Annotated in this window: 31 protein-coding genes and 2 tRNA genes (2 of these 33 cut by a window edge); 11 read left to right on the top strand and 22 right to left on the bottom strand. The window is 44.5% G+C overall.

What is annotated here, in order from left to right:
• Both H524_RS16140 and H524_RS0100400 read right to left on the bottom strand, forming a co-directional pair.
• On the bottom strand, positions 1-287 hold the start of the coding sequence (locus tag H524_RS16140; RefSeq protein ID WP_211232138.1) for a glycosyltransferase. It extends 1,228 nt beyond the left edge of the window; 287 of the gene's 1,515 nt are visible here — the first part of the coding sequence; its start codon is at positions 285-287; its stop codon lies off the left edge, out of view.
• A 716-nt stretch (positions 288-1,003) separates the two neighbouring features.
• Positions 1,004-2,350: a metallophosphoesterase gene (locus H524_RS0100400; protein ID WP_027938809.1), complete on the bottom strand. Its 1,347-nt coding sequence runs from the start codon at positions 2,348-2,350 to the stop codon at positions 1,004-1,006.
• A gap of 505 nt (positions 2,351-2,855) precedes the next feature.
• On the opposite strand from H524_RS0100400, the gene H524_RS13435 reads away from it, so the two are divergent.
• The 7 genes from H524_RS13435 (at position 2,856) to H524_RS16135 (ending at position 13,517) form a co-directional block, all read left to right on the top strand.
• The gene (locus H524_RS13435; protein WP_044121103.1) at positions 2,856-3,164 is read left to right on the top strand and encodes a hypothetical protein; all 309 of its coding nucleotides are present in this window, start codon (positions 2,856-2,858) and stop codon (positions 3,162-3,164) included.
• 882 nt (positions 3,165-4,046) lie between these two features.
• On the top strand, positions 4,047-5,576 hold the full coding sequence (locus H524_RS0100385) for a SctK family type III secretion system sorting platform protein (protein WP_027938807.1): 1,530 nt from the start codon (positions 4,047-4,049) through the stop codon (positions 5,574-5,576).
• 778 nt (positions 5,577-6,354) lie between these two features.
• Positions 6,355-7,320: a tripartite tricarboxylate transporter substrate-binding protein gene (locus H524_RS0100375; RefSeq protein WP_027938806.1), complete on the top strand. Its 966-nt coding sequence runs from the start codon at positions 6,355-6,357 to the stop codon at positions 7,318-7,320.
• Positions 7,321-7,629: 309 nt separating this feature from the next.
• Positions 7,630-8,145, top strand: a complete 516-nt coding sequence (locus H524_RS0100370; RefSeq protein ID WP_027938805.1) for a tripartite tricarboxylate transporter TctB family protein — start codon at positions 7,630-7,632, stop codon at positions 8,143-8,145.
• Between the two features lie 9 nt (positions 8,146-8,154).
• Positions 8,155-9,861, top strand: coding sequence for a tripartite tricarboxylate transporter permease (locus H524_RS13430; protein WP_211232137.1), 1,707 nt, complete (start codon positions 8,155-8,157; stop codon positions 9,859-9,861).
• 359 nt (positions 9,862-10,220) lie between these two features.
• Complete coding sequence (locus H524_RS0100360; RefSeq protein ID WP_044121102.1) at positions 10,221-11,585, top strand: sulfatase family protein; 1,365 nt, start codon at positions 10,221-10,223, stop codon at positions 11,583-11,585.
• A gap of 498 nt (positions 11,586-12,083) precedes the next feature.
• The gene (locus tag H524_RS16135; protein WP_027938803.1) at positions 12,084-13,517 is read left to right on the top strand and encodes an SPASM domain-containing protein; all 1,434 of its coding nucleotides are present in this window, start codon (positions 12,084-12,086) and stop codon (positions 13,515-13,517) included.
• Between the two features lie 348 nt (positions 13,518-13,865).
• Here H524_RS16135 and H524_RS0100350 read toward each other — a convergent pair whose 3' ends face one another.
• The 5 genes from H524_RS0100350 to xseA all read right to left on the bottom strand — a co-directional run bounded on the left by H524_RS0100350 (position 13,866) and on the right by xseA (position 25,965).
• Positions 13,866-14,477 (bottom strand): Crp/Fnr family transcriptional regulator, encoded by a 612-nt coding sequence (locus tag H524_RS0100350; protein ID WP_044121100.1) that lies wholly within the window; start codon positions 14,475-14,477, stop codon positions 13,866-13,868.
• Positions 14,478-15,214: 737 nt separating this feature from the next.
• Positions 15,215-16,021: a sulfite exporter TauE/SafE family protein gene (locus H524_RS0100340; RefSeq protein WP_027938801.1), complete on the bottom strand. Its 807-nt coding sequence runs from the start codon at positions 16,019-16,021 to the stop codon at positions 15,215-15,217.
• Positions 16,022-16,472: 451 nt separating this feature from the next.
• The gene (locus H524_RS0100335) at positions 16,473-16,889 is read right to left on the bottom strand and encodes a hypothetical protein (protein ID WP_027938800.1); all 417 of its coding nucleotides are present in this window, start codon (positions 16,887-16,889) and stop codon (positions 16,473-16,475) included.
• A 417-nt stretch (positions 16,890-17,306) separates the two neighbouring features.
• The gene (locus H524_RS0100330; protein WP_027938799.1) at positions 17,307-22,637 is read right to left on the bottom strand and encodes a hypothetical protein; all 5,331 of its coding nucleotides are present in this window, start codon (positions 22,635-22,637) and stop codon (positions 17,307-17,309) included.
• 667 nt (positions 22,638-23,304) lie between these two features.
• Entirely contained in the window at positions 23,305-25,965 is a 2,661-nt protein-coding gene (gene xseA, locus H524_RS0100325; RefSeq protein ID WP_027938798.1) for an exodeoxyribonuclease VII large subunit, read from the bottom strand.
• 448 nt (positions 25,966-26,413) lie between these two features.
• Between xseA and H524_RS0100315 the strand changes: the two genes are divergently transcribed.
• Both H524_RS0100315 and H524_RS0100310 read left to right on the top strand, forming a co-directional pair.
• A tRNA-Cys gene (locus H524_RS0100315) sits at positions 26,414-26,487 on the top strand.
• Between the two features lie 27 nt (positions 26,488-26,514).
• A tRNA-Cys gene (locus H524_RS0100310) sits at positions 26,515-26,588 on the top strand.
• 238 nt (positions 26,589-26,826) lie between these two features.
• Here the strand turns inward: H524_RS0100310 and H524_RS0100305 are convergent.
• The 9 genes from H524_RS0100305 to argC form a co-directional block, all read right to left on the bottom strand.
• Positions 26,827-29,151, bottom strand: a complete 2,325-nt coding sequence (locus H524_RS0100305; RefSeq protein ID WP_156907490.1) for an autotransporter domain-containing protein — start codon at positions 29,149-29,151, stop codon at positions 26,827-26,829.
• A 962-nt stretch (positions 29,152-30,113) separates the two neighbouring features.
• On the bottom strand, positions 30,114-31,799 hold the full coding sequence (locus H524_RS0100295; RefSeq protein WP_027938796.1) for a hypothetical protein: 1,686 nt from the start codon (positions 31,797-31,799) through the stop codon (positions 30,114-30,116).
• A 36-nt stretch (positions 31,800-31,835) separates the two neighbouring features.
• Positions 31,836-37,787, bottom strand: a complete 5,952-nt coding sequence (locus H524_RS0100290) for an AAA family ATPase (RefSeq protein ID WP_027938795.1) — start codon at positions 37,785-37,787, stop codon at positions 31,836-31,838.
• Positions 37,788-38,088: 301 nt separating this feature from the next.
• Positions 38,089-39,771 (bottom strand): tRNA adenosine(34) deaminase TadA, encoded by a 1,683-nt coding sequence (gene tadA / locus H524_RS17935; RefSeq protein ID WP_342663605.1) that lies wholly within the window; start codon positions 39,769-39,771, stop codon positions 38,089-38,091.
• 248 nt (positions 39,772-40,019) lie between these two features.
• Complete coding sequence (locus H524_RS0100280) at positions 40,020-40,382, bottom strand: diacylglycerol kinase (RefSeq protein ID WP_027938794.1); 363 nt, start codon at positions 40,380-40,382, stop codon at positions 40,020-40,022.
• 1,095 nt (positions 40,383-41,477) lie between these two features.
• Positions 41,478-42,698 carry an acetylornithine/succinyldiaminopimelate transaminase gene (locus H524_RS0100275; protein WP_027938793.1) on the bottom strand — a complete coding sequence of 407 codons (1,221 nt, stop codon included), beginning with the start codon at positions 42,696-42,698 and terminating at the stop codon, positions 41,478-41,480.
• Between the two features lie 355 nt (positions 42,699-43,053).
• On the bottom strand, positions 43,054-43,731 hold the full coding sequence (locus H524_RS16960) for an N-acetyltransferase (protein ID WP_169726105.1): 678 nt from the start codon (positions 43,729-43,731) through the stop codon (positions 43,054-43,056).
• A gap of 724 nt (positions 43,732-44,455) precedes the next feature.
• Entirely contained in the window at positions 44,456-45,211 is a 756-nt protein-coding gene (argB, locus tag H524_RS13400; protein ID WP_052338815.1) for an acetylglutamate kinase, read from the bottom strand.
• A gap of 220 nt (positions 45,212-45,431) precedes the next feature.
• Complete coding sequence (argC, locus tag H524_RS0100260; protein WP_027938792.1) at positions 45,432-46,478, bottom strand: N-acetyl-gamma-glutamyl-phosphate reductase; 1,047 nt, start codon at positions 46,476-46,478, stop codon at positions 45,432-45,434.
• 878 nt (positions 46,479-47,356) lie between these two features.
• Between argC and H524_RS0100255 the strand changes: the two genes are divergently transcribed.
• Complete coding sequence (locus tag H524_RS0100255; RefSeq protein ID WP_027938791.1) at positions 47,357-47,719, top strand: DUF6804 family protein; 363 nt, start codon at positions 47,357-47,359, stop codon at positions 47,717-47,719.
• A 472-nt stretch (positions 47,720-48,191) separates the two neighbouring features.
• Positions 48,192-49,595 carry a M20/M25/M40 family metallo-hydrolase gene (locus H524_RS0100250; RefSeq protein ID WP_027938790.1) on the top strand — a complete coding sequence of 468 codons (1,404 nt, stop codon included), beginning with the start codon at positions 48,192-48,194 and terminating at the stop codon, positions 49,593-49,595.
• Positions 49,596-49,905: 310 nt separating this feature from the next.
• Here H524_RS0100250 and truA read toward each other — a convergent pair whose 3' ends face one another.
• The 6 genes from truA to H524_RS0100210 all read right to left on the bottom strand — a co-directional run.
• A complete protein-coding gene (truA, locus tag H524_RS0100245) occupies positions 49,906-50,691 on the bottom strand; it encodes a tRNA pseudouridine(38-40) synthase TruA (RefSeq protein WP_027938789.1) in 786 nt (261 codons plus the stop codon).
• A gap of 335 nt (positions 50,692-51,026) precedes the next feature.
• Positions 51,027-52,202 (bottom strand): glycosyltransferase family 2 protein, encoded by a 1,176-nt coding sequence (locus tag H524_RS13395; protein WP_084281557.1) that lies wholly within the window; start codon positions 52,200-52,202, stop codon positions 51,027-51,029.
• A gap of 111 nt (positions 52,203-52,313) precedes the next feature.
• On the bottom strand, positions 52,314-52,970 hold the full coding sequence (gene folE / locus H524_RS0100235) for a GTP cyclohydrolase I FolE (RefSeq protein WP_027938788.1): 657 nt from the start codon (positions 52,968-52,970) through the stop codon (positions 52,314-52,316).
• A gap of 646 nt (positions 52,971-53,616) precedes the next feature.
• Positions 53,617-54,411, bottom strand: a complete 795-nt coding sequence (locus H524_RS13390) for a Nif3-like dinuclear metal center hexameric protein (protein WP_044121099.1) — start codon at positions 54,409-54,411, stop codon at positions 53,617-53,619.
• Positions 54,412-54,581: 170 nt separating this feature from the next.
• Entirely contained in the window at positions 54,582-55,472 is an 891-nt protein-coding gene (locus H524_RS0100225) for an SPOR domain-containing protein (protein WP_084281556.1), read from the bottom strand.
• 596 nt (positions 55,473-56,068) lie between these two features.
• Positions 56,069-57,671 carry the 3' portion of a bifunctional folylpolyglutamate synthase/dihydrofolate synthase gene (locus H524_RS0100210; RefSeq protein WP_027938786.1) on the bottom strand. Its footprint extends 245 nt past the window's final position, so the window shows 1,603 of its 1,848 coding nt (coding positions 246-1,848); its start codon lies beyond the right edge, outside the window — the gene reads right to left on this strand; its stop codon occupies positions 56,069-56,071.

Raw genomic sequence — 57,671 nt, 5'->3', positions numbered from 1 at the left:
TCTGCAGTAACGTCGTTAGATACGTGACCCTTGGTACGAGCTACGATGTACTCAACACCAGTATCAGTAAACTGAATGTAGTTAGCATCAGGCTGTGCATTTACCTGCTTGGCAATACGCTCAAATACGTTTAGACCCTGTGGATCATCAGCAACTAAAGCATTTAAAGCCTTTACTTGGAAACCACGTGCAGCTAAAGCCTCAAGCATAACCTTGTTATGAATTGCTGCACCGTTGCTGTTGTCATGTAAGGAAGGTAATGAGTACCACAGAATCTTATAGGACATTTTTTCCTCGCAGATGATGAAAGACAGCTCACTGTTGTCCTTAACAACGCTCATTGCTAGGCCATGCTCAGCGCATTCAAGCAGCCTAGCTGTAGCTGTTGCAACCTAAAACTAGGACATCACAGTACTGTTGGCGCTTCAAGCCTAAGGCAAACACACAAGGTGCGCTCTCTTTCCAAAGTAGCATGTCAAAGATCTTAAAGTCTAAGTAACTCAAGCTAAGCTGCAGCTACAGCCGCAAGCAATACTCTAGAGCTTGTTGTTACTTAGGTTCTTTATATCTTTGCCATGGGTCAAAAATTAATCTTATCCTGACAGCGGCGTGATAATTACGCCTGTTCATCAGGCACTAATCTATTTATTTTAGCAAACTTCAGCCATAGCATTACAGCTATGATGATAAAGAGATCAATTAATCAAGCTAAATACTCTCGCAGCGATCCCGCTGCGACTTGAATTTACGCCGTAATCTAAGGCATGAGCATGCTGCATTTTATCTTTTGCCGCCACTTGCTCTTATGTGCCTGTACTCTGATCTCTTGCTGCCTTACGCTCTTGATCTTCTGCAGCTTCGCTAGCTTGCAAGCAGCTTTATTACTCGCTTGAGAGCTGATGTATCGCTCGTTTGCGAGCAGCTGTATTTCACGCCTGCAAGCAGCTTGATTGCTAGCTTGATAGCTGCTGTATTACTCGCTTGCAAGCTGTTGTATTGCTGTTTAGTTGCGGCGTAAGGTGAATTTGGTGATCTCTGATGGCACTAAGAGACGGCAAGAGAAGCCTGACCAAATACCAGTGCCATTGCTTACATAAAGGCTTGAGCCTCTACCAAGATCATACATGCCAGACACATAGCCTGCATTGAAGTGGGCAATGAGTGGCTTTAAGAAAAACATAGTGCCGCCATGAGTGTGACCACTTAAGATAAGATTGGCCTTGATATCAAGATCGGCTACAGCATTAGGCTGATGGGCCATAAAGATAGTGGCTACGGCCTTGTTAAGCTCGGAAGCGATGCCGGAAATTGGGCGTGACTTAATGCTAAAGGTAGCACCAGCGCCATCTAAACTCTCTTCGTTAAAGGCTTGCTCAGTGCCATGGGAGCTTGCTGCAGGTGCGCTAATGGCTGTGTAGCTGCCGTACTTGTATGGTATAACGTTCTTTAAAGCCGCCTCAGGATCAGCCTTAACTTCACCTAAATTTACACCACGAATATCAGGAATACCGGCCACCTGAATAGAGAATGCGCCCTTGCTAATGAGAACGCTTTCATTGCGCAGGAATTTAACGCCCATTTGCTCCCAGGTCTTGACCCAAGAGTTTGCGCCAGAGTAATACTCATGATTGCCAGTTACGGCTAAGACACCGTTGGTAGCACGCAGATCTTCAAAAGGTTTAAACTCATCTTTTAGTGCAGCTACTGATCCATCCACAAGATCACCAGTGATTAAGACCAGATCTGGATCTAATGAATTAGTCTTAGTAACTACGCCCTCAAGAAAATCACGCTTTAGAACTGGGCCAATATGCAAGTCAGTAAGCTGCACAATGGTGTAGCCATCAAATGCCTGTGGCAGACCACGGACATAGACAGTGTGCTCAACTACATTTGGGGTGCGTAATTGTGAGAGAGTACCAGTTAACGCGCTAATAAATGCCACAACTACAATAACGGTATTAATGCGACCTAAAGGCCATGGCTTAAAGGCAACGGTACCTGTAGCTGAGGCGCTCTTGGAGCCCTTACCCACGCCACGACGGCCTGAGGATCTTTTTTCAATGTAGCGTGCCACGCTACGACCGAGCAACACGAGATCTTTAATGAGAGCACAGACTACACTTAGCATTAAGAAGCTGTAGAGAACCTCTAAACACAAGATGACATTGCTTGGCAGCTTCGGCGTTAAAACACCGCCGCTATACATATAGATAAGGTACTTGCTGCCACAAAAAGCGAGCACCAAGGACAATACAAGCTTATAGACAAGCTTGAGCTTTAAAGGAAGCAAGAGCGAGGCAATGGCATAGATTACAAAGATCGCTGCAGATATATGTAGCGCGGACATTAATTACTCACCAAAACATTTAGCATCAGTACTAAGAGGCTCACATTATATCCATAAGCACAGCTTTGTCCGTTAGATCCGTCGCAAGTTCTAACATATTGGTGCAAGTTTCTAGGCAAATCCACCATCTAAGGCAACTAAGCTAGTCGCATCGGACCCCCTAAAAAACGCCCCCCATATTCATCTATAGATTTCATAAAAATTGATTTTGTTGGGGGTTAATTTTTAAAGATAAAAATGTGAATTAAATCACTGATAATATAGTGTCCTAATACTATAATAAGTTTACTCAAAAAAATTAAGCTTCAAAAGAAATGGCAAAGATTCCTCTTTGCTGCTCTTTTATAGAATAATTATGACATTTTGGGAACATAAGATCTTTGATCTTAAAATTCCCCTTTATATTTAATTTTATTAATTTTTTTTGAAGAAAATTCTCTATTTGGGAATTTATTTTTTAGCTTAAAACAAATAGTTGTAGAAATAAAATAAAGGAGTTGTTTGAATGGCTAAGGCTAAGACTCATGTAAAGGTTATTCACGAAGTCAAAAGACATGAGATTGACAATAAATGGGTACTTTGTTTCCAATATTGTAATTATGTCTATGATGCTAATACTTCTGAAACAGGGTATAGATTTATTTGGAGACAACCTAATGGAGATTTACTACCTGCAATGGGACAAGCTAGAATCCCTAAAATGTCAGATATACTTTATTTAGTTAGTAAAGCTATGGAACAAGGGTGGGGAAATTTAGAGGAAAAAGAAGTAGACGTAAAAGAATGTGTTATAAGTCTGGATTTTGACGACTAAACCTTTTTTTCTCTTTAATTCTATGTAATAACCTAGCTCCCTTAAATAAATATAGGGCATCACAAATAGGCCTGTTCGTACCTAGAGACTGTGTACGAATCAGGTCTATCCTCGCTTAATATCTAATCGGCTTATTGGCAGATCGAGTGCCTTTACTAATTCTTTTTGTTGTTTTGAAAGAGCCGAAGTTAATACCCATCCATCATTCTGTTTCCAGCATGTTATGTCTCCAAGCCTAGCTATTGCGCTATCCAAGCCTTTACGAGACTTCGTCAGATACCCTCTCAGCTTGTTTTCAAGAGTTTTACGCAATATCAGTCCAATGATTGCTAGAGACAGTTTTCCATTGATTCTTAACCTGTACTCTTTCATCTAAAATGTCATTCTTGAAGATGCCAAATGACTTCTCAACACAGTCTTTAGCTCGGTAAATATCTAGCACTTCGTTAGGTGATAAGTCTGTCCTAGTACAGAACAAAGCAAAACAGCCGCATATTTCTAAAAGCTCTGAGTAATGCTTCTCTTTGAGCTCAAATCTTAGTCCATCATCAGTTTTTAGCTCTTCAGCAATCTTTGCTACATATGAGTTAAGTGTTGATTCTTCTCTTGCTGAAGACTGTTAGTGCGTTTTTCATGGTGGCTTGACTTGATTGCTAGTCGGCTGTGCAAGATCGCACTTTTACATACCAATAGAATGAATAGAACAGTCAAAAGCGCCGTTAACGTCACAAACAAATCATGTTAAGTTCGCTGTTTATTAGCACTTTGAGCAAACTGTGATATCTTGTGAGCTCATCACTGGCGTAAATAGCTTTTCTTGTCTTACGCTAATTGTTAGGCTAATCCGATAGTAGATCAAAAGTTAATAGAGCTATCCACAAAATGGCTATGACTCCTCACTACGTGCACTACCTTCTTACTCAAGGTGATTTGCTCAACCGTATTCTCGCATTTAATGCTGACTTCTCGGCTAGACAATATCGTCAGCGAGCCCAAAGTCATCCTGAGCAGATTAAAGACAGCTTATATACTGTTCATCCAGAGCTGGCACGCTTTCATGAAGAGAACAATATCTCATACTACTTTGAGAACAATATTGATCGTCTGTGTTTAATTCGACAAGCTGAACTTGAGACTTTGCTCGTCTATATCGGTGCTTGCATTAACTCCCGCGCTTTAGCCGGTGTGATGATTCAAGATGAAAAAGATCAGATCTACGAGCAAATTGGTCGTGATGCCTATAACTTTGCGCTTGATTACGGCTATCTCATTAAAAATCTCGACTTTGCACTCAACCTTGCTTCTTTAAAAGAAGACTGTACCTATCTTGGCCTGTGTGCCTTAAAGTGCATTACTCCACTCTTTAGCTCTAACGAGCTTCGAGAGTACTTTATTGAGCTCTTGCTGACCTTCACCAAGACCCATGGCTTAAACCCAAATATCATCACCTCACGTGAGCACGTGCTGTCCATCATTTACCCAGTAAATGACAATATCAAGGCCCCGTATCCATCACAGATGAATACCCCTGCTCAATACAGCGCTTTTGATAACACCAATCAAATGATTGCCGCTCGTGATGCCATGGAGGAACAAAATAAGTCAGGTACCACAATTAACGGTCTATCTGGTCTTATTCACGCTGAGGGCAACTTACCAACTCTAAACCAAGATAACGAGGCAAAGACCCCTGCTCAAGAAAATGCCGAGGCAGAGGCAAGCTCTGCCAATGACGCCCAAGAGATGGCCTCTCTTGATAAAGCAGCCACCCAAGATCCTGCAGCGCCAGCTCAAAGCACCGCAGCTGATGCCACTCCAGCTCAGGCAACTCCGGCAGATACTAATGGCGCTGCTCCATCTGCAACCGAGGCCCCTGCAGCCGCCAACGATACCAATGCAGCTGCTAATCAGCCTCACACAGAGGCTGAGGCTGCTGCAAACGTAAATGCAAATGCAGACGCTACCGCTACTGTAGCTACCAACGCTGATGCAAATGCAGCTGCAACTGCACCAGATAATGCTGATGCATCTTCAGATGCTGCAGCAGCTCAAGATAGTGCTGCAAATGCTCCTGCCGCTCAGAGTAGTGGCGTTAAGGAGCCAGTATTAAGAGCAGATGGCAAGATCGACTATAGCATTGTGCCTGAGGGCGTGGGTGCGCCTTTAGAGGTTACCTATGCTGATGCCGCTTTATATGGATCTTATATTGATAAGCGCAAGTTTAGAGCCGCATCTTTAAAGCAGCGCCAAGTGCAAAAAGAAATTTTAATGGGAGTTCCTCAAGAGCAAAAGCAAGTTGAGGAACAGCAGCTCATTACTTTAGAGTTCGGCGCTAAGCAGGTCTTTGATCTCACCGCCGTGATCTTAAAGTTCCAAATCGATGAGCACTGGCACGAGTACTTACAAGAATAGTCCACCAACTGTTAATTGCTCTTCAAACAGCCTGATTAAGCAAGTCTTAGTCAGGCTGTTTTGTTATGGGTAAAGACTGCCACAACATGCTCGGTTGTGACGTGCTGCCTTTGGGGTTATCAAGATTCTTTTTGAATGACGGCATGGTCTCATTTCCACTAGTAGCTTGGGTCATATTCCTTTGGCATGTGCTGGCGTTACGGTTACTGCTTTTGCTTGGGCATGTGGCGGCGATGCATTTGCTGCTGGTGCTGGTGCTTTGCTGATCTCGGCCTTGCTGCATAGCGCTTGCGCTTTAGGCTTTTGCAGGCGTGGAGCTTTTTTTTGATTGGGCTGCGTTGTGTGGTGGTTATGCTGGGGATGGTATTGGTGAGATATTTCATTAATTTGTAGATTTTAGTTTGGTCGTCATTGTAGTGGTTTAGGTTAGTTTGTGGCTAGTGGTCGGTTTGTGCTTTGGTGCGTCAGTAGATTTTGTTGAGGTAATGTTTGGTTTTTAGCGTGAAAATGGCGTAAATATGGGCTTTTGCGGGGAGGTGAGGTATTTTTGGTCGACGTTGTAGCTAGATGGAGCTTTTATGATGGTTTTTGAGAGGTGATTGGGTAGCTAAAAGTTTTAGCTTGTTCACACTTTTAAACAAAATCATCTCTAATGAGGGGGAGTTGGGAGGTTCTTATGACAAAAATCATATGATAGAAAAACAGTTGGGTAGACAATCTACCCTGTAGTTTGCACACCAACCTTAGATTTTCGAAAGTTGGACTAGGAGTTACGTCTATGAAATTTTCTTCTTTATTAAAGACCGGCGCAGTTTTATGCGCTTCAGCCTTCATCGCTGCTGGTTGCGGCGGTTCAGATAACAAGACCTGGACCGTTACCTGCCCATGGGCTCCATCTGGTGTAGCTGCCATGGTTTCTCAGAAGGCTGCTTCCTTATCTACCAAGTACGTAAAGGACACCACCTTAGTTGCTGAGGCTGTTAAGGGTGACACCGCTACCATCAATACTTGGGTTATGGATAAGAAGGGTGGTGATCCTGCCTTAACCTTCATCAATGAGGGTCTGCTTGCAATTACCCCAATCATTGATGCTAAGAAGGCCAAGTATAAGGAAGATGACTTCATCGTTATTCAGAACCTCTACTCTGCTGTATTCGTTCTCTCTGCTGAAAACTCCTTAGGCGTTAAGTCCATCGAAGACCTACAGAAGTACGTTAAGGATGGCGGCAAGATCAACGTTGCTGTTAACGGTGCTACCTCTGCTGAAGCTTTCTTAGCTACCGCTTTATTTAGCGACATGGGTGCTAAGGACTTCAAGGTTACCCCATACACCTCTGCTGCTGAAGCTGCTCAGGCTGTAGCTAAGGGCGAGACCAACTTTGCTATCTCTCACCAGACTCAGATCATGGAAACTGCTCAGCAGGGCAAGGTTAACGTATTAGCTGCCTTCTCTGACAAGACCATCGAATACGGTCCATTCACTGGTGTTAAGGGCGTTGGCGAGTACGGCTACCCATACATCATCAACACCTGTATCGTTGCTGCTCGTGCTGGCACCTCCGATGCTGATGTTAAGAAGCTCCAGGAGCTCTACAACTCCATTACCACTGACCCTGACTTCGTAAAGTGGGCTCAGGACACCATGCTCATCGAAATGCGTCCAATGGATGCAGCAGCATTCAAGGCTCACCTTGAGTCAGTACGCGAGCTGGTTAATACCTACAAGGATAAGGTATTAGGCTAACCATAAGCTTTCCAAGACATAACAGTCTCTAAAGACTGTCAATAATCCTATCACACACACTCAGAGGGCACGGCCCAATACTTTCTTGAGTATGCCGTGCCCTTTTTTTACCCAAAATAAAGCCCCGTGCACGTGCACAAAAGCCTTATAGCATCAGGCTTTTCATTAAAATTAGCTGTTTTTTGCAGGTTTAACGCGAGCTTAGTTGTGCTTAAGCATCAACGCAAAATTGCCTAAGTGGCGACTACGGTCGCGTTAAAGCTGGTACGTAACTAATTTGCTTATGCATCTTAGTTTTTGTGAGGGTCTATGAACTTTATCTTCGACAAAATTGACGTGTTGCGAAACGCAACGCGCAACGGACTTGAGCACAAAACGTTCTCATATCCGTCAAATCTGACTGCAGGTATCATATGTATTTTGCTAGCCGGACTCATGCTGGTAATGATTCCAGGCCAGATCGAAATCTCAGAAAAGGATGTGGTCTCCGGTCGTGACTTCCCTAATCTTCTGATGTATCTGATGCTCATTTGCTCAGCTGTACTGATCTTAAAAGATCTCTACCGCATCATGACCAAGCAGCCACTCGAGATGAAAACAATCAATCTGTACACAGAAGTTAAGGCTTTAGTGATTATCGGTATCTTAGTTGGTACCTACCTCATCTCAAGCCTGAGTGAGATGTTCATCTTAGGTTCACTTTTCTGCGTGCTAGCGTTTTTAATCTTCTTTAACTGCCGCAAGCCACTTTACTATGCGATTACCTTAACTCTTGCAGTCTTAATTTGGGTTGCATTCCGTTTCGGTCTTGGCGTTAATTTCTAGGAGTAGTCCATGTCAGAGTTTATTATTCCAGCATCGGCGCTTCTATTTACCTTTGAAAACATCATGTGGATTAACTTAGGTGTTTTCATCGGCGCTGTATTCGCTTGTATTCCTGGTCTGAGCGTAATCCTGTGCGTGATTCTGTTCTTACCTTTAACCTATCAACTTACCGCCATTCCAGGCATGATGTTCTTGCTCGGTATTTACTGCGCTGGATCGTATGGTGGATCGGTATCGGCGATCTTAATCAACACGCCAGGAACACCTCATGCTGCAGCAACTATGCTCGATGGCCACCCGCTGTCTAAGAAAGGTCGCTCCCGCGTTGCTCTGAAGGTTGCACTTTACGCATCTACCATCGGTGGTACCATCTCAGCTTTCATGCTGCTCTTCTTAGGCCCTCAGGTGGCTAAGGTGGCAGCTCAATTAGGCACCGCTGAGTACTTCATGGTGTGCGTCTTTGGTTTAACCATCATCGCTGGTGTATCTGGCAAGTCCATCATCAAGGGTATTATTTCTGCCTGTATTGGTCTTGTGATCTCTTGCATCGGCTCTGACCCAATGACTGGCTATGACCGTTTAACCTTTAATGTTGACCGCCTCTACTTAGGTTTAGACTTAGCTATCTGCCTCATCGGTCTGTTCGCCTTAATTGAAATTATTGCTAAGGCTGACGGTACTATTCAGCAGCTTAAGCTCTCTGAGCGTAAGAAGCTTGATGACGGTGTTATCACCAAGGATGAGAAGAAGCGCATGGTGCGCCCAATCTTAATGTCCTCCTTCATCGGCTGTATGGTGGGTATTATCCCTGGTACTGGTGCTGCTGAGGCTTCTTGGTTCTCATACAACCAAGCTAAGAACATGTCCAAGCACAAAGAAGAGTTCGGTCATGGTTCTGTCGAGGGTATTGCTGCAGCTGAGTCTGCTAATAACGCTGTTACTGGTGCTACTTTAATTCCGCTGCTCACCTTAGGTATTCCTGGTGACGGTACCGTAGCTATCATGCTCTCAGCCTTAATGATTAACGGCCTCAACCCTGGTTTATCTTTATTCACCACTGACGGCGACATTATGTACGCCATCATGTTAGGTCTGATCTTAGTTAACATCTTCATGTTAATCCAAGGTCGTTACTTAACTCAGCTCTTTGCTAAGGTGGTTGCTGTTCCTCAGGAAATCTTAACTCCGATCATCGTAATCTTCTGCTATGCAGGCGCTTACTCCATTAACAAGAACTACTTTGACGTATCTGTAGCTCTGTACTTTGGTATCGCAGCATGGCTGTTACGTAAGCTTGATCTGCCAGCCATCCCAATCTTATTAGGCTTGGTACTTGGCAACATGACTGAAACTAACTTCCGTCGTGCACTGATGCTCTCTGATGGCAACATCTCCATCTTCTTTAGCTCAGTTTACTGCTGGATCTTCATCGCCCTCATCGTTCTGGCCTTAGCTGCCATCATCAAGGGCAAGATCTCAGAAGAGCGCAAGATGCGTGCTCTACATAAAGAAATGGAAGCTGAAGCTGCAGCAGAGGCTCAGGCAGGCGTAGCCACTGCAGCAGCAGCCGCTACCGCAACCGCAACTGCCGCTGCAAGTGCAGATGTCTCAGCTAACGCAGCAGGCTCTGATGTAGCAGCTGACGCAGCAAGTGCTGACAACACCTCAAGAGCTGAGGCTCAAGATGCAGCCGATAGTAATAAGAGTGGCAAATAGCCACTAACAGACACGGAACGATACGTTCCTAAACCATCCTAGACTGCAGTTATTAACCTTAAGTTCCTCCGTTTACTGCAGTCCTAGGCCAAGCAAGCTGTGCGCTGTAAGTTTTAGCAGTCCTACTCGACAAACAGTACGGCTTAGGTATCTCCGAACATATGCCATTACCACCTAAGCTTATTGCGCATAGCTGCCCTAGTTTATGCACTTATCAACAAGAGGCCTTAAGGCCTCTTTATTGTGTATAAGCTAGCAATAAAGACGATTTTTTAACTGACAATGCCACGACGTATCGTATAAGACAATCAAGTCTAGGTTTAAAGGTGCGTAAGTAAGGCATTGCAAAGGGAATGACTATGAGCCAGGTAACTCGTCCAAACATTATTTTCTACTTCACCGATCAGCAGCGTGCCGACACCTGCGGATGCTTTGGTCAACCTCTTAACATCACCCCAAACTTAGATAAGCTTGCATCTGAGGGTGTAAAGTTCAACAAGGCTTTCTCCCCACAGCCAGTTTGTGGCCCATGCCGTGCTCTGTTCCAAACCGGTAAGTACGCCACCGACACCAACTGCTTTAGAAACAACAAGATGCTGCCTCATGACGTTAAGACCCTGGCTAACTACATCGAAGAGGCCGGTTATGAGACAGCCTACATCGGTAAGTGGCACTTAGCCTCTGAAGGCGAGCTTGAGCAAAAGCCTACTGTAGACCACACTGTTACTGCAATTCCTAAGGAGTACCGTGGTGGCTATACTGGTTTCTGGCGTGCCGCTGACGTATTAGAGTTTACCTCTCACGGCTATGATGGCTTTGTGTTCGACGAGAACAACAATAAGATCGACTTTAAGGGCTACCGTCCAGATTGCATCACCGACATGGCCTTAGACTTCTTTGCAGTGCGTGACAAGTCCAAGCCTTTCTTCATGACCATTTCTCAAATTGAGCCACATCACCAGAACGATCACGCTCACTACGAAGGTCCAAATGGTTCTAAAGAGAAATACAAGAACTTCACATTGCCACACGATCTTGAAGTATTAAAGGGCAATGCTGCTGAGGAATACCCAGATTACTTAGGCCAGTGCGCATCATTAGATGAGAACTTAGGCCGTCTAATTCAAAAATTAAAGGATGAGGGTATCTACGATAACACCGTCATCATCTTTGCCTCTGACCACGGCTCACACTTCAAGACCCGTAACACCGACGCTCACTTAAATGGCTACGATGATTACAAGCGCTCCTGCCACGATGCTTGCCTGCGCGTACCTTTAGTTATCGCTGGCGGCCCATACAAGGGTGGCATTAGCTTAGATGACGTAGTTTCAACCGACTCTCTGCCAAAGACCATCTTATCCTTAGCTGGTGTTAAGGTTGGCGACAAGATGATTGGTGAAGACCTCATCGACGTAGTTGAGCACAAGGATCCAAGCCGTAAGCAAGAAGCTTTTGCTCAGATCTCTGAAAGCCGTATCGGCCGTTGTCTACGTACAGACAAGTACACTTACTCAGTCTACGCTCCAGGCGTTAACGGAGGTGAGAAGGGATCTTCTGATCTTTACCGTGATGACTTCCTCTACGACCTCGAGAAGGATCCATATCAGCTCAATAACCTCATTGCAGATCCAGCTTATAAGGACATTAAGCTTGAGATGCGTGAGCGTCTGCTTGCATGGATTGAGAAGGCTGAGCACACTCGCCCAACCATCGAGGACTAATTCCTTTTCTTAATAACCCTGAGTAGACCTCTTACTCAGTGCAACTACCCAAAGCCCAGATCGATTAATCGCTCTGGGCTTTCTTATCTAGACACCACCACAGCAACAGCAATCAGCAAGGCACACTAATCGGCAAGGCCCGGCAATCTGCCCTTACACAACAGTCTACTCAGGCACAGTAATCGACAAGACTCAGGAGTCTGCCTAGGCACAGTAATCAGTCAGGATCAGTACTCTGCTAGGGTCAGTAATCGGTCTTGGCTCATCACATCGCCACACTAACTGAGCCAATGATCTTGGCTTTGAAATGACTTCACAAAGGGAGATGGGGTTGTATTTGTCGGCGATGACCCTTAATAATAGGCGCTATCTGTGATTTAATAGCTGCACGCCTTTGCCGCACAGACATTGCCCCTGCATTGCCACAGCATTGCTGTTGTCGCCTTTAAGGTCGCTTTTTCGTGACCATTTTTGTCATTTTGACCATTGGAGATACTCATGGCCCATCTGCAGTTTTTAGTGAAACCAGTCTCTTCACTGTGCAATTTAGAATGTGAGTATTGCTTCTATCTTGATTTGGCAACTCATCAGCACGATAAACCACGCAAGATGACCCGCGAAGTGTTATCTCTCTTGATGGATAGAGCCGCTGAATACTTTATTCAAGATCCCAATGACAAGGATGGCACCGAGGTTACTGCCAATGGCGCAGCTACTGCTGCAAATGGATCTGATATTAAGATCATTGATGGTGAGCACTCAGTAAGTTTCTTGTTTCAAGGCGGTGAACCTACTTTAGCTGGTGTCGAGTTTTTTAAGGCGGTAATTGAAGAGCAGCAACGCGCTTTTGCCAAGTTTAATGGTCGTGTTCCGGTATTTAATAGTATTCAGACTAATGCCTGTCGCTTAAGCGAGGAGCTCGTCTCATTGCTCAGTGCCAACCACTTTTTCTTTGGTGTATCCTTAGATGGCCCTGCTCATGTCCATGATGCCATGCGCTTTTACAAAAACGGTCGAGGCTCCTTTGACGAGGTCATGAAAGGCATTGAGCTCTTACGCCGCTACCATGCTGAGTTCAACATCTTATGTGTAGTTACCGATATTGTGGTTAAACATATTGCAGAGGTCTATGCCTTTTACAAAGATCACGGCTTCTACAATATTCAGTTTATTGCCTGTCTTGACGCATTTGCTGCCATGCCACCGCATCCATGCACTACTGACCCCAAGCCAAGTGCCATCCCATTTAAAGCAGTTGAGCAAGCAGAGCACTACCACGACTGCAGCTGCGCAATTAACAGCTCATCCGATGCCGCCGATCATGCACCCCACTCTTGTGGCTGTACAGATAATGCCACCGCTCTTAGAGTTGCTTCGAATACGCCAGCTTCATGTGCTAGCGATGCAGCTAAGGACGCATCAGCTGTATCTGATGGCAAGCGCTTCTTGTCAGATGAGGCCTATAGTGAGTTTTTGGTCAAGGTCTTTGACCTCTTCTATGATGATCTCATCAACAAAGGCGAATACGTCTCTATTAGGCATATCGAAAACTATATTGCACTTTTGCTCAATATGGAGATCAACGCCTGCAATATGACGGGTGTATGCCGTATTCAGAATGTTATTGAAGCATCAGGCAAGGTCTATCCATGTGACTTCTATGCCCACGATGACTTTGTGCTCGGCGATCTTAAAGATAATACTCTTGCTCAGATCATGAACTGTCAAAAGGCACAGCAATTTGTAAACACCTCACGCATTGAGAACGGCTCATGCCTCAAGTGCGACTACTTTAAGCTCTGTCGTGGCGGTTGCGTACGTGAAAGAGAAAACAACGTCAACATCAGATGCGCTGCCTTTAAGAATTTCTTTGCTGCTCGTCTACCTAAACTACAGCACGCTGCTGCTATCCTCAGCGGTATGCAAGGCTAAAACAAAGAGCCAGATGCTTAGGAGCAATGCGTAAGCTTACTCATGATCTTTAGTCTGACTCATGTTTTTTGGTTTAGCTAATGAGCTTTAGTTTGAATCATGAGCTTGCAAGGATTTGCTTTGCATTAAGCTGCGTAGTGTCGAGCCTATGCGGCTGTGAAGGCTCTTTATGAGGTGGTTTTGCATGGATGGTTAGCAATTAGCCTTAGTCGCTGAGGGGTGCTTGCAGCGCAATGAAGCAGCGCAATGGAGGGGAGCCTGCAACGCAATGGAGCGGCGCGATGACGCGATAGAGCGGCGCTGCAGGGCAATTAACAGCAATAACAATATGAGTATTGATGGGGTTTACTACTTCGATGGCTCTGGTAATTTGCCTTCCTTGATGAGCTTACGGGCAATACGAATAGCAGTTTCGGTTTCGCATCCGGCAAACTCTGCTATCTCACGGTATGACCATGGGTACAGAGGGTAACGAGTTTTCAAGAAGTTAAGCGCATCAGAGACACGTGTTAAGCTCTTATCGTATGACATATGGGCCAGACGGCTTTCAGCGTTAGCAAGCTCATCTGAAATTGCCGCCATGAAATGCTCCATGAGATCGGTATTATCAGCTAAAAAATTGCTGCCATATGGAGTAATGCGCCATACCTTTGCAGGAATTAACATCTTGGCTGAGCAATGGTAAGTTTTTTGGCTAGAAAACCAAGTTCTATAGCCAAAGAACTGTCCGCTTTCGTATAGACGAATCAGACTTTCCTTACCATTGTCAACAACATGGTATAGACCAATCAGTCCTGACTCAGCAAAGAAAAATGCATCTGCAGTATCACCTTGATGGTAAAGATAGCTGCCCTTAGTTAAGTTTTCACAAACACTTACATCGCAGGACTTAAGTGACTGCAAAAATGAGGGGTCTAAAGTAGTAACGTTAACTTTAATATCGCTCTTTTCTAGCGTCATAGTTCAACCGACATTCATAGACAAGAAAACATAGCCAAAGCTTGTGCTCTTGTAATCACTCACACTCAAATACTGTCTTATGTACAGACTGTCATTAGTATATAGGCATAGCGCTGTGCTGCAAGAGTAAATTTAGTGATCTAACAAGCATGCATGCTCATTAATCAAAAGATCCAAAAACATTTTGTACTGACATCATACCTACCTTGATCTAGCTGAAGCTTAGACTCCCTCACAGTACTGTACACTTCCAAAAGAACTAGCTACACCAGCTCTAGTTAGCTATCTACCCTGTTGAGCTTGTTTTAGCACTTACCTACTTTTAGCACGCATTAACACAGCATTATCTATGACTTGTGCTGCATGAAAGCAATATTCTTATGCCTATCAACGTTCATCTTGATACTGCTTATGCGCACACTATGCTGCATCGCTTTGACGCTGCCTAGATTCTTTGCTTAGGCTCAAGCTGCACTGCCTAGATCGCTTTGCCTATGCACCTGCTGCACTGCCTAGATCGCTTTGCTTAGGCGCTTAAAGCGCTGTGTATGTTGCTGCGTAGGCCACTACCTACGGCGCTACTGATCTTATTGCCCTAAGTGCGCTACGTTGGTCGGTGCGCTCTGGTGTCTGCTTGCAGCGCTAGTAGCTTATTTGGTCTGTGTCCTTGTATATACGTATCTTGTAGCACGGGCATTATGAGAACCTGTTCTTTTCTTTGTTTGTTTGATTACAAGTTAGCACAGAATCTCTAAGGCAAAAGTGTAGATACCGATAGATAAGAGAATGCAGCCAAGGATGATATTGGCAAGCTTTGGAGATAATAAGCGCGAGATACGAATCGAGAAGAATGAGGTTACAAATGAGGCTGCTACTACAGTCATCACTACGGTAAGGTTGATATAACCAAGCTGCCACATGCCCTCAGCTACATAATCAATTGGCTTAGTGATGTAGCCATACATAGAGCCAAGACCACCGATTACCATCATGTAATTGGTGTATACCGGAACCTGCTTTTTGGTAACGAAATTAAGCTGATTGATGAGTGGAGCCATAATGGAGCCACCGCCAATACCAGTGAAGCCAGCTATGGCACCGCCTAAAGCGCAATAACAAGTACCCTTAGCAGTCTCTCCTTTTGTTGGATTTGCAGACTCCTTTTCTTGGCCTGGTCGTTTTAAGAAGGTCTTAATGGAGAGTACTAACATGGTAAGCACAAAGAAGCCTACGATGTACTCGCGCTGCACATAAAAAGACAGCTCAAAGCCTGCCTGAACGCCAACAATCATGGCTATACACCAAAAGGCAAGGCTCTTATAGCTAAGTGGGATGCGCAGTCTTACAAAGTTCACGAGGTTAATACAGGCAGTTGCAATCACAATAGACAGTGAAGTAGCAGCAACCATCTGAATTGGAAACATTGGGAACAAGGTTAAGAAGATCGGCACCATCAGCACACCGCCGCCAATACCAAAGACGGCCGACATCATATTGGTAACTACGCCACAAGCAATTAAAGTAGCTATAAGCATATAGTCCATAACCATGACCTCAGAAGTGCTAAACCTAAGCTCAGAAGCTGACTTACAAGCTAGCTAATGGGCACTTGTTAACTGGTGTCTTCTCAAACGACATGGTTATTGTTGCATATGGATTCTAAATACTCTTATGACCTTTGTCATATAAGGCTTGATAAAGCGTCAAATCTCGCTGGATTTTGTATTTTGCTACCTCAAGATACGCAAAAGCCCATCATATGATGGGCTCTTTTCATCTTGTAGCGTATCTCTTAGCGCTAGATAGCTGCACATGATAGGCTCAATAAGTAGCTGCTGAGGCTACTGGGGCCATGGCTCTGTCTGCCTACGAAGCTTTCTGTGCTACGTGCGTACATGCAAAGACGTTAGACTGCAGCACTGTATTGACTACATCGTAGCTGCTTGCGTCTTTCAAAATGCACGATCTGGCCTACTGTCTTGCTAAGCTCTGTGGCTATTTACGCGGGGAGATGGTGTAGGCTGGAGAGGACAGACGTACAAAGTTAACCTCTTGGTAACCCTTTTCTCTATCCTTTGGCATGTAGTCTGTGAACTTTAAGTTAGTCTTAACCCAGCCGCGCTTAACCTCATCACGATCGCTTGGCTCTAAGCTGCAGTCATGATAGACAAAGACCTCGTGAATATCGTTAGCGCCTTTTAAGATGACAGGGCTTTCCTCACCTGGCACAAATACATACCAGCCAATGGTGAGCCACTTGGTTTTATCGATGCGAGCATTGAAAGCAACGGAGCAATCTTCAGAAGTATCGTTCTTAACATCAATGCGAACATCCGCAGCTGCAAAAGGCATACATAAGAGTGATGCGCAGGTTAAAACAGCTGCTGCCACTGTCTTCTTTAACAGACTCATTTAAAGGAAATCCCTTGAAACACACCTAATAATATGGAACTAAGCATAACATCTCACGAGCTAGCTTAGATTGCTAACAATTCTAGCATTAAGCATCATTCAAAATCACGCATCCTTGCACATATAGCTAAAAACTTAGTGATTATATTGATACTTGTCCCATTAGTTGGGCAAAGATGATGGTGGCAAAGCTAGCATTATTTCATAGTTGGTATGTGCTAGCTTGCATGTTCCTTGGCCTAAGATAGTGGTAACAAAGCTAGCACTCTTTCAAAGTTGGTATATGCTAGCTTGCATGTTCCTTGGCCTAAGATGATGCAGGAAAAGCTAGCATCCTTTCAAAGTGGGAATGCGCTAGCTTGCTTGTTGCTGTGCTTATGGCGCTATGGTCGGAGCTATTTTTATGAGCTCGCTTGCTTAGCTACCTTTGGAACATTGGCTATGCATTTGAGCAATGAGTTCGGTATCGATATAAACAATCGCATCGTTACCTTCACCCTCAAGCTCAAGAACCGGCACATCATACTCATCGTATGTGTAGTTATTGATCTCCTCAATTGCATAATTGCCTGAGAGCAGACCATGGCTTACACAGATACCGTTAAACTCCGAGAAGACCATAGCATCAGTGCCTTGAACTGCCACAGCACCAATCACTTCACGCAGCTTTGCATTCAAGATCTGATTGATCTTGTGCTCGCCTGCAGCGCTATCTGCTGCAGCAGATGCGCCACTGGCGCTTTGGGCAGCTGATGCACTTGTGTCGCTTGCGTCTGCTGATGAACCTTTAGCGTCTTGGGTATTAGAGGCGGATGCATCATTGTTTGCAGAATTACTGTCATCGTTGGCGCTTGCCGCTGCTTGTTCGTTGAGGATTTCAAGCTTGGTGACGAGAGCTTCAGCGGCGGCCTCAGAAATGGCAATGGCCAGGGCAGATGCTCGCTTAACAGGAATCTGCTCTTTTGATAAGGCCTCGAGATCTTGTTTGATCTCGTCATTTACGGTGGTAAGTGCGGCCTCAGCGCGGTTGGCATCCATTACACGCTTAATACGCTCAGCTCGTAGAGCTTCCTCTTCTTCCTTTTCTCGTAAGGTAGTGATAACCGCTTGGACTTGCTCACTTTCTTTGATCTTGGCGCGGATCTTATCCATGTCAAACTTGACTGGCTTTGGAATATTGCCGGCGACCTCATCAAATGACTTAAAGTTCTGCTCAGATCCTGATGATGTGCTATTTGTGAAAGTGATAAAGCGCAGCTTTGCCATGAGTAAGGTAAAGCGACGTGCGTCTAATTCACTGTAGCGATTGATGGCACACTCATAGCCAAAGGCCATAGCGCTCAAGTGACGCAGACGAGCAGGCTTTTGTCCCCCCACTAAAATGGCTTGTAAATCACCCTCTACTTGGAACCAAGCATTAAAATCAATTGGTTCTTCTCGCTTTATCACCTCAAAGCAAGCAGCTAAGTACTCATAGACAAAGCGGATGCAGTTATCAGAGCTCTGTATTTTGTGAATACGCACTATCTCACTTGCTAACAGAGGCACTAATCCCTTTAAATCGGCCTTTGGAATGATGGATTGAACCATCTCTAAAGCCATATATCCACAGTAAAGAGTGTAGGATAAGTCTATATGCTGAACACTGCCATCAACCGTTCTTAACTCAGCTGGAATATTGATAAGTTTGATGCAGTTATATCTTTCTCTTAAGAAGGTGAGCTTACTGCATAAGATAGCAGTGGTGGTGGATGGTACGAGCTGTAAGTTGAGATTAGCCCTAAAAAGAGCACTTGCCTCTTTAAGTCCTTCCATCTCAATGCCATCAGCAAAACCTAAATCATAGGCAGTCTCAGCATGCAAGGCAAAATCAATGAGCTCAGCAAATCTCTGCTCATCGCTTTGATAGACATAAGAGTCAATAATAAAGCGATTGAAGCACAGCCCCTCAAGCTGATACTCACAGTTATCAGCATACTTGCGTTTAATCTCCTTAAAGTCAAAGACCTCAGATAAATCTACGCCAGCACTGAGGCTGTAGTAGCTTAAGTAGTCATCACAGAGCATGGTACGCAGCACTGGCTTAACAAAGCCATCGTAAAGCTGACCAATATGCTCATCGATAAATGGTGAGTTCTTATCATCGTAATGACTATCGTAGCAGTTATTAACTAAAGTAGGATTTGGCACGCACACCGCATCCTTAATGACAGCTACATCCTTTTCTTGGCAGCTAATCTCTGAGAGCTTATCTACATACTTTAAAAGACTTAAGCAAATGCTGCATGAGGTAAGCCTAGAGATAATGTGCTCATCGATGTCTTTGACAGAAGTTATCTCAATCTTATTGGTGCCATTATTAACATGACTGTACTCAAAAGAGGCCTTACGGGTCATGTCTTTTGGAATGACTAAGGACTTAGTTTTCATAAGTCCTCGCAGTGCTACCGCCACATTAGTAATAAACTTCAGGGCATACTTTAAGACTAATGGCGATGAGGATAGACGTGCATTACTAATAGAGCTTGAGAGCAATAATAAAGTAAGTAAAGCACCACCCTCTTGATTTGGAACCAAGCGGTTCAGGATATTGCTAGCACTTAAGGCCATATCCTTAATTAAATCAGGATAACGAACTGCGCCTACAGTGCATAAGTTCTGAATAAACTCAGTATCCTGAGTACCAAAGCGATCGGTATCAAGGCTATTAATATCTAAAGCCTCGCCTAATTTGATCTCTTCATTAGCGCTGTTTTGGAAGATGAAATTGAGTGTCGACTCATCAAACTTCACTAAGCAATCATTAAAGTTTGGAGCGTCGGACATCTTGGCAAAGACTGAGGCTAACAAGGATGCCGCATCAGTAATAAAGCTTGCTGCAGTCTTTAATGCAGCTGAGTGATTGCCCTTGAAAAACTCATCAGCAAAACGAGCACAGCCTGAGATATAGACACGTGAATTGTCCTTATCTACAACATCTGAGACTAAGCTTGTAGACTCATCTAATAGCTGAGTTTCTAGCTCACTAGCATGTAGTACGCACTCAAGCATTGGCTTAGGCAGTAGTCTTAGCGCATTGTTAAAGACCTTTTTAGCGTACTTGTCCTTAAGCTCTTCATACTCGCTATATGTAGCATCCTCAGCAATATCTTCACTGCTAGCATTTGGGTTTTCCGGAGGAGAGGCATTGGCAACTAAGTTTAAGCATAAATCCTTAGCATCATCATGCTTATGCTCCTCTACCCACATGTACAGTCTATGTGCCAACTCTCTAAGCACTAAGACATTGTGCAACTGAGTGTGTTCACTCACTCCACGGGTCTTTAAGAGGCTTAGTAAGTCTTGTGCTTCAACCACTTGATCAGCTTGCGGAAAGAGCAACAGCCACAGAGCAAGCAATGAGTAGAACTCTTTTGGAATGTCCAAAAGACGATTGCCGTACTTACGAGTAATACGGCTTAAGTACATGTTGATGGCAAACGGTTCTTTAGACAAGAGCGCAATATAGAAAAGCTCATTGTTAAAGTGCGTATGCGGAATCTGCAGATACTTATCAAAGTAGATGGTGCTGTGATAGTACAGATATGGCAGCGGATTAGCTTCACTAAGCAGTGCAAAATCGCGACTGGTTAATGAGAAGAAACGCTGCAGCTCACTAGCATCTGAGTCACCCGCATTATTAAGCGCACAAGCAAGACGTCCATAACCAAAGAAGTTACGTAAGATAAGCTCAAAAGAAGCAATCTTATTAAAACGCTCTTCTTGTGAGATTGGATTATTTAAAAAGCGCTCAATACTATAGCCATAGTCTTCATCTAAATTGATCTGAGCCTCAGATGGGTTATTGAGCACCACATCCTTTTGGCTCGACCATACTAAATAGCTATGGTACAGATGAGTTAAGCGATCAAAGACAAAAGGCACAATACGATATTTGCGTGCCTTAGAGTTATGGCTAGGCTTTGATGCTTGAGTTTTCTTAGAGCTTTTAGACAGACTATCTAGATTATCGTTACTAGTATTACCGAAGCTTGGCAGAATAATGTTTTCTACCTCGGCAGTAACTGTACTCTTAGATTTATGTTTATTGGCAGCTGCCTTCTTATGCTCAGGCCTTCCACCCTCATAAATATCAACTTTTGCAAGTTCAGCTAAAAAAGATAAAGCTAGCTCATCGCTTGATTTAGCGCGTCCATTTAATAAGGAGACAGTGTTTTTAAAAGAGATTAAGGCCGCATCAGTGTACTCACCACGCTTTTCAATTTCCTCTTCACTAGATAAATTAGCTTTAAGCTTGGCAACGAGCTCATCATTCACCTTGATGCTTGATGAAGAGCTATCAAACTTACTGCCGCCTTTAAAATGTCCCTCTGCAGACTCAGAAGCTACATTCATAGCCGCAAAAGATGAGGCTTCCTCATTAGCTACACGCGTAGATCCATTGTATGCGCGAGCTACTAACTCACTCTTGCGTGTGTCGTTATCTGCATGAGAGCGATTTGGGGTATAGACTACCAGACGTGTTTGCGAAAAATCAGGCAGCATCAGACGTGTCTTTTGATCGTTCTTGAGCTGATTATCTAGCTTGTGTACGAGTTTAGACAAACGATCGGATGATGAGATCGAAAGCTCTTTTATCGAGTTTAAGAATGGCTCTGAATAACCAATGCGCTGTTGTAAATGCTTAGCGCGATCATAGAGATTTGAAGTAACATCTTGATGCTTACTAGAGGCAGCGGCAGCATTGGTCTGTCCCTGTCCATTTTTCTCAAGCTCACTAATAAAGCTAGCAATCTTGCTACGTAATCTAGTGCGACGTTGTGCTGCAGTCAGAGCGCTTAAAGGACGATCGTAAAGCGGTACACGCACTGACTTTTCGCGCACTACAGTGCTTGAGTCAGCGTATACATCAGGGCAGTACAGATTATACAAACGCTCAAGGCGAGCTTTGTATGGGAAGTCCTGAGGCACATCAATAGAGTGATGTGAAGGTGCAATCGTCTTAGCGATAATAGTGAGAATTTGCTCAGTAGCTGTTTGATCTAAAGGCTTGGAGGCATACTTAGGATTGTCAAAGTGGTAGTTAAAAGAACCACAATCACAAGCATAGGAATATAAAGAGCGCACATGACGATCACAGTCATGTGGCAGCATTAGTTTAGAGATGTACTCATTTAATACTGAGCGTTGATTGGCATCAAGCGGACGTAATTGTGCAGCACCTAAATACTCAAAAATACGGATAGCTACATTGTAGTTGTGCAGCTTAAGTTGAGCTCTGGCAATAGCATCACGCTCACGATTGGTATGTGCACTTTTCTTTTGCGCAATGAGCTCTTGTACTTTGCAAATATCAGAATCAAGCTGCAGTGATGGCTTACGCATGAGGTAGACAACATTGTTCTCACCAATGTTGCGAGGCACCTTTGGTGGAATCATGGTGACCTCAGAGTTATCTAGAAGCCATAAGAGCTTGTATAAATACTCACAATCAAAATAGCGGCTGTAATCACCCACCATTTCGCTAGGCATCTCAAGCTTTAAAGCTTTAATTAAATCGCCTAGTCGTACGGTATAGATACCACGATTGTGAGCTGTATTAACTACAGTACGCAGTGCTCTAGAAAACTCAAATGGTAGAGGCTCCTTGCGATTGAGCAATGCAAGAATATTATCAATAGAAAACTCCACCTTTCTACCCCCGTCCATAGAGCAGTTTGCATCCATAGGATCTAAGATAAGTGCCACATGGCCTTATCCTATTGCATACAACTACTGTACAAATCGTCTACTACACTTACAGCTCGCAACGTAAGTTAGTCGCTCATGTGAGCGCTATTGCTTATGCCAACAAGAAAACAAGCCATACTGACCTAGCAAAACAGCAGCGCAACAGCCACCTCTCAAGCAAAGTCAGCTCCCGCTCAAAAAGCGGATCCTTAAAATTGTAGCAAAGAAATAGCACTATCTAAGATTCATGCTCAGCTTTTAGCTGTTTTTTGTAGCAAAATCCAAAAGCTTGCCCCAACGCACCCTCTACCACCTCAGATTGTGATAAAGTTATACCTTTTGCCCAAACGACCCCAGCCTAACAATAAAGCGCCATCCACCCGCGAGCCCTGCACTCAATAAGCTTGCATCGCACTCGCAACAAGATAGCACCACACTCTCAACCAGATAGCACAGTGCTCGCAAGAGACCAGTAGCAGTGCCAATCAAAACCCTAATCAAAGCTCACACCACACCAAACTACAGGCGATAAAGACGCAAACCTCAGCCGCAATATTACCGTGCGAACAGCATCACTATGCGAAGCTGCTGTGCTCTAATCAGCGTGACAGTCTCACTGCTAATGCGGAGCTGCTGTTGTTTATTCGGCGTGCGCGTCTAACTGCCAAAGCGGAGCTAATGCGGTCTATTCGGCGTGCATGGTCTCACTACTAAATTTGTGCGGCTGTACATCAGTTACCTTTGAAGTAACTTTGTAGCCCTGCATTAAGGTGATGATGGTATCGCCGATTGCAAGATCTTCACCTTTGACGCTGTGCTTGCCATCTTTAGTGGTAAACGACAGGCCTAATTTGAGCTGATAGAACGGGTCTAATGTCACTAGCTTAGACTCAAGAGCAGTGATTCTAGTTTGATAGTCATTAAGCTTGATGCTCAGCTCGCGATCGTAGTACGAATTGAGCACACTATCGGCACGATTGATCTTCTCCTCACGCGCACTAATAGCATGAGTAATTGCGTTACTCATGCGTGGCAGCAAGTTAGCATCTAAGGTGTAAGTATCCCTCTTGAGCTTTTGGTCGATATTTACAATATGCTGCTCAAGCACATTAGTAAAACTGATAGCACGATACTTAGCAAAGTTAATTTGATTGCGCACCATCTCCAATGCGTTCATGGCATTATCAAGACGTAGTCTTATATCATGTACACGCTCAAGACCTGCTGCTTGTTCTAATCTTACTTGTGATTGATTTAAGCGCTCACGACGAGCATTAAAGAACCTATCTTTAGCATGATCGATGCGAGCTAAGAGCTCAAAGAGTCTTGCCTTACGTCTATCTAAGTCAGTTGCTAATGGAGCGTTAACTAAACGATTAACTAAGTGCTCATAGCGTGATTGCAGATTATCAATGCGGCGCAGCACACTGTCTTCAGCTCGATTAATCTGGCTTTCTAAGAAAGCTAAGAGATCATCACGAGTAATCGGAGTAATAGTCTCTGCTGCAGCAGTTGGAGTACTTACTCGTAAGTCAGCAGATCTATCGCACAGTGGACAATCCTCATCGTGGCCTACTGCTGAAATGATTGGTACTGGTGACATGGCCACCTTACGTACCACACGCTCATCAGAAAAGCACAGCAAGTCCTCAAAAGAACCACCACCACGACCGATGATAATAACGTCGAGTTTCCACTTAGCAGCATTAGCGTATGCATATGACAGTGCATTTAAAAGCTGTGGTACTGCCTCTTGTCCTTGTACCTTGGTATCTAAGAAGATAAGTTCTACTAGAGGATTACGACGATATGCATTAGTTGCAATATCATCAATAACACGTCCATCCACCGAAGTTACGATGGCCACACGCTGAATGAGCGGCGGCATCGGCAGCTTACGATTAAACACGCCCTCTAACTCAAGCTTACGCTCAAGTGCTCTTAACTGCTCTAAGATCATGCCACTACCAGCTAAGGCCATCTTAGTAACAATGAGCTTGAATTGACCAGTTAACTTGTACAAAGAGCTCTTGCCTTGAGCAAAGACCTTTTGACCTTCAGTTGGAATAAAGTTCAGTGCTCTTCTGTCTCGACTAAACATCAAGCAGTCAACTTTAGAGTTCTGATCTTTAAGCGCAAAGTACATGTGGTTGCGATCGCTGATCTGCGAGATTTCACCAGAGACAACTACCTCACCTAAATTAGTGAGGAAGTTATGGGTTACATCCACAAAGTCAGATACGCTTAATGCCTTAGCACGAGGGCCAGCCATATTACGCACAATCTGAGCATCGATCTCAGCCTCTTGTGCTGCAGATACATTACGATCTAGGCCATTAGCCCCATTGCGCTCTGGTGCTGCAACTTGATTGCCAAGCATAGGAGCCCCCATGCCTCTTTGACCACCATTAAACGCCACAGGCTCGTTACCTTGCCATGGAGCTTGCGGCGCACCAAAGTTACGACCAGAAGGCATAGCCTCATGCCCAGAAGGCCCACCGCGCGAGCCAAAACCACTAGGCTGACTAAAACCACTGTGCTGGCTTAATCCGCCCTGCGGCGCAACAGCGCCATTCATCTGATTAAAGTTACGGCCAGGCTGTGCAAATGGTGGCTGCTGAGAGACATGAGGTGCTGATGGCGCAAAACCACCTTGACCAAAAGCTCTATCTTGCATGCCAAAAGCCGCACCTTTATGAGCAAAGCCACGATCTTGCTGCCATGGCCCATCCTGCTGACCCATGCTCAGATTACGCGGCGCACCGCCTTGCCTTGCATGATGTCTAAAGGCACGAGCAGACTCTACAGGATCAACGTAATCATTAAATGGTGGAACATGTTGCTCAGCCATCATCGGAGCATGACGCGATGCCATGCTATTAGCACCAGCCATACCCTGATTAACATTAGGCACAGCCCCCTGCTTAACATAAGGCGCACTACCCTGCTGCAATGGAGGAGCAAAGCCCGGCTGACCATGCGGCCCAAAATGCTGCGGGCCATTTGGAGCATCACCTCTATCATATGGAGGTACACCCATACCCATATCATATGGCAGCGGTGCTTGATCTTCGTAAAAGTCGCTTGGTGGTGGGGGTACTACAACACCATCAAAAATATCACCGTCCATCGGATTATTAGCTTGTGGACTTTGACCTTTAGATGCAGTAGACCTTGAACCTTTAGTGCTCTTGCTCATTCGCACACCTTTGCGCTTAGGTGCATCCTCACTGTGGCTTGGCGATACTGTTGTATCGTTGCTATCGTCAGAAAGGGCTGACAAGATCTCATCAAGATCGGCGTCCTCATCAATTGGGAATGCGCTAGTCTCAAAATCGTCTTGCATAAAAAACACTCCGAATAGCAAAAGCCATTACTGTTCAGTACCAAGGTTAAGTAGGATGCATAGAGAGAAAATATATGGCTACAGCATCAAGCCATAGCTTTAAAGTCACTCTTGTATCTGCAAAATGCGATAGCACAAGTTTAGCACCCAATAGCCTAGTTCCATACAAAGTGTGCAAAAAGTGCCTCAAGCCCTATCTCATGGGAAAATTGCAATAACATCGTGGCAAACGATGGTGCTACAGCCCTCAATATAAAGCGTGGCATTTTAGTCACTCTATCTTTAACAAATCCCATATACATGCCTAATATAAGCATATATTGCTAATTAATGAGTCTGCTTGCTGCCTCGTTTTTGGCAAAAAGTTAAGATTGTATGTTGACACCTATATGCAAATCCTTATAATGAGCATCACTTACAGCGAACCAAGTAGCAGTAAGTAATTTTTGGCGACTTAGCAAAGCGGTTATGCAGCGGATTGCAAATTCGTGTAGTCCGGTTCGACTCCGGAAGTCGCCTCCATCACAACTCATTTACGAGTGCCTTAAAGGCGACTTAGCAAAGCGGTTATGCAGCGGATTGCAAATTCGTGTAGTCCGGTTCGACTCCGGAAGTCGCCTCCATCCAAGAGCTGTTAAAGCTCTTTTTTTATCCCCTCATGTTGTATCTAGCAATAGCATACACACACTAATCTAAAAGCCCCATTCTCACAGCTACAAGATCAATGTGCAATTGCGCAATCCTATGACCTTGCTTGGAAAACAGCGCCCGCACAAACTGCATAAGAACTAAAAAGCCCCGCAATTGCGAGGCTTAAGTAAGGTATTGAGCTCAATTAATTGAGCTTAGCAATTATTATGATTAGAGGCTAATGCGGCCTTCAAGCTTGGCAGAGTACTCACCACGGCTATCAGCTACGCCCTTGAGACCTACCTTAATTTGCTTAAGGATCTCAACATCAGCGCCTAAGGAAGTAGTGAACAGACCGCCATCACGTGCTGAGTAGAGCTCACCAATGGAGTCGTACTTACGCTCTACAGACATAGAACGATATTCCTCATTCCAGTCATCAGCATCAGCAAGATCAATTGCGTACTTCATATCACCGTTGAAAGTAAGGTTAGCAAAGTCACTTAAAGCAATTGGCTTGCTGTTCCAAGCGGCCTTAACAAATAGTTCGTGTGACTGCAGGTTAGATGCACGAATGGTTGCATTGTTAGCACCTAACTGACCATTCTCACCAATACCCTCACCGCCTACTTCACGGAAGTCCTCGTGAGTAAAGAAGGTATTAACCATACCACCAGTCATTTCAACATTACCGTAGTTGCTTAAGTCGAAGTCCTTAAACAGTTCGGTTGAGAAAGATAAGGAGAAGCTATCAAAATCAGCGGTCTTACCTAAACCTTCCTTGTTGTTACGCTTGAAGCTGTTATCGGAGCCTACTGCAGCAACACCAGTGCGAATTCCAACATAGTCAGTATCAATCTGTAATCTGTAGCCAGCAATTAAGCTTGAAACATCGTTCTCGGAGCCGTTGGCATAGTCGATGTTGGAGTTCATGTAGCCAAGCATAGCAGTGCCCTTAATGTTTTTGGCAAACTGCTGATCGATACCTGCAACTAAAGCTACATCAAAGGTATCGTACTCAACTACACCAGCATTCTCGCTATCTAAGTCATCATTCTGATAAACAAAGATACCGCCCTTAAGCGCACCTGCAGAGCCGATGATCTGACCACCAGCGCTATCTGATCCAAAGGAGCCAGAGATATAACCAGTCTCTTTTGCAAACTTATCAGCAATACCGTTAACAGTATTAGCACGGTTACGAATCTGGGTATTCAAGTTTGCATAATCACGATGCTTCCAATCAATTGCCTTGAAGAAAATATCGTGCTGATCTAAGTGACCCTCGTACATTACGTAAATGTTTGCATCATCATGTGTGATTGAGGTGTAGCCCTCAGACAGCACATCGGCTAAAGCAATCGTAATTCCGGTATTAGTAACTAATCGTTGACCCTGTCGACGGTTTGGATTACCTGAATGGTGTCCAGGTACGTGCTTATATGAAGTATATCCAACCAGATAGACATCTTCTGATAAGTTGTGAGTACTAGTCTCTACCATAGCCACATCCTTTGGAATGTATGGCTCATCAACTAAAGTCCAGCTGTCGTTCTTCTCGTCATACTCATAGCACAGACGAAGCTTCTGACCTTTATTACCACTATCATTTGGATTTGGCTTTGTTGTTTCATGACGGACAGCTAGGCGAATCTTTCCTTTGTAGTGGAAGATGTTACTTTCCGAAGTGTTCATCTTGCTGTCTTTACCACTAAGCTTATCATCAATGTTTGGAGATATCATTGATGATACTTTCCATGTTTCTCCATTGTCTTCAGATACCATGAAGCCAGATGTTGCAAAATACTTCACGTTGTTTGTACCTGCTGTTCCTGTATCGCGAGCATGACTCCAAGCTTGGATTGGCACGTAGATCTTATTGTTATAGACCATACCGCCACCTGGGCCTTGGAATACAATAGAGAACTTCTTTGAGCCAGAGTGTGCATTAATTTGATCAAGAACCTCTTTATAGATGCTCCTTGAGGTCCAGGATTTACCTTGATCTTTAGAAGTAAGCATCACAAAATCAGATTCCTGCTGAGAGGTATTTACGCCTGTCAGATTATCTGGATTACTTTGAGAGAAATTACCTGTGTTTAAATTTACATTGTTACGAAGACCAAACATTAAGACTGTATTGGTGGCATTGTTATAAACCAATGCAGGATCAGTGGCCAATGACATATAATTTTTGCTGCTTGAGCCGTCACCACCTGTTTCAGCATCTAGGATAGACAGGTCACTCCAAGTTAAGCCACCATCATAGGAGATCTTGGTAGATAATTTTGTCTCGCGTACAGCATTGTCAGAATAAAGATCAGACCAAGTTGAGCCAGCATAACGGACGTCAGCTGCTGTGATCAGTACGCCATTGCCCATGGATGCCATAGCAGGAATACGGAAAGCGATACCAGGGCCTACCTCACCGACTGCATAGAGCTTGGCACCAGCTCCATTGTAAATGTCCTGGGAGTCAAAGTAATTGGCTGCGTGGGCAGATGAAGCAGCAAGAAGTGATGCTCCTAAAGCAAAGGCTAAACGTGATCTTTTCATGACAATACTCTTATGCAAAACTTGATGGAAATTTTTTCCAAATTTTTCAAAAAACTTAGCATAAGATTTCATGTAGCCATGCTAATTGACTCTTGCTCATTACACATATCGATCAAAAGTGTTATCTAGATCTAAATTTTGAGATTATATTTATGTCGCCCTACTTCTGTGCAATGTAGTGTAACACCGGATTTTGTGAAACGTTTCCAATTTGCATACAGATACAATCATTATGTATCCATCTAGCAAAATCCTATATCTAAGCGATTTAATGGATGTACCGGCAATAATTTTTACAAATTCTTAGGCCATCATGTGCAACAATATTCTAAATTTAAGCACACTGTATTTTATTGATAGTGTTCCATGCTAGTGCACATCATTGTGTGGAAATACCTCTCGTCGGGAGCTTTTAAAAAATTTACAACTTTTGTTTGCAAAGTACCAAAGGCTTTGTTACATTGTCATTGTTAGCTACAGCTAACTTAAATTAGCCTTAGCAAACGTCGCTAACCTGCTACAGCTAAACAGACTGACATTGCGAACATAGGCGGTATGGATTAAAACGACTCCAGGTGACTAAATCCATATTGATAGCAACATATGCTCTCCTGAAACTAAGAGCAACTCATCTTTGTAGCTATCCGACCGATGTACAGCTGTAGCAGGCTTCTTTAATAGCCCCTATTCTGCCTAATCCCTTATCTATCGTAGAGCCTATCTCTTTGCCTATCTATTGGCTCTTACGCTTCTTAGCTTGCTCGCCTACTGCAATAGCTACCTTTCCAATGCCCTTGTACTTGTACTTGCAGTATCTGACTTGTTTGCTGCAGCTGTACACGACACTAGCCTTAGACACATGGATGTCTAAAGCTAATGTATTTGAGTACAACACTGCTGTGTTATAAGCCGCTTAACGCAGTGTAGTGCTTTTAAGTGCTGCGTGATTTTGGCCAATTGTTTTAGATGTCGAGGTTCATGGCTTTGACGAGCTTGATGCCGTTTTCAGTGAGTAATGCGACCACGGCAATGCGGCGTACCTTGTAGTTGGCAACGAGCTCGGCTGAACGACCTAAGACCTCGGCAAGAGGATTATTGACAGTCATAATCAGCGACATCGCTCTTTTTACTGCATCTTGCACTTCAGAGAGATTCTTAATTGTCTGAATCTCTAAGATGATGGCACTATCGTTATTCCATACCGTAAAGTTGCTATGGCGCATCTTACCTGTCTTAGGCCCAGAGAAGACTGCTAACTGTCCTAATAATCCTTGAGAGTCGAGCTTGCGCAGTGATTGTTGTTTACTATCATCAGCATGCTCAACAGGCTTATTTGAGAAGTTTAGTGAGTTAATCTTCACTGAGCTAATACGCTCTTGGAGTGCTCCTGGCTGCTCGATATCGATCTTCTCAATAGCTCGCTTAAGTACGGTAGCTGCCTTATCAAAGCAATCGCGGCGATTGTATTTACGCGCTAACATCATGTAACGGCGTAAATTCAAAATCTTATCGACCGACAATGGTAAAGAGTTTAAGTGCTCAAACTCAGCCTCAAGGTTCATAGTTGGCATACGCTTTTTAAGCAATGCCTCAACCACAGACTTCACTAAGAGATCTTGCATACGACGACGCTCTTTGAGCTCTTCTTGTCGTGCGTTGAACATCGACTTAGATATTAATTGCGCATCCTTCAAGATGGTGTCGATATCAATATCTTCTTGTGGCTTATTGCTTCTAGCCTCGGTAATAGCGTACTTAACAGCTTGCGACAGATGGTACTCAGCCTCAATCGTGCTTAAGAAAGCTAAATGGCTGTCAGTTAAAGGCTCACCAGCTACACTTGCTGCCTTTATGATGCGCCAAGTCTTAGCAATTCTAGCAATCGACTCAGGTGTAACCCATTTCATCTCTTGCTCATTTTGACGCTCAAGAGGAGATAAGTCCTCGTAAGTAAGACCATTTATATCATCATAATGAGTCTTATAGCCTACGATGGCATAGACGGCCTCTAAAATGAGTTCAAAGGTGCTTTCAAAATAGTCATCATAGAACTCTTCTACGAGATCTTCATCGGCATAAATATCATCAAACTCATAGTCAGCGCCTGGCACTCCAACAATACGCAGATTGTTAGCTGAGATAGCCATAGATGCTGCCTTTTGTGAGCGATCATTGGCCTTAGCAATAGCCTCATCTTGAGCAATTGCAATCTCGCTTGGCAGACCCATGACATTATCATCAGTGTCATCTGACATTGCGCTATTGCGTGCAGCGGCAGTTATGGCTGAAGCTATAGCTGAGGATGCTGCAGCAGCATGAGCTGTTTTCGCATCAGCTGTGGGATCAGCGGCTGCCTGTGCAGCTTGGGCTGGATTAGCCGATTGTGCAGGCTTAGTTGCTTGGGATGCAAGAGCTTGGGCCTCAGCTTGGATTTGCGCAGAGGCTTTGCCTTGCTCAGCTTGCTGGGCCTTGGCGCTTTGATCTGAGAACTTGACGTACTCTTGCTGATGGTTCCAAATCCAGCCACTTAAGAAGAGTAAGCCTTGATTGGTAGCAATATCAGCGAGGTTTTGCAGTCTAAAGTACTTATCTTTAATGCTCTTAGAGCCGACGATCAGATGCACTTGATCCTCAATAACTGAGTACAAGTCACCTCGATCACACCAATCAGGATTTCTATCACGCTATAAGAACACCTCAATTTCAACCTGACGCTTAGACATGTCTAAGAATGCATCCACGTCGATGGTATGGGCGATCTTATCTAGCATGAAATCTAGATAGTGAACTAATGAGAGCTGTTCTGTCTCCTGAGCTAAGGTCTTAAGACGATTTAACTCATAGTACAAGAGCTCATATGACTTAAAGTTCTCAAACAGATACTTAGCCTGACGACGCAAACCTAAGAATGGAGCATAATCGATGATAAGTCTTTCTTCATCATTGCGTGCATGATCGATAATCTCAAACTGAGCATCAACATCTTCTTGCTCTTTATTCACCTCAGCTTCTAAGTTCACATACTCATATTCAGATCTAATACCTAAATTGCGGCACTTACGAATCGAGTTTGCAGCAATACCAGTACTTGGTGCTGTAGATGGATGAGCATTGACTGTAGTAGAGCTCTTTGCTGCCTCAGGCAGTGCTGATGGAGCAGCAGCTAAGCTAGTATCGGAACTTGCTAAATCCCTACTCTCTAATGCCATCTGAGTAGAGGCAGCGATGGCAGTGCTTTGAGCTTCTGTCTGTGCCTGTAGATTTGCGGCGCTGTTAAAGGAGCTACCACGCTGTACACGCACACGACAAATAGTCAGATTGCTGTACTCATTAACTGGGTTAACGTTACTTGATTGACCTGATGCTGCCTCTTTAAGTGAGTTATTGGACTGAACCTCACTTACCTCAACTGAGTGGCCATTATCGCCACTGTCGGTTGGTGCGGCAGTCTCCTGATTATCGCCCTTGATAAAATCTTTAAGCAGAGCTACAGCAGTGTCATCCACGGCCTTTTGATAAACCGTATCTTTATCTTTGTCGCTTGCACTATTCTTTGCTTGCGCATTGACCTTGTCAGTGGCATTTGCTGATGCTGCTACCTGATTGTTTGGAGCGTTTGATGCTATGGCATTGTCCGCATCGGACTCTTGGGTATTGAGCGCCTCGCTTTGGTCAAAGGCAACGCCATCATTCTTTCTAGAGGAACTAATTTGCTCAGCAAAGTCTTTAAGAACAGTGATAGCCTCACGCAGATTGACGATCTTTTCAGACATAGCAATGCTGCGCATATGAGCTTCATGGGCCTCATCGCGCTCTTTAGCATCGTCCTCTTCAGACATGGCGCTAGCAGATGCACGCAAGATGGTATCTTGCATGTCAGGATCAGCACTAATCTCCATATGTGCCGAAGCGACGCCCTTGGAGGCTGTCTGCTCATGCTGGCGCTGTTGCTGATGATCATGCTGATGCTGGCGCTGAGGCTGCTTTGCATTGCTATTGCTGTTGCTATTGCTGTTGCTATCGGCTGATGGCTGGTCAGGGCTGTTTGCGCTCTGTGCTGCTGTGTTGTTATCTACTGCAGGGGTATCAATGTCCTTAGCGTAATCGGCACCGCGCTTGAGGCGTGAAACAATGATATTGCCTAGTTCATTAATGGTGTTAACACCCTCTTCAACTATGGCCTCTTTTTCATTGTCGCTCTTGCCATTAAGCTCTTCTTCAACCTTGAGAACCTTTTGGAATTCCTCATGGTTCTTGTTAAATTGCTCAAGGGTAAAGCTTGAAGCTTTTACAAACTTATCGTGCTCACTGACATAGTCTGCAAAGTTATCGCCGCTAGCCACGAGCTCGCCTAATTGCTCTAATGCATCTAACTGAATAGCATCATCGGCACTACGAGCCTTCTTAGACTTACGCTTAGCGCTACGAACACGTTCTTGAGCACGGTCTTTAAAGGTCTCAATTACACCATCTTCAGGTACATCGACGACACGAGAAGCACCGGCAATATCGCTACGCTCTTCTTCAGCATTGCGCGTTTCAAAGGCAATACCAATGCTGCTAATCAGCCTCTCTAAAATGGCGTCTTGCTCATCAGAGACATTAACCTTACCTGAGTCTTTTAAGTTGGAATAAGCCTTCTTTAAAAGCTCTTTAATCTCTTGCTCTTCAGCTAGTAGCTCTTGCTTAGACATATAGCCTACAGGCATATCTGACTTATCGTCACTATCCTTACCTAAGCTCTCTTCTGCCTCGCCATCTGATAATTCATCAAGTTCAAAGACTACAGGACAAACGACCTCATGACCTGCCTTGATAACATCAGCAAAAGCCTGGGCCTCTTGCTCTTTGGCAAGTAAAATCTCTTCATCCTTGCTTAAGCTAGAGTGCTCGTTACCAATAGCAGCATGCGCCATTGCTCTCTTGGAGTTAGCAGAGCTAGTCTTAAATTTGCTATCTTGCTCTAAGGCTTCATCATCTTGCTTGGCGGCATTAGCGTTTTGCTTAGCTCTTTGTTCGCTGAGTAAGACGATATCGCTTGCTTTGATCTTTGGATTATCCACAGCTGCGATAATTTCTTGGGCACGCTGATCATAAGCCTTAATATCTTCACGCGCTGACTCAAGCATTTTGGCGGCTTTAGCATCACCATTGGCCGCACGCTTTGCTAAGGCACGCTCTTGACGGCAAGCATCATAAAACTCCAGCTTGGCATTAGCAGCAAGCTCAATCTTTAAGGAGCGATCATCGCTCTTGTCATCGGTTGAGTCTTGAGCATCTGCTGAGTCTTTAGTATCAGCTGCAGCTTTATTTTTGCCTAAGCGGTCATTGAGCTTACGCTGAATCTCCTCGTCATCATTTAAGATGCGATCGGCTGCTTTCTTGGCAGTAGTAGAGACGCTATCGGCTAAGAATGGCACATTAGCACCAGTAGCAACACTTGGTGCAGTAGCGTGGTTCATGGCGTAATAGAGATTTAAACAGGCAGTGATGGCCTGAGAATCTACAAAGTCAGAACGTCTATAGCTAAAGCTATGCACCACAGTACGCAGATTGTTTAAGAAAGCCTTGAGATTGCCATTAAAGACAGTGTCATTATCTGCAATCTTTGGCAGTCGCTTGTAATCACTATGAGCATATAAAGTCTCTAATACCGCATGCTTTAACGACATATAGCTTTCGTAATTAGGCATGGTGGATAAGAGCTCGTAGTTTTCGTAGCGACAAGTGGTCAAATAACCAAAAGCTACCATCAAATGGCTTAGCGTCATGCCTAAAGGCATACGACGCATCATCTCGCGCTCTTCTGGAGACTCCATATTCTGGCCATTGCGGCCACGTACTGGCGCAATTAAATCGATTTTGCCATCAGCAAGCTCATCGGTGATAACACCCATGGTCTCTTCGCTAAAATCGCTTTGAGCAGCATTACCATCATCCTTTACGGATGCATTAGACATGGCATAATTGCTAGCGGCTGCTTGGCCATCTTGTGACTTGGCACTATTGATACCGCTATTTTGTGCATTACCGCTAGCAGATGGAGCAGCAGCTGCATCTTGACCGTTAGCGTTTGAGTCACTTGGCTCATCGGTATTGTTGGTAGCAGCTGTGCCGTTACCCTCATCGATAGCATTGGCCTCTTGCACGTCTAAATTTGCATTGGCCATGGCTGCAGCGGCTTGTTGCTCGATTGCCTCAATGCTTTCGCCAACCTCATCTAGATAGGCTTGGATAGTGTTGCTAGGACTATTGGTATTAGATGGCGAGCTCTCTTGATTTTCTGTTGCCTGTTCAAGTTCATCCTCATCATCGATGATGGCAAATGGGCTCTTGTGGCGCGGGGCGCTCTTTGACTCGCTCTCTTTGCTTGCTTGTGATGATGACTTAGCGGCAGCTGCTGCATCCTGTGCGCTTGCTGCACCTTGTGAGCTTGCAGCGTTTGGTGCTGCAGTATCAGCGGCACTTTCATAAATGACAGAGCCACCTGAGTTGGAGGCGTTCTTTTGTGGCAATACCTTAGCGGCTAATGCCTTAGAGACACTGCGCTCAGTAGGCATTTGCTTTTTGATTTCGTTGAGGCGATCTCTAATATAGATCAGACGCTCGTTAATGAGCTCAATCTCTTCGCCCTTGTAGCCTTTTCCTTTGGCCTTGATTATTTGCTCTTTGAGCTCTTTGAGGCGATATAAATTGCGCTGCAGCTTAACAATGCGGTCAATTACTGAATTTGGACGCAATGCATTTGGCAGTGTGGCGTTCTCTAGTAAGACGCGCTCCTCACCCTTGAAGATATTAGAGAGTACTTGCATAAAATCAGCAATGCTGCTGCCGCTAATATCAAAGGCATAGCGTACATCAAGCGGAGCTGCACCATAGCGATATGGAGCAAAGCCATACTCAGGATGGCGCAGGAAATTCACCACCGACACGGCTGCCATAGTACGAGTCATACGGTCAAAGCTAAAGTTGCCGTAAAAAGATGACAGCAAGCTAGCAAGCTCTTTAGTGCTCTGAGGACAAGGGCCTGAGACAAAGAGCTCTAGCATGGATAAGGAAATGTGTCTAAAGCTACTACGCGCATCATCATGCATAGTTGCAAGGTCTTTGTCCTTGTACTTAGCATGAATAGCCTGCATATAGGAAAGTGCCTTAGACATGTATTTGGACAGCTGAGGAGAGAGTAAATCCTCTTCAGACACACCAATCATTTGGGCACATTTAGCTGAGTAGCTAAACTTCATGTCCAGCTCTAAATCATTTTGATTGCGCTCGCGCATGCCTGGGCCATAAGATTCATACGGCATGGTGCTAGTAATGATGATATGTCTAAAGACATGAGCATATGTGCCTAAGATGGTGAACAGATAATGCATCACCTGGCTTCTACGATTGTAAAGGGCTGGCTCATAGGCAGTAGCTAATAGTGGCGCATCAAAGTTATCGATGAGCAGCACACGGGAGCGGTGTTCACAGCGTGAGAGTAAGTGCGCAATATAAAACAGCGATGACTTTTCAGAGGTCTGGCTTGGGATATAGGAAAAGTTCTCGTTGATTGAGTCTAATAAAGCCACACCACCATCACTAAGCGCATCTTGCTGCTCAAAAGAACCATTAACCTTATCTTGCACAGCACCATGGTCTTTGCCACGCTTGCTAGACTTATGTGCTTGATTAGCACTATGGAATGAACCACCTTTAAGCGCATGCTCAGTGCTGATAAAAGAAGCTTTAGCCTCGCCTCTACCAAGCTCATCAATGCTCTGATAGTAAACGTCAGTCTCACTATTATCAGCATCATGGCTAGCATCATCTCGAGCACTAGACTCATCTTGATAACTAGCATCACGTTGAGCACTAGCCTGGCTCTTGTCGCCATTAGTCTTAGCATCTGCGCTAAGAGTAGAGAGCGCCTCTAAAGAGGCAATTAAATCCTCTTCATAGCGATCAGCAGCACTGTGTGCGCCCACGCTGTGCTTATCGTTGCCTGATGCTAAGGATGAATCATCTGCAGTAGACTCAGATAAGTTAGTTCCATTAGCTGTGCTGTCTGCAGCTGCACCATGGCGTTCTACATCAGCCTGGCGATCTACATTAGCTTGGGACTCTGAATTGTTGTGCTCTGAGCTAGTGGTGCGGCTTGGTTTGATAGCTTGCTTGCCAGAGGCAATTTGCTCGTAGAAGGCAGCAAAAAGAGCAGAGCCAAAGTCGTCTTTTTCTTTATTATTTGGGGCAGAAAGAAGCTTGAGATTCTTAACGCAGGCGGCGGTCTTGGCGTTAAAATCGAGCTTTACTGGGAATGGAAAAGCACCAATGAGCTTTTGCATGTCAATACGAATGACAGGCAAAGACTCATCAAAGCCCTCTTCATAAACTTTAGTGCCCTTGAGGCGCTCCATATCGGTATACATTGCCTCAATGATGTCGAGCAAGGTGCTCTTACCAAAGCCATGTGGGCGCAAGATATAAGTCTTATGGGACTCTTCGTCCTTTAAAAACTCTTTAATGAGCAAGGTCTTATCTATAAACAGACCTTCAGTTATTAGCTTAGTTAAAGGATCATGTACAGTCTCCTCCTGAGCCTTATCAGTGGCCATGAGTTCATCAACCTGTACTGCTAAATCTTCCTTGCTCACTTTTTCCGCCTACGACTGTTTTGACCGCTAGATCCATCACAGCGATGAATCTTTACCTTGCACTATGCTCTCAGTAGCTAAAGAAAAAGCTTTTAGCTCACCACACACTGCATGCACAGGTACTCATATTAACCTATGAGTTCATTAAATAGTTGCTAGATGTAAACAAATTGCATCAAGCCTTATTTTACCTAGCTTTTGACGCACAATCTAACCTTTGCTCACTATCTTTTTCACCAATAAAAAAAGCCGCATCAAACGATACGGCCTTTTTAAGCGAAAACGCAGCAAATTAAACTAATTAGCTTGCCTTAGTGGTCTTGCTAGTTCTGCTTTTTGCAGTTGTTTTCTTTGCAGTTTTCTTAGCTGCAGTGCGCTTAGCGGTGCTCTTAGCAGCGCTCTTAGTGCTCTTAGCGGCACTCTTGGCAGCACTCTTAGGAGCAGCCTTGCTTGCGCTCTTAGTTACACTCTTAGCTGGGCTTTTTGAGGCACATGCTTTAGTGGTCTTCGCACAAGTACGCTTAGCAGAGGCAGCCATCTTAGAGCTCTTTTGCTCAGCACGACGGGTCTTGAAGAAATCAGTTAAGATTTGACCACACTCAGACTCTAAGATACCGCCCATGATCTCAACACGGTGGTTGTGACGATCGTCATCAGCTAAGTCAAATACTGAGTTGCAAGCACCAGTCTTTGGATCCTCAGCACCGTAAACGATAGCCTTGATACGTGCGTGAATACATGCCATGACACACATGCAGCATGGCTCTAAGGTCACGTACATGGTCAGATCGTTTAAACGATAGTTTCCCATGGCAATACCGGCACGACGTAAAGCCACGATCTCAGCGTGTGCAGTAGCATCATGGTCAACGATCGTACGGTTGCAACCACGAGAGACAATAGTACCGTCGCTAGCGACGATAATTGCGCCTACTGGTACTTCACCTAACTCTTTGGCCTTGTTAGCCTCTTCAAGAGCCATGGCCATGTACTTTTCGTGGGTAGCTTGATCTACTACCTTAGGAGCCTTTACCACCTTAGCTGCAGCACTCTTAGTGGTGCTCTTCTTTGCAGCAGTAGCCTTGCTTGCAGTGCTCTTAGCAGTAGCCTTGGTTGCAGTGCTCTTAGCAGTTGCCTTTGCAGCAGTGGTCTTGGCAGCAGCCTTTGGAGCTGCCTTAGCTGCTGTGCTCTTTGCTGCGGCGGCCTTTGGAGCAGCCTTAGTTGCAGTTGCAGCGGCGGCCTTTGGTGCATCCTTAGCAGCAGTGGTCTTAGCAGCAGCCTTTGCAGCGGCAGCCTTTGGAGTGGCCTTAGCTGCAGTTGCATTTGCAGCGGCAGTCTTTGGAGCTGCCTTGGTGGCAGTTGCCTTGGCTGCAGTTGCCTTTGTAGCTGCCTTAGTGGCAGTTGCCTTGGCTGCAGGTGCCTTTGGAGCTGCCTTAGTGGCAGTGCTCTTAGCTGCAGTTGTCTTTTCTGCGGCGGCCTTTGGTGCTGCTGGCTTTGGAGCTGCCTTGCTCTCAGCTACGGTATCTGCCTTTGCCTTAGTCTCAGTCTTCTTGACTGTCTGGTTCTTGCCGCGTGGCTTTCTTTCGATCTTGGCATTGCCGCTCTTTGAAGTCTGCTTAGCGTGAGCTGCAGCCTTGATAGCGCGGCCAGCGGCTAAAGAGGAATCGCCATCTTCACCAACAGCAATAATTGGGGTCTGTGATTCCTCAAAGACAAGACCAGTCGCGGTGCGAATGATCTTGATAGTACGGAACTGAGGGAACATCTCAACAAACTTCTTTGATGGGATGACCTGACCGTAAGCACCAGTACGAATCTCGCCAATACGGTAACCATCGTGGGTACGAACTTTACCGCCCACAGTCTCGCAGATAAATGAAAGGACAGTGTATACAAAACCGCCCTCACCGCCATTGCCTGGTTGACGATTGAATTTTAGACGCCTATCGGTTCCGATCAGTTCTCTGAATTGTTGTTCATCCATAACTTTTCTTCCCAACTGACTTGTTCCTTGTTCTGCGGACAGGCGTTATTTACGGTAAATACCCTGTCTGAGGTAGTGTGATGAGAGCTTAGAAAGCTACTCATACTTTAGTGAAGGGTTTACGGCTTAGTGCTAGTTAAACAAATAGCCTCAAAGGCTTTAATGTGTTCTAGCAACTCATACCAGGTTATTGCTTTTTCTAGTAGCACTTAAGCTCACTAGATTAAGACTTGTAAATTGATAAAAACTTAGAAGAATAAGATTGCAATCCAAGTTAAAGCGGTTAAACACAGCATCACAAAGACAGCTGCTGAACCGATGTCTTTAGCTCTACCAGAAAGCTCATGGTACTCATCGCCAATGCGATCAACCACAGCCTCAATTGCAGAGTTTAATAACTCCACAGTAAAGGTAAGCCAAGGCATGATTACTAAAAGCAAAAACTCTACTGCACTATCAGCGAAGACAAAAGCAAGGATGGTTAATACTATAGAAAGTGCCAGCTCTTGGCGCAGCGCTGCCTCGTTCTTAAGTCCTGCTTTAAAGCCCTGCATACTATACTTACCTGCATTAAAAATACGAGTAAGTCCTGTAGCACCAGGTTTTGCCATTTGATGTAATCCTGTATCAATCGAAAATCAATATTGCATCAGGCACACGAAAACTAAAGTTAGTCTTACAACTTCAAGCAAGAGTAAATTGTCATTTAAATAGCGCACAAAGGCTATTCAAGGCAGCAAAGTTTAAATACAAACTGAGTGCATACTCATGTATATACAGCACCTTAGATACCTAAAATTAAGGCGCGATCATCACTCACACCATCTAAAATAGCTAAATCTAAGCGCTATATACAAAAGCCAGGATCGCTAAGATCCATATATGGCTTAGCCAAAGTCGTTATCGTTGCACTGATAACATCTTAACCGCATATACAAGCGGTTTTTACGTATTCAAGATCAAAGATCTGATCTTCAAAAACAGCTTAAAGATCATCAAGATCACTGATCTCATGGGCTGATTATAGCAAAAGATAACCGATCACAGGAAATGCACATACCATCGACGCAAAATTTTTGTGAACTTCAGCTAATTAACGCCTAGGATCAGTCCCCATGATCCTAACCATACCAGGATCAGTCCTTACGATCCTGCCAACACCACATATACCCCATGATCCTACGTAATCTCCACAAGCCTAAGCCGCTCAGAGCCGCCCCGCGATCCCAATAAGCAGCATCTTTCCGTGCAAACGTTCTGATCCCACGCCACGTAAATATGCATCGCTTAAGCATCACATAAGCATCATAAGCGTACCGATATGCCACCGACTTCTTAAGACATAATGCTCTCAGCGATCACGCTCTCATACCATTATCTAAACACGAGGCATAAACGCAAGAGCGCCCGCACACACCTGCAGCTACTACAAGCGAGATCAGAGGCACTGCATCGTGCCCCAAAACAACAAAAGCGATCAGCGCTTGTACTAGGATCATGCAATCCATAGTCTTAGCCTCTGATCGCTTTTAATATTCTTTGCCTGAATCGCAGGCATAGCATCGCCAATTGCAAAGGAGCGTAGCCTGGCTAAGGGCCTAAGAGGCGCACTTACACTAGCTTAAGGTACTGCTTGCGCTTGCTTTATGGCTAGCCTGGTACTTGCTTTATGGGTAGCTTGATGCTTGCTACTTGGATTTGGATTTTTAATTTGATTTGGACTCGGTTTTGACAAACTCTGATAAGGCCTTTTCGAGCATCTTCATGCCCTGATGGATTTGTCTATTGCTAATGATGAGTGGTGGAGTAAGTCTAACCACATCAGGATTGGCAACTAAGACAAAGAGGCCGTATTTGGCACACAGCTTCTGAATAGCACCAGACTTGCCTAAATAATCCTTGCTAAGGTGAGCTCCCACCATTAAGCCTTTGCCACGGATCTCATCAAAGACACCATACTTTTTGCCAAGCTTGGTTAGGAGCTTATGAATAAGCTCGCCCTTTTCTCTTACTGACTGTAAAAACTTTTCATCGCTTACGGTATCGACTACATATGAGCCAACAGAACAGGCAAGTGCATTACCACCGAAGGTAGTACCGTGAGTACCAGGGGTAAAGTGCTTGGCAAGTTCATCGCTAGTTAAGATCGCACCGATTGGCAAACCTGCAGCTAAACCCTTAGCTGTGGAGAGAATATCAGGACGCACGCCAACTTGCTCAAAAGAGTAGAAGGATCCAGTTCTACCCACACCGGTCTGTACCTCATCAAAAATCAGCACAGCATGGTATTTGTCGCACAGCTCTCTAACCTTTTTGATAAAGTCGATATTGCCCTCAATAATGCCGCCCTCACCTTGAATAGTCTCTAAGATAACGGCACAGGTCTTATCGCTAATGGTTGACGTAAAGGTATCGATATCATTGTATGGAATATGGGTAATGCCACCAGGGACTGGACCAAAACCTTTAGAGTATTTCTCCTGACCACCAACGGATACAGAAAAGAGAGTACGGCCGTGGAAAGAGTGGTAAAAGGATATAATCTGATCTTTCTCTTCACCATAGTTATCGTAAGCAACACGACGAGCAAGCTTGAGAGCTGCCTCATTTGCCTCTGCACCAGAGTTAGTAAAGAACGCTCTGTCAAAGCCACTAATGGCAGTGAGCTTTTTAGCTAAGGTTAAGGTCTGATCGTTTACAAAGATATTACAAGCATGAATAAGCTTGCTGCATTGCTTCTTGATGACCTTGGTAACGCCCTTGTGATTATGGCCTAAGCAATTAACTGCAATACCTGCAGTCATGTCTAAATACTTATTGCCATCAGTATCGTAAAGATAGCAACCTTTACCCTTCTCAAGCACCATTGGTAATGGGCTATAACAAGGAATCATGACCTCATCAAATGTCTTTCTTGTAACTTTCATCGGTATTCTCTTCTTAGCTGCGCACTAGCCATAGACATACTCATCAAACTATCAGCCACCGCCACACGAGGCTAGCTATACGCCTTACTTGACGTAGTCGCATGTATCTTCTTTAGCGGTTAATTGCTCCGGCCGCACCAACACGCTTTATTTGCTAGTCTTGGCTTTATGGATTAGCTCATCCACTGCACTCATCGCTTGGCTGCATGCACACTCATACTCATGCAGCTGCGCAGTTCTTAGGCTACATCTGTGAGGGGCGGAGTTGTATGTGTTAGCTTTGCTGTTTGTTTGGCTTAGTCTATAGCTCATAGGTTAAATGTATTAGCTCTTGATGTTTGTTTTGAGCTTTTCTTTAGAAGTTGAACTCATATGCAACTTCATCACAGCAATGTCGCTTTGGACATTTGTCGCAGTCTTTTAAAATCTTCTCTGGCAGAGCATCAATGGTGGTTTTGGTAAAACCTACCTTGCTAAAGAAGTTTGGATTTCTAGTCAGAGCAAAGACCTTCTTGAGCTCAAAGAGCTGAGCTTTATGAATGAGGAACTCTACAATGGCTCTGCCTTGACCCATGCGCTGAATATCTGGGCTAACGCCTAATGAACGGATCTCAGCAAGACCAGTATCGTAAACGTATAAACAGGCACAGCCTAAGACCTCACCGTCTTTTACGCATACGGCAAAAGACTGAATGTTTCTAATGAGATCTTCTCTAGAACGAGGCAGATTCTCACCCTTTTGAGCCCAGTAGTTGACCATCTTCTGCAGTGAATCGATGTCAGAAAGTCTGGCCTGACGTACTGTGAATCTAGCGGTATTGTGAGTTGCAAGAATGTCCTGCACCTCATTTAAAGCAGCAGCAATATGCTGCAGCTTCTCATCAGAAAGGCTGTTGCTTGCATTAAGCTTGGTGGCGTATTGATAGAGCTCATCAATGCTTGCACCATGAAACTCATCGCGATAGACAAAAGGGATCGCTTCCATGTTCTTATTATTTGCCATAGTAGACACTGCGCTTAAGTGGTTGCTCATTCTTAAAATCCTGTTTGTTTGATTGTTACCCACTTCAAAACCATACTTGCATCAACAGAGAGCTTGCTAAGAACTTACTGCCAAAAGTAGCTGCACTGTGTTGCTTTCTTATGTGCTAGCTACTTGCTGCTCATGCTCCCTTGCTCTTAGCTACTTTTCTTGTCCCTGTTCTCATGTAACTTAGACATCTATGTGCTGCTTATAATGCCTATCTTATGTAGCTACTCTTAACAGGGCGCGTTCTGTGGCCATGCTATAAAGAGTACTGCCATGCCTTAGTGGCACTGACACTGGTATACAAGCTTGCATCATGAGCTTAGATCTAAGCAGTGCCATATTTGACTTGCCCTTATCCTTAATGACGCTTATTTGATGATTGGCTTTGTGCTTGTGAAAGCCCATCTAGATAAAGCCATCGGCTCTTAATAGTTAAGCTGTCTTAAGATCATGCTGTCGTTGGCACGAGATGCTCAAAAGGTGCTTTGAGTCTATGGTTTTGGGTAAAAAAATGTTTTGGAGCTTTGGTAGCTCTATAAACCTAATGCCTTAGCTGCTGCCTTGTTCATTAGGCTGAAGTGAGTCTGATTTTTCTTACTTAAGCTGTTTGCTTGTGAGTGTGAAGCTGCAGCTAAAATCTATGTTTGAGGCAAGATGTCTAATGCGATGTAAATTCTTGGCTGTTATCGTCATTAGAGCTCTTGCATCTTTAGATAATGTAGAGCTATCAGACCTGAACTGAGGTTCCGATTCGTCGGAGCTTGGAGAGATTGTGGCGAGCTTGTTCATCAAAGATGGAGGCAATGAAAACGCTGTTGTTGCTTTGCTCGGCAACAGCTAGTGCATTTTTAACCTTGACTGCCATGCCATCAGTAATAACCTTAGCGGCAATCAACTCTTCAATGTTCTTAGAGTCAATCAATTCGATTACCTGACCGTTTTGGTCGAGTACGCCTTTTACGTCAGAGAAGAAGACGAGCGGGGCTTTAAAAGCAATAGCAATAGCCGCTGCTACTTCATCTGCATTGATGTTGTACAGCTGGCCTTGCTCATTAATACCAATTGAGCAAATGACCGGAGTAACGCCCTCATTAAGAAGAGACTTTACTAAGGAGCTATCTTTAACGGTGCATGAAGCAACTTGACCAAATTTAGCCTCGTATGGGGTTAAGGCACATAGATTAAAGTCAGTACACAACAAACCCACTGCATTAAGACCATGTGCAATAGCCTGAGCTTGCAATACCTTATTGCACTGACCAGCTAAAGCTGCAGTGATGTATGGCATGTGCTCAGATGGGCTTACTCTAATGCCATCGATCTTGTTTGATTGAAGGTCAAATGCACCGAGAATTTTGTCGACCTCAACGCCGCCACCATGCACGATGATAGCTTGCTCATTATTAGTCTTAAGTTCCTCAAAAAGAGCGCCTAATGCCTGAGAGTCATTTAGAGCCTTGCCTGAAAGCTTAACAATTAACATCTTTAAATCTTCCTACGCCAGCTAGCGATAAGTAACAACTAGCTATCTATTGTGTCTAAGCATTTGTACAACTAGAGCATGGCGTAATTAAGATGGCCTAAGTTAAAACCTTTATTTAGCCTAAGTAGGCCATTTAGTATGGCCAACGTTGGACTTTTAGTATGGCCTTAGATTGGCCTAAGGTGGAGCCATCAAATACCTTGCCTAGCACTGAGTTTGATTACAACAGGCATCGGCATCGCGGAAGTTTAAAGTGAATGTTCATAGCTTCAATAGCCTGAGAGGCTGCTCCTTTCAAGAGGTTATCAATAGCTGATGTGATTACGATGTAATCACCATCGCGTGTGTATGAGATATCACAAAATGGCTCTTGCTGCACATCCTGAAGCTTTACTGTACCGCTCTTAAAACGGACTAAGGAAGTAAGCTCATCACAGTTAGCACTGTCCATCTGACCATAGGCGCTCTCATAGGCATTTTTAAGCTGCTCATCAGATACACCGCTTACAAGTTTAGCGGTAATGGTGGCAAGAATGCCTCTTTTGAAATTGCCTAAGTGAGGATTGAAAATCACTTTGGTTTGAGCGTACTCAGCGATCTCCGGCATATGACGGTGATTGAAAATACCGTAGGCATTTAAGCTCACCTCACAAAATGAGTTGTTGAGCTTTGCTTTTCTACCAGCACCTGAAACGCCTGAAACTGCGTTAATTACCACCACCATGGACTCATCTAAAAGACCATTGGCAGTTAATGGTTTGATCGCAAGCTCTGAGGCAGTTGGGTAACAACCTGGCATGGAGATTAAGGATGCCTCCTCAATCTTTTTTGCATCTACCCAATCGACAAGGCCATAAACACGCTCTTGTAAAAGCTGAGCTTGTCTTTGACCATACTCAAAACCGTAGTATTTTGCGAAAGTATCTTTATCAGACAGACGGAAAGCACCAGAAAGGTCAATAACTACAATACCGTTATCAATAAAAAGTGGTGCTAAATCGTGACTTACCTTGTGGTCAGTAGCAAGGAAAATTACGTCACACTCGTCTTTGCTTAAGCCCTGAGCTACTTGTTCATCTAAAGGCTCTAATGACAGCGCACACTTTCGTCGCAGGTTGCCATATAACTCACAGATAGCTTTGTTTGCATCAACACTCTGAGCTGATACGAACAAATGAGTAATGACTACGTCAGGGTGATTTGACAGTAAGCGAACTAATTCACCACCTGCGTAGCCGCTTGCTCCTGCAATGGCAACTTTAATCATCAGATAATATCCACAAGGCAATCTACAAGGGTTTAAACATTCAACAATCAGCTCAAAACGAAGTGCTAGGAAAGCTTGTATGGAAACTCATGCACTTATGAGCAAACACAAGTAGTGTTTAACCAATTTCAATGTGAACCCAGCACTTCGAGGCTTCTATTGTCTGCAAATCAGCTTATACTAAAAATCCCTAGTCACCCGCTAGATGCATCAAAACAAGGCATAATCAGCTAAATTTTTCTAAAATGCCCACAAAAAGTGCACAAACCCCACTCAAATCCGATATATATCGCAATTGATGCACTATAACCCCTACCTAGCAGCCCATCACCCTAAACACATCAAAAACGGCCCCTTCTGCCGCCACCACGCTGCATTGCCTTTAAATTTTGGAATCTAAGTAGCTTACTGACAAACTGCTAGAACTACTTTGCCACCATCAATTAACTTATCGGTGAAATCTGTCAATGCGCTAACTTTGATTCACCTTGTTGTTAAAAGAATTGAGTTAGATCTAACTAATCAGGCGGGGCTCTTTGTTGTTTGCCAAAACGATCGTAAGTTGTGGATAAGAGAGACAATCACAAATATCTATAGCTTTTGGGCTAACTATTGATTGAAAACAAAACACAGTTAACAAACTAGATACTGATCGACAAGATCATTAGGCAAAAACTGCTGGATCGATTATCATATTGATATTATTTTTCACTTTCGCTTCAATCGAATGCCTCTAAGATAAACAAGACCTCAATTACGTGCTCTTTGATCTTGAATGACTTCACAACACTCTTCAAGCAGCTGTATAGCGCTTATGTGTTTGTGACGCATCTTGTTAGATGCTTGGTATTAAGGCTAACTAAACTAGGACATTACAGATGGGCAACATTCTACGCTACTCTACAACCATCTTAATTTTGCTAGGCATCGCTCCAATGCCTGATATCTACTATGCAGTGATGGGCTATACAGTATCCATGCTCTTTGTCCTCATTGCAGCTACAGATATCAAGTCAGGCAACATCATCGGCGTCTTCTTATGCCTAGCACTTGCAGGTGTGTACCAGCCGTTCTATCCAATTGAGATGAGTAATGTATTGTGGATTGTGGTTTACTCCGTCTCCGCTCTGTGGCTCTTAGTTGAAATCGCTTTTATTGCAAACCAAAAGCGCCGCAAAGAGTTTTGGGATAAGCGCCAGCGCGAGCGCGAATATCAGTCAAGCACCTTTGACCAAGACTAAGTAAGCTTCATTCCTTTCTAGCGCTACGCTATCGCCGTAGCGCTCCACAAAAACCTCTCTCATAAATCCTTTCTCCCTTGCCCAAACCTAAGCACTATCTGTACTGATCTCAGCCTCCCCTTCATTCAGCGTATGCGATTTTGGCACTATCAGTTCACTTTGCTAAACAGTAGTACACGCCTGAGTTTTACTGCAGCCCATGCTCGTGAGTCCATATTGGCCAATGGCTTAACGTGCTTATTTTGGCTGCTCTCTTAGTGTGCCTATATCGCTCAATAGCTTAATGTGCTTATTTTGGTGTGTCTATTAGTGTGACTAAATTGGTCAATTGCCTAGTGTGCCTAAATTGGGCGTGAGCTGATCACATTTTGCTCATAGACAAATCTTGATGATCTTGCAGCTACACTGTATGGACGCTGCTTTAGGCTGCGCTATGTAATGTTTAGAAATTGTGTCTGCTAGGAGAGATTTGATGAGCACATTGGAGCATTTAAAAGCATTGGTTGGTTTTAATACTGTCTCAGCAACTAAAGCTGAGCTCGACCAGTCAAACTTAGCTATGCTTGAACATATGGCAGCTCATCTAAAACGATGCTGTTTTACTACAGCTTTGTATGAGGTTCAGGCAGGCAAGTACAATCTCATTGCTTTAAGTCCTGCCTTTGATAAGAAAACACTGCACACTAGCGACAAGCTTGGCCTCTTACTCTCAGGCCACTCTGATACTGTGCCTTTTGATAACAACAAATGGACTAATGATGCCACTGACCTTACCGTGCGTGATGGTAAAGCCTATGGTCGTGGCTCTTGCGATATGAAGGCATTCTTAGCTTGCTCGATGCAAGTGATTGAAGATATGCATGCTAAGTTTGGTAATGACTATGCTGCCTATCCTCGTGTTTGTCTCATGGCCACTTGCGATGAAGAAAACTCCATGTGTGGCGCTATTGACCTCAAACGCCTCAAGCATACTCCTTTAACTGACAATAACTTTAGCAAGCTTGAAGTGTCTATTCCTGATGGCCTAGATTTAAGTGCCGATGACCTTGCTGATGCTTTTGTTAATAAGAGTTTTGAGCTCATTATCATTGGTGAGCCAACACTACTGCAGCCTGTAGTAGCTCACAAAGGCTATATCGCTAGAGAAATTTGCATTAAAGGTGTGTCCACCCACTCATCTAATCCATCTTTAGGCATTAATGCCCTCGAGTTCTCATCTACAGTGATTCAAGAGCTCAGTGCTTATGCAAACGAGCTTAGCAAGACCAATTGCGACTCTAACTTCCTCGTGCCTTATGCCACCTTAAATCTTGGCTACGTCAGAGGCGGTCATAGCTTAAACTCAGTATGTGATGAGGTAGTAATTGGCTTTGATATGCGCCCAATGCCAACTCATAGCATTGCCAAGCTCAATGAACAAACAGATGCACTCTACGCTAAGCTTAATGACAAGGCTCAAGAGCTTTTTGCATCTAAGTTAAGCACACCATCCATTCGCGCCAAGATTCCTAGCGCCAATGTAAATGCTTGCAAGAGTGAGTTTGTAGGAACTGCCAAGGCTCAGGCAATTAGCGCTACAGATGGAGATCTTAGCGGACAGTTCATTTCCATGAACATTCCTTTTGCTGACATTCCATCCTTTGCCAATAATGATGAGCACAGCCTGAGCATTTTGCGTCGACATCTACCTGAGGATGTTACCTTTGACTACGTCAATTACTGTACCGAGGCCTCTTTCTTACAAGACCTTGGCCCTGTAGTCATCATTGGCCCTGGCTCTATCGATCAGGCTCATGGTGTCGATGAGTATGTCGCTCTTAGCGAGCTTGATCGCTACGATACTTTCCTCAGCGCCCTCGTTGATGACTTTCTCTAACAGTACGGCCGGGCTAACTGCATTGTGCTAGTTGTGTGGCCCGCCTATATCCTTGTGTTAGCAGTGCGGCCGTGCTTATAGCCTTGTGTTAGCAGTGCGGCCGCGCTAACTGCCTTGTGCTTGGAGAATGGCCGTGCTAACTGCCTTGTGCTAGTTGTGTAGGCATGCTTAGAGCGTTGCGCTAATTGTGTGGCCATGACAAAGGCAATGCATACAAATGTGCTTTAGCATGCATGGCTGCTTGCTGGTGATGCGCTTTGCGGGTAGCTTGATAGATACGAGATGGATATGATGGTGATTTAGCTTGGGGCTAGATCCACAGTGGGCCCATGTCCTCATCGTGGATTGGTAAGTTCCAGTGATCTTCGTAAGTTACCTTAACTAAGTACAGACCCTCGGCTTGGGCTGTTGGTCCGGCAAGATCGCGGTTGCGTGCATCAAATACGTCTTGCAGCCACTGCTTGTCCTTTTCGCCATTACCCACTAAAAGTAAGGAGCCTACGATATTGCGTACCATGTGATGCAAGAAAGCATTGGCCTGAATATCAAATATGATATAACGGCCACGGCGCATGACTTTCACAAAGTGTACATTACGGCGGGCATGAGGATTTTCATCCTGAGCAGACTTGAATGAAGAGAAGTCGTTTTCGCCTAAGAGGATTTGCGCTGCATCTTCCATCGCCTGAACATCATACTCTCCACGATATAAAGAGACACCGGCGCGTAAAATACCTGGGCGATAATCAGAGTTTTGCAATATATAGCGATAGCGACGAGCACGAGCAGAGAAACGCGCATGGAAATCATCAGGTACATGACGCACCCAAGTAACGGCAATATCATTAGGCAATTTAGTGTTAGTGCCTAAGAGCCAAGCTCTATCATTACGCTCATTGTTCACATCAAAGTGAATCACCTGACCTGTAGCGCTCACGCCCGCATCAGTGCGTCCTGCACACTTAATCTCAATTGGCTCTGCAGCGATGATGGAGAGGGCCTTTTCAAGCTCATTTTGAATAGCCGGTGCATGATATTGACGTTGAAAGCCTGAATACTTCCAACCTGAATACTCAATTCCCATTGCAATGCGCATTACTATTGTTCTCCTGCTGCAAATACGAAAAAAGCGGCCTTAGCCGCTCTTAAATGTCTCTAAGCGCTCATGGCCATGCCACCTGATTGCATCAAGTAATCGAGACTTAAGTAATCGAAAACTGTCTGCAAAGAATCTGACGGCGGCACATTATCGCAAAAATAAGCGCTTTGCAAAAGCTATCTAAAACACCCGCATCAGCTTATAAGCATTAGTAGCTGATGTAGCATCGATGCAGGCGTTCTTTTAATAACAGCTTGATGTTGAGTGCTTTAGTCGACGGTATGATCGCCTATAGACTCAAGGTTAACCGCGCTGCTCTTGTCTAAAGTGGCCTAATCTTGGTCATTAGCTTTAGATGGTGTGGCTTTAGTAGCTGCTGCATCGCTCTTTGGTGGTGTGGCTTCAGAAGCTGCTGCATCGCTCTTTGGTGGTGTGGCTTCAGAAGCTGCTACATCGCTCTTTGGTGTTGAGGCAGTGGTAGCGACGGTATTGCGAGCCCTGTCATTGAAGTAGATACCAGAGTTAACGCGGTTATAGCCCTCATTGAGACGATTTGAAAGCTTGCCCTCAATCTTTGAGACTACATATACAGGACGGCGCTTAACCTCTTCACTGACGCGGCCTAAATACTCGCCTAAAACGCCAATAGAGATAAGCTGAATCGAGCCTAAGAAGAGCACGACACACATTAAAGAGGCATAGCCTGGGACCCTAACACCAAAGATCAGAGTCTCAAGAAGAATGTATGCCATGTAGACAAATGCTACTACGCCAACTAAGCTGCCAATATATGACCAAACGCGAATTGGCAGAGAACTAAAAGATACGATGCCATCGAGAGCAAAGTTCCACAGCTTCCAGTAGTTCCACTTAGTGGTACCTGCAGAACGCTCAGGACGAACATATGGTACGCCTTTAGACTTAAAGCCAGGCCATGCGTATAACCCCTTCATAAAACGATTGCTCTCGTTTAAGTTACGCACAGTCATAATGACCTTGGAGTCAATAAGACGGAAGTCGCCAACATTCTCAGGGATCTTTACCTTGCCAGAAAGCTTGTTAAAGACGTAATAGAAGCCTCCTGAGGAGATACGCTTAGTATCAGAGTCAGAGGAGCGATCTGCACGAATACCATAAACAGTATCCACATCCTCACTACGCCAAATCTTAATGAAATCTAAGATAAGCTCAGGAGGGTCTTGCAGATCAACATCAATCGGCACAACAGCATCAGCATCGCACAGGTCTAAAGCTGCAGTCATAGCAGCCTCTTTGCCAAAATTACGTGACAGCTTGATAAGCGCAATACGCTCATTGCTCTGCATCATTTGCTCGATGATCGCAGCTGAATTATCCTTTGAGCCGTCATCCACAAAGACAATCTCAATATGCTCCAGCACATCGTGGAGCTTTTCTTCTACAGTGGATACGAAGGTAGCTACTGTCTCTTCTTCATTGTAGACAGGTACAATCAAAGCAACCTTGTAATCATTATCATAGCGAGCCATACGACTCTCCTTGCTATTAATCTTTGATCTTTAGACCTAGCTTTAATCATCTGCCTTTAGCTGCATATAACTTAACTGCAGCCTCCTTGGCGATGAGTTAAAGATTTGTTGCTAGTCGTCAGTTAAGAACTCATGACGAGATGATGGATTGTTCTTAAAGTGGCCACCGAGTGCAGTGGTGGTGGTAGATGAAGTTGGATCTTGTACACCACGGGCTTTCACACAGTAGTGAGTTGCAGTAATGGTTACTGCCACGTTCTGAGTATCAAGCAGGGTTTGCAGGGCCACTAGAATTTGTTGAGTAAGACGTTCTTGCACTTGAGGACGCTGAGCAAAGAAACGCACAATACGGTTAATCTTAGACAGACCAATAATCTTAGTCTTTGGCATGTAGGCTACTTTAGCCATGCCATCGATAACCATAAAGTGATGCTCGCAAGTTGAGGTAAAGGAAATATCCTTAACCTTGATCATCTCATCGACCTGCATCTTGTTTTCAATCACAGTGATGTCAGGGAATTTAGAGTAATCAAGACCAGAGAAGATCTCATCTACAAAGAGCTTGCCCACACGCTTTGGGGTCTTAATTAAGCTGTCATCGCTTAAATCAAGGCCTAAAGTCTCCATCATGGTTGTCATGCACTGAGCGATACGCGCTCTTTTCTCGTCATCGCTAAGACCGTTATCTTTAAGTGGTGTCTCAAGACCATGCTCAGTCAGTGCTTGTCTAACCTTGATAGCGTGCTCATTTAACAGCTCATTACTCATTACCTGCCACCTCTTGTTAACAAAATGGCCAGCATGGAGTTGGCCTGTTTAGACTCGCTTATATAGCTTGATTGTATTTTGCTCAAAACGCTCTCTAATTCGCCGCCGTTTAACTAAGCCCATTCAAAGTGCAATTAAGTTAGCCCATCCAATACGCTCTTAAGTTGGCGTATTCAAGGCACTGTTAAGTTAGCCCATTCAATGCGCTCTGAAGTTGGCGCATTCAAAGTGCTCTTAAGTTAGCCGTGCACGCATGGTTAAGTTAGTGGCTACTAGAGAGATGCATGAGCAAGTGAGATAAGTGAATTACGCAATAATCTATACACGAGAGTATGCATAATACAACAAAGCTCACATTTTCACACAGATTATACGCGCCAAAACCTTGCCAAAACATAGCAATGATATTAGTGCTCAATTAGCAAGTGATAAAAGCGAAGCAAAAAGTGTTTTTGCTCATGATGTGCGGCGTTAGCATGATGCGCTAAGACTTGTTTTTCCGTGAGGTCGCGCTCTTTTTAGAGCTTATGGTGGGTTTATTTGGATTGGATTTTGTGGGGCGTGGTTCTTGGATTGGATTGGATAGCAGTAAGAGCGCTAGCTCTTACTGCAGTTATGATTTGATTTGCTTGAGCTAAAGTTGCTTTTACTGATCTGGGTCAGCAGCAAAAGTTGGCACTGCCTTTTCGTAGGCAAAGTGAGTAGCAAAGTGCTTGAGCTTAAACTTCTTGGCTAAGTGGTCGCCTAAGAGGTTAATCGCCTCTTGCTCGGAGGCATGATGGCCGCAGACAAATACTACGGTACCTGTTTCATTTGCCATGTGGAAAGTTTGCTCATTAACATCACCAGTTACTAAAGCCTGGAATGATGGGCACTTGTCATCATCAAGTAAGAATGAGCCTGAGCCAGAGCAAATAGCTAAATCGTCGATCATCATGTCCTCAGTGATGTTACCAAGTACAGAGATCTTAGTATCTAAACGATGGCATAAAATAGCCACAATCTCTTGAACAGTTAATGGCTCATTGAGCTTGACGCGCATGCCAATAGAGTCTTTTTTGCCTGGCTCAACGTAATCAACAACATCACCGCCTAAGATATGGGCTAAGAAAGCGTTGTTACCAAATTCAAGGTGAGCATCCATTGGCAGGTGATAAGCAACGAGATTGATATTGTTGTCCATCAGAGTCTTAACTCTCTGATAGTAGTTACCAACTAAGCGTGGATCAGCACCTTTCCAGAATAAGCCGTGGTGCACGATTAAAGTATCAGCACCAGCCTCAACAGCAGCATCGATGGCCTCTAAAGATGCAGTGCAAGCAGTTGCGATCTTCTTAACCTCATCAGAGCCAGCAACCTGCAAGCCGTTGTATGAGGCATCACGAAATGCTTTAACGTCTAAAGTTTCATCAAGATAAGCAATCAGTTCTTTAAGTTGCATGTCAATCCTCACTCACATATTAATTTAGCCATCAAGCAGCTAATTTAGCGTTTAATAGCGCTCAATGTTAAGCAATTGTTATCCAAGTAGCGCTAGCTTGGTGCTTAAAAGTATTCGCCAAGCAGTTAATTGCTCTTTAGCTGCAGTCAATTAGCTTGTGGCGCTAATAACTAAAGAGATACGACCTTACTTTGAGTACCGCACAGCTTGTTGATCTGTGGCACTAAGTTATTGAGCTCATTTCTGTTGTTGGAACGACCGGCATAAACGCGGTACAAGGTGCGATTGCCATTGCTATCAGCAACCATGTAGTAAGAAATACCAGCACCCTTGAGCTTTCTTACGATATTGTCTGCATTCTCTTTCTTGCCAAACACGCCTACCTGAACTACAAAAGATTCAGATGGTCGAGTACCAGCTACTACCTTTACACCCTGAGGGATTGGCTTTTGAGCTACAGGAGCTGCCGGTGCTGCAGGAGGGTTTTTCTTAGCATTATTAGCAACTAAAACCTCGGTCTTTGGAGCTGCTGGCTTTACCTGTGGAGCAGGCTTTGCTGGAGCTGGAGCTGCAGCTGGCTTTTGAGCAGGACGAGAAGCAGTTAAGATCTCATGAGCACGCTCAGCCTCTGACTCTTGCTTTTTAGCTGGAGTATTGGCTGAAAAGTCATTCATGACTACACCATTGCCAATAGATGCATTCTGATTCTTACTTGGAGCGCCTAAAATCTCCACACCCTGATTTGGCTGAGCATTGTCTGGCTTTTTGTTGCTAGCTAAGTGGTTTTGCTGTTGAGCTGATGGCTGCTTTTGTACTTGAGGTGCTGTCAGAGTGCCGCTTTGATCGCCTAAGGCTAAAGCTTGCTCTAAATCAGGAGTAGATTGAATCTGCAGCTGACCATTTTTGTCCTTGATAGCGCCATTTTGATCGACTGCTACGGCATGATTGTTCTCACGGGTCATCATATCCTTAGACAGGATCACAGGTAAGAAGATCAATACTGTCGAAGCAATGATTAAAAATCCAACTATTCGGTTTCTCAAACTAGTACTGATAGCCATATCAAGCCCCGCTGCTCAGACGAATCAATAAACTACTAAAAAATCTAAGGTTTGCGCCTACTAAAATCAGTGTGACGCCACTAAGTGTGGTACATGTGTTCGTACTATCAATTTCATCAAGCACAACACGTTGCTACAAAGAAAAAGCAAAGATCTTAAATGCTAATGCCACGATCTTTAAGATCATGCCCTTGTGGCGCGATCTTCTTTGTAGTTATATAGTTTAGCGCACCGCGCCCTGATCCGCATTAGAAAATCTCTACTGAGTACGTATTTGCAAACTTTAGCACAAAGAATTACCACGATCTGTCAGTCAATCATCTAGATCTGTAAGTCATGCTCATATAACAAGGCCTCAAGTGCCTGCTTGATCATAGGCAACCTTGAGGCCTGTTTAGCTAGCCCATGCACCTTGCTTGTAGCCTTCTGCCAAGACGCTGTGCAAGGTGAGTGGTGGCGTAGCGTGCAGCTAGCTTAATGCTTTGCGCTTAGCGCCTTGCTGCTTTGTGCTTAATGCTCGGTGCTTAGCGCCTTGTTGCTTTGTGCTTACTGCTTTGTGCTTAGCGCCTGGTTGCTTTGCTAATTGCGGATGTGCGCTAGGCAAGAGCGCGGCTTGCCTCGGCTACGGTAACAAATGAGCCCATCACGATTATGGTGTCATCCTTAGTCGCATCACTCTTAGCCTGCTTGAGGGCATCAGCTACGCTATCAAATGACTGTACCTTAGCTGCTCCATTGGTAAGCTTAGTTAAAGATGCTGCTAAGCGCTCCTTACTCTCACCACGTAAACCTGGCAATGAGGCTACGTAAAAGGCATCAAAGCTTGAGCTAATGACCTCAAGTACGCCCTCAATATCCTTATCTTTGAGCATACCAATTACGGCAATGCGCTTGTGGGATGAGGAGAGCTGAGATTGATTGGATTGCTGAGCTTGCTTATCTTGCTCAGCGTGCTCACCTTGCTTTGCATTGTCATCATTGGCGATGGTGGCAAGGAGACGGTCACGTAAGTGCACGGCGGCTGGGACATTGTGGGCTACGTCTAAGTAGATGTCTGGCTCAGATCCTACGTGCTGCATACGACCAGGCAATACTGTGTCCTTGACTGCATCCTCAATGGCCTTGAGAGTGCGGTAGTCATTTCCAATGCCAAACATAGCATTAAGCATAAAGATAGCCTTTAATGCCAAGCCTGCACAAGCTACTGGAACCTTTGGATAAGGGAAGAAGAGCTTGAAGCTCATGGACTTGTCGCGATAGCAGATCTCATGGGTACGGCGCATTGGAGGAGCAGAGATATCGTAATCTTCACTTTGCTCACCAGCATCTTGCTTTTCCACCACTTTAACGTAGAACGAGTCATTCTCGTAAAAGGCTGTAGCGTCCTGCTTCTTGACGTTAATCATGATCTCGCGACGAGCATCATCGTCCATACCGCTACCCACGATCACGGAGCCGTAAATATTGATAATGCCGGCTTTTTCATAAGCAATCTTTTGGGTGGTGTCGCCAAGTACCTTCATATGGTCAAGGCCAATTGAGGTAATGATAGCAATATCGTTGTAGAAGATATTGACGCAATCTAAGCGACCGCCTAAACCTACCTCAAGCACTAAGAGCTCACATCCTGCGCGTAAAAATGCTCGCATGGCCGCTAAGGTGGTGATCTCAAAGTATGACAGCTCAACAATGTCATTCTCTAAAGGACGAGGCATGCTTTGAATGGCCTTGAGCGCCTCTTTAGTCTCATCGGCAAAGCTGGTTTCAGATGAACAACAAGAGCATGACTCGTGAGCACTAGAGGTCGATGAGTGATCCCCTGTCTCTTGATTATCATTGCACTGAGAGTCGCAAGTACCAAAACCGCAGCTATCAGCGCCTAAGTACTCGCGCTTGTGATCCTCACAGTTAAAGGAGTCGCTGTACTTATCACTTTCGCTCTCTTCTTGAGCTTCAGCCTCTTCACGGGCGTCAATATAAGCCTCATCATACAGTGCTTTGACGCTATTATCGCTAAACTGAGCCTGAATAACCTCGCTTAAGCACTGCGATAAGAGCTCATCACTGATGTCAACGCCAGCAATCTGAATGCGCTCATTGAATTTAAATAAATGAGGTGAGGTAAACAGACCTGTTTTGACATTAAGGTTGTTCATCGCTGCAGCAATTAAAGCTGAGGTTGAGCCCTTTCCATTAGTG

This window comes from Anaerobiospirillum succiniciproducens DSM 6400, assembly GCF_000482845.1.
In the GTDB taxonomy this organism is placed as follows: Bacteria; Pseudomonadota; Gammaproteobacteria; order Enterobacterales; family Succinivibrionaceae; genus Anaerobiospirillum; species Anaerobiospirillum succiniciproducens.
The sequence above is the reverse complement of the archived record's forward strand: the minus strand, read 5'-3'. Positions and strand labels throughout refer to the sequence as shown.

Coding starts and splice junctions, on each gene's coding strand:
- H524_RS0100375 (WP_027938806.1), top strand. CDS start 6,355: ATGAAATTTTCTTCTTTATTAAAGACCGGCGCAGTTTTATGCGCTTCA.
- H524_RS0100360 (WP_044121102.1), top strand. CDS start 10,221: ATGAGCCAGGTAACTCGTCCAAACATTATTTTCTACTTCACCGATCAG.
- H524_RS0100250 (WP_027938790.1), top strand. CDS start 48,192: ATGAGCACATTGGAGCATTTAAAAGCATTGGTTGGTTTTAATACTGTC.
- H524_RS0100335 (WP_027938800.1), bottom strand. CDS start 16,889: ATGAGTCTGTTAAAGAAGACAGTGGCAGCAGCTGTTTTAACCTGCGCA.
- argB (WP_052338815.1), bottom strand. CDS start 45,211: ATGTTAATTGTTAAGCTTTCAGGCAAGGCTCTAAATGACTCTCAGGCA.
- H524_RS0100275 (WP_027938793.1), bottom strand. CDS start 42,698: ATGAAAGTTACAAGAAAGACATTTGATGAGGTCATGATTCCTTGTTAT.
- H524_RS13430 (WP_211232137.1), top strand. CDS start 8,155: ATGTCAGAGTTTATTATTCCAGCATCGGCGCTTCTATTTACCTTTGAA.
- H524_RS13395 (WP_084281557.1), bottom strand. CDS start 52,202: ATGGCTCGCTATGATAATGATTACAAGGTTGCTTTGATTGTACCTGTC.
- tadA (WP_342663605.1), bottom strand. CDS start 39,771: ATGGATGAACAACAATTCAGAGAACTGATCGGAACCGATAGGCGTCTA.
- truA (WP_027938789.1), bottom strand. CDS start 50,691: ATGCGCATTGCAATGGGAATTGAGTATTCAGGTTGGAAGTATTCAGGC.
- H524_RS0100350 (WP_044121100.1), bottom strand. CDS start 14,477: ATGACGCTAGAAAAGAGCGATATTAAAGTTAACGTTACTACTTTAGAC.
- H524_RS0100255 (WP_027938791.1), top strand. CDS start 47,357: ATGGGCAACATTCTACGCTACTCTACAACCATCTTAATTTTGCTAGGC.
- xseA (WP_027938798.1), bottom strand. CDS start 25,965: ATGCAAGACGATTTTGAGACTAGCGCATTCCCAATTGATGAGGACGCC.
- H524_RS0100400 (WP_027938809.1), bottom strand. CDS start 2,350: ATGTCCGCGCTACATATATCTGCAGCGATCTTTGTAATCTATGCCATT.
- H524_RS0100340 (WP_027938801.1), bottom strand. CDS start 16,021: ATGGACTATATGCTTATAGCTACTTTAATTGCTTGTGGCGTAGTTACC.
- H524_RS0100280 (WP_027938794.1), bottom strand. CDS start 40,382: ATGGCAAAACCTGGTGCTACAGGACTTACTCGTATTTTTAATGCAGGT.
- H524_RS0100370 (WP_027938805.1), top strand. CDS start 7,630: ATGAACTTTATCTTCGACAAAATTGACGTGTTGCGAAACGCAACGCGC.
- H524_RS16135 (WP_027938803.1), top strand. CDS start 12,084: ATGGCCCATCTGCAGTTTTTAGTGAAACCAGTCTCTTCACTGTGCAAT.
- argC (WP_027938792.1), bottom strand. CDS start 46,478: ATGATTAAAGTTGCCATTGCAGGAGCAAGCGGCTACGCAGGTGGTGAA.
- H524_RS13435 (WP_044121103.1), top strand. CDS start 2,856: ATGGCTAAGGCTAAGACTCATGTAAAGGTTATTCACGAAGTCAAAAGA.
- H524_RS16960 (WP_169726105.1), bottom strand. CDS start 43,731: ATGAGCAACCACTTAAGCGCAGTGTCTACTATGGCAAATAATAAGAAC.
- H524_RS13390 (WP_044121099.1), bottom strand. CDS start 54,411: ATGCAACTTAAAGAACTGATTGCTTATCTTGATGAAACTTTAGACGTT.
- H524_RS0100305 (WP_156907490.1), bottom strand. CDS start 29,151: ATGAAAAGATCACGTTTAGCCTTTGCTTTAGGAGCATCACTTCTTGCT.
- folE (WP_027938788.1), bottom strand. CDS start 52,970: ATGAGTAATGAGCTGTTAAATGAGCACGCTATCAAGGTTAGACAAGCA.
- H524_RS0100385 (WP_027938807.1), top strand. CDS start 4,047: ATGGCTATGACTCCTCACTACGTGCACTACCTTCTTACTCAAGGTGAT.
- H524_RS0100225 (WP_084281556.1), bottom strand. CDS start 55,472: ATGGCTATCAGTACTAGTTTGAGAAACCGAATAGTTGGATTTTTAATC.